At 69.5% G+C, this 43,100-nt stretch carries 29 protein-coding genes and 1 riboswitch; of the genes, 5 read left to right on the forward strand and 24 right to left on the reverse strand.

Annotation, left to right across the window (positions count from 1 at the left end; all coding sequences use genetic code 11):
- Positions 1-135: 135 nt before the first annotated feature.
- Positions 136-1,452, reverse strand: a complete 1,317-nt coding sequence (locus tag ABIB29_RS19235; RefSeq protein ID WP_354174548.1) for a bifunctional o-acetylhomoserine/o-acetylserine sulfhydrylase — start codon at positions 1,450-1,452, stop codon at positions 136-138.
- A gap of 64 nt (positions 1,453-1,516) precedes the next feature.
- Positions 1,517-1,632, reverse strand: a riboswitch (SAM riboswitch).
- A gap of 204 nt (positions 1,633-1,836) precedes the next feature.
- Here ABIB29_RS19235 and ABIB29_RS19240 point away from each other — a divergent pair.
- Positions 1,837-2,475, forward strand: a complete 639-nt coding sequence (locus tag ABIB29_RS19240) for a VOC family protein (RefSeq protein WP_354174549.1) — start codon at positions 1,837-1,839, stop codon at positions 2,473-2,475.
- Positions 2,476-2,661: 186 nt separating this feature from the next.
- On the opposite strand, the gene ABIB29_RS19245 is transcribed toward ABIB29_RS19240, so the two are convergent.
- A complete protein-coding gene (locus ABIB29_RS19245) occupies positions 2,662-3,444 on the reverse strand; it encodes a CPBP family intramembrane glutamic endopeptidase (protein WP_354174550.1) in 783 nt (260 codons plus the stop codon).
- A gap of 64 nt (positions 3,445-3,508) precedes the next feature.
- Between ABIB29_RS19245 and ABIB29_RS19250 the strand changes: the two genes are divergently transcribed.
- The gene (locus tag ABIB29_RS19250; RefSeq protein ID WP_354174551.1) at positions 3,509-4,189 is read left to right on the forward strand and encodes a histidine phosphatase family protein; all 681 of its coding nucleotides are present in this window, start codon (positions 3,509-3,511) and stop codon (positions 4,187-4,189) included.
- Positions 4,190-4,223: 34 nt separating this feature from the next.
- On the opposite strand, the gene hutI is transcribed toward ABIB29_RS19250, so the two are convergent.
- The 4 genes from hutI to tdh form a co-directional block, all read right to left on the reverse strand.
- On the reverse strand, positions 4,224-5,429 hold the full coding sequence (gene hutI / locus ABIB29_RS19255; protein WP_354174553.1) for an imidazolonepropionase: 1,206 nt from the start codon (positions 5,427-5,429) through the stop codon (positions 4,224-4,226).
- An 11-nt stretch (positions 5,430-5,440) separates the two neighbouring features.
- Positions 5,441-6,565, reverse strand: coding sequence for an NAD(P)/FAD-dependent oxidoreductase (locus tag ABIB29_RS19260; RefSeq protein WP_354174554.1), 1,125 nt, complete (start codon positions 6,563-6,565; stop codon positions 5,441-5,443).
- A gap of 85 nt (positions 6,566-6,650) precedes the next feature.
- Complete coding sequence (locus tag ABIB29_RS19265) at positions 6,651-7,859, reverse strand: glycine C-acetyltransferase (protein ID WP_354174556.1); 1,209 nt, start codon at positions 7,857-7,859, stop codon at positions 6,651-6,653.
- 51 nt (positions 7,860-7,910) lie between these two features.
- On the reverse strand, positions 7,911-8,957 hold the full coding sequence (tdh, locus tag ABIB29_RS19270) for an L-threonine 3-dehydrogenase (RefSeq protein ID WP_354174558.1): 1,047 nt from the start codon (positions 8,955-8,957) through the stop codon (positions 7,911-7,913).
- 161 nt (positions 8,958-9,118) lie between these two features.
- Between tdh and ABIB29_RS19275 the strand changes: the two genes are divergently transcribed.
- Complete coding sequence (locus tag ABIB29_RS19275) at positions 9,119-10,027, forward strand: LysR family transcriptional regulator (RefSeq protein ID WP_354174560.1); 909 nt, start codon at positions 9,119-9,121, stop codon at positions 10,025-10,027.
- 3 nt (positions 10,028-10,030) lie between these two features.
- On the opposite strand, the gene gatB is transcribed toward ABIB29_RS19275, so the two are convergent.
- From gatB to ABIB29_RS19295, 4 genes are all read right to left on the reverse strand, one after another.
- Positions 10,031-11,536: an Asp-tRNA(Asn)/Glu-tRNA(Gln) amidotransferase subunit GatB gene (gene gatB / locus ABIB29_RS19280; protein ID WP_354174562.1), complete on the reverse strand. Its 1,506-nt coding sequence runs from the start codon at positions 11,534-11,536 to the stop codon at positions 10,031-10,033.
- Positions 11,536-13,131 (reverse strand): Asp-tRNA(Asn)/Glu-tRNA(Gln) amidotransferase subunit GatA, encoded by a 1,596-nt coding sequence (gene gatA / locus ABIB29_RS19285; RefSeq protein WP_354174563.1) that lies wholly within the window; start codon positions 13,129-13,131, stop codon positions 11,536-11,538. Before gatA ends, gatB begins: the two co-directional genes overlap by 1 nt.
- 4 nt (positions 13,132-13,135) lie before the next feature.
- The gene (gene gatC / locus ABIB29_RS19290; protein ID WP_056432749.1) at positions 13,136-13,432 is read right to left on the reverse strand and encodes an Asp-tRNA(Asn)/Glu-tRNA(Gln) amidotransferase subunit GatC; all 297 of its coding nucleotides are present in this window, start codon (positions 13,430-13,432) and stop codon (positions 13,136-13,138) included.
- A 158-nt stretch (positions 13,433-13,590) separates the two neighbouring features.
- Positions 13,591-15,063, reverse strand: a complete 1,473-nt coding sequence (locus ABIB29_RS19295) for a CitMHS family transporter (RefSeq protein ID WP_354174565.1) — start codon at positions 15,061-15,063, stop codon at positions 13,591-13,593.
- Between the two features lie 159 nt (positions 15,064-15,222).
- Between ABIB29_RS19295 and ABIB29_RS19300 the strand changes: the two genes are divergently transcribed.
- Together ABIB29_RS19300 and ABIB29_RS19305 are read left to right on the forward strand one after the other, a co-directional pair.
- The gene (locus tag ABIB29_RS19300; RefSeq protein WP_354174567.1) at positions 15,223-16,944 is read left to right on the forward strand and encodes a sensor histidine kinase; all 1,722 of its coding nucleotides are present in this window, start codon (positions 15,223-15,225) and stop codon (positions 16,942-16,944) included.
- On the forward strand, positions 16,937-17,608 hold the full coding sequence (locus tag ABIB29_RS19305; RefSeq protein ID WP_354174569.1) for a response regulator: 672 nt from the start codon (positions 16,937-16,939) through the stop codon (positions 17,606-17,608). The genes ABIB29_RS19300 and ABIB29_RS19305 overlap by 8 nt, the downstream gene beginning before the upstream one ends.
- A 99-nt stretch (positions 17,609-17,707) precedes the next feature.
- Here the strand turns inward: ABIB29_RS19305 and ABIB29_RS19310 are convergent, their stop codons facing one another.
- The 14 genes from ABIB29_RS19310 to ABIB29_RS19375 all read right to left on the reverse strand — a co-directional run.
- Complete coding sequence (locus ABIB29_RS19310) at positions 17,708-18,229, reverse strand: hypothetical protein (RefSeq protein WP_354174571.1); 522 nt, start codon at positions 18,227-18,229, stop codon at positions 17,708-17,710.
- A gap of 91 nt (positions 18,230-18,320) precedes the next feature.
- Positions 18,321-18,824: a GNAT family N-acetyltransferase gene (locus ABIB29_RS19315; protein WP_354174573.1), complete on the reverse strand. Its 504-nt coding sequence runs from the start codon at positions 18,822-18,824 to the stop codon at positions 18,321-18,323.
- A 93-nt stretch (positions 18,825-18,917) separates the two neighbouring features.
- Positions 18,918-19,757 carry an inositol monophosphatase family protein gene (locus ABIB29_RS19320; RefSeq protein ID WP_354174575.1) on the reverse strand — a complete coding sequence of 280 codons (840 nt, stop codon included), beginning with the start codon at positions 19,755-19,757 and terminating at the stop codon, positions 18,918-18,920.
- Positions 19,754-22,054, reverse strand: a complete 2,301-nt coding sequence (gene ligA / locus ABIB29_RS19325; protein WP_354174576.1) for an NAD-dependent DNA ligase LigA — start codon at positions 22,052-22,054, stop codon at positions 19,754-19,756. Before ligA ends, ABIB29_RS19320 begins: the two co-directional genes overlap by 4 nt.
- Positions 22,055-22,090: 36 nt before the next feature.
- Positions 22,091-26,536, reverse strand: coding sequence for a type VII secretion EssC family protein (locus tag ABIB29_RS19330; protein WP_354174577.1), 4,446 nt, complete (start codon positions 26,534-26,536; stop codon positions 22,091-22,093).
- A complete protein-coding gene (locus ABIB29_RS19335) occupies positions 26,533-27,252 on the reverse strand; it encodes a hypothetical protein (RefSeq protein WP_354174579.1) in 720 nt (239 codons plus the stop codon). The genes ABIB29_RS19330 and ABIB29_RS19335 overlap by 4 nt, the downstream gene beginning before the upstream one ends.
- 33 nt (positions 27,253-27,285) lie before the next feature.
- Positions 27,286-28,965, reverse strand: a complete 1,680-nt coding sequence (locus ABIB29_RS19340) for a serine/threonine-protein kinase (protein WP_354174580.1) — start codon at positions 28,963-28,965, stop codon at positions 27,286-27,288.
- Positions 28,962-30,632, reverse strand: a complete 1,671-nt coding sequence (locus ABIB29_RS19345; RefSeq protein ID WP_354174581.1) for an FHA domain-containing protein — start codon at positions 30,630-30,632, stop codon at positions 28,962-28,964. Before ABIB29_RS19345 ends, ABIB29_RS19340 begins: the two co-directional genes overlap by 4 nt.
- Positions 30,619-31,617 carry a PP2C family protein-serine/threonine phosphatase gene (locus ABIB29_RS19350; protein ID WP_354174583.1) on the reverse strand — a complete coding sequence of 333 codons (999 nt, stop codon included), beginning with the start codon at positions 31,615-31,617 and terminating at the stop codon, positions 30,619-30,621. The genes ABIB29_RS19345 and ABIB29_RS19350 overlap by 14 nt, the downstream gene beginning before the upstream one ends.
- On the reverse strand, positions 31,614-33,104 hold the full coding sequence (locus ABIB29_RS19355; protein WP_354174584.1) for an RDD family protein: 1,491 nt from the start codon (positions 33,102-33,104) through the stop codon (positions 31,614-31,616). Before ABIB29_RS19355 ends, ABIB29_RS19350 begins: the two co-directional genes overlap by 4 nt.
- Positions 33,101-35,659 (reverse strand): transglutaminase-like domain-containing protein, encoded by a 2,559-nt coding sequence (locus ABIB29_RS19360; RefSeq protein ID WP_354174586.1) that lies wholly within the window; start codon positions 35,657-35,659, stop codon positions 33,101-33,103. The genes ABIB29_RS19355 and ABIB29_RS19360 overlap by 4 nt, the downstream gene beginning before the upstream one ends.
- Positions 35,656-36,999, reverse strand: coding sequence for a DUF58 domain-containing protein (locus tag ABIB29_RS19365; protein ID WP_354174587.1), 1,344 nt, complete (start codon positions 36,997-36,999; stop codon positions 35,656-35,658). The genes ABIB29_RS19360 and ABIB29_RS19365 overlap by 4 nt, the downstream gene beginning before the upstream one ends.
- Positions 36,992-37,966 carry an AAA family ATPase gene (locus ABIB29_RS19370; RefSeq protein WP_354174589.1) on the reverse strand — a complete coding sequence of 325 codons (975 nt, stop codon included), beginning with the start codon at positions 37,964-37,966 and terminating at the stop codon, positions 36,992-36,994. The genes ABIB29_RS19365 and ABIB29_RS19370 overlap by 8 nt, the downstream gene beginning before the upstream one ends.
- A gap of 40 nt (positions 37,967-38,006) precedes the next feature.
- The coding region (locus ABIB29_RS19375; protein WP_354174591.1) for an Ig-like domain-containing protein at positions 38,007-43,100 on the reverse strand (5,094 nt) is incomplete at its 5' end.

Consider the following 43,100-nt stretch of genomic DNA (forward strand, 5'->3'; position numbering starts at 1 on the left):
CTCCGCGAGGCCAAGGTGGCCGCGCCCCGGTCGCACATCTTACACCCCCCCCCGCCCCCCCCCCGCCCCCCCCCGCCCCCCCCGCCGCCGCCCCCCCCCCCCCCCCCCGCCCCCCCCCCCCCCCCCCGGCGGTGCTCAGGCGGTTTTGGCCGCGCGGAATCCGGCGTCGAGGTCGGCGAGGATGTCGTCGATGTGCTCCAGGCCCACGGAGAGCCGGACCAGGCCCGGGTTCACGCCGGCGACGGTCTGCTGTTCGGGGGAAAGCTGGCTGTGGGTGGTCGACGCCGGGTGGATGACCAGCGAGCGCACGTCGCCGATGTTGGCCACGTGCGAGTGCAGTTCGAGGGCGTCGACGAAGCGCTTGCCGGCCTCCGCTCCCCCGGCGATGTTGAAGGCGACGACGGCGCCGGTCCCCTTCGGGCCGTACTTGCGGCCGCGCTCGTACCAGGGGCTGGACGGCAGCCCGGCATAGGCGACCGATTCGACGTCGTCCCTGGCCTCGAGCCATTCCGCCACCTTGGTGGCGTTGGCGACGTGCCGCTCCACGCGCAGGCTCAGGGTCTCGAGGCCCTGGGCGATGAGGAAGGCGTTGAACGGGGACACCGCCGAGCCGAGGTCGCGCAGCAACTGGACGCGCGCCTTGAGGATGTAGGAGAGGTTGGCGCCAAGGGCGCCGTCCTTGCCGAGGTCCCGTGCGTAGACCAGGCCGTTGTAGGTGGGGTCGGGGGTGTTGAAGCCGGGGAAGCGTTCCGGGTCCTGGCCGAAGTCGAAGTTCCCCGAGTCCACGATCACGCCGGCGATGGCAGTCCCGTGGCCGCCGAGGTACTTGGTGGCGGAGTGCACCACGATGTCCGCTCCCCATTCGATCGGCCGGATGAGGTACGGCGTGGAGAGGGTGTTGTCCACGATCAGCGGGACCCCGGCCTCATGGGCCACCTGCGAGATTCCCTCGATATCCAGCACGTCCTGGCGCGGGTTGGAGACCACTTCGCCAAAGAACAACTTGGTGTTGGGCTGCACGGCGTCGCGCCACTGGGCCAGGTTGTCCGGGTCCTCCACGAAGGTCACGGAGATGCCGAACTTTTTCAGCGTGTGCGCCAGCAGGTTGTAGGTGCCGCCGTAAAGGCTGGGGCTGGCCACCACATGGTCGCCGGCCTCGGCAACGTTCAGGATGGCGAAGGTCTCCGCGGCCTGTCCGGAGCTCAGCAGCAGCGCCGCCAGTCCGCCTTCCAGGCTGGCCACCCGCTGTTCCACGGCGTCCTGGGTGGGGTTGCCGATCCGGGTGTAGATGGGGGCGAGTTCGGCGAGGGCGAAGCGGTTGGCGGCACTTTCGGCACTGGGGAAGACGAACGACGTCGTCTGGTAGATCGGCAGCGACCGGGCGCCGGTGGCGCTGTCCGGCTCCTGGCCGGCGTGGATCTGGCGGGTTTCGAAGGACCAGGCACTGGACATCGGGACACTCCTTAGGGGACCGGGCACAGACAGCCCCGGAGCCCCTCGGCCCGGGTCTGCACTGGCGCCGCGCTTGCCCTCCGGCGGGCGCCGGACGGCCAGGTCTTCACCCGCGGCACCCCACCGCGTGACGAGGGTTGCCGGCCAGCTAGCCGGGGCTGTGCGCTGGCACTCATGACCTGACCCCAGTCTAGGAACCGGTTCCGGGCTGTGGATAGCTTTGTGACGAAGATGAAGTTACGCGGGCGGCGGGGCGCAAAAGACCGGCCACTTCCCCGCCGTGACGCGGGGCCGCGCCCGGCCGGGAGCCCTCAAAAATGACATCCCACCACGGTTAGGAGAGCCTAAGCTGAGAGCCGGATCACAAAGTGTCAAGATGAGGGCATGCGCATGGATCACGTCTCTTACGCCTGTGAACAAGATGGCCTCGCTGCCACCACCGAACGAATTGCGTCTGCCCTCGGCGTCGAAGCCGTTAAGGGCGGAGTACACCCCCGATTCGGGACCCGCAACATGATCATCCCGCTCGCGGGACACAAGTATCTCGAGGTCGTGGAGGTCCTGAACCACCCCGCGTCCGACAAGGCCCCTTTCGGCCAGGCCGTCCGCGCCCGCTCCGAAGCAGGCGGCGGCTGGATGGGCTGGTGCGTCGAAGTTGCCGACCTCGCCCCGTTCGAGGAACGGCTCGGCCGCGCCGCCGTCAACGGCAACCGCAAGTTCCCCGACGGCCGCGAACTGGTCTGGAAGCAGATCGGCATCCTCGGGCTCATCGCCGATCCCCAGGTCCCCTACATGCTCAAGTGGGAAGGCGATCCGGAACTCCACCCGTCGAAGGCCTACGAGAGCAATGTCAAGATGTCCGCCCTCACGATTGCCGGCTCGGCGGAGCGTGTCACCGAATGGCTCGGTGTCCCGGTCGAGAAGCCGCTGGAGGACGTGGCCGTGAACTGGCTCGCTCCCCGTGGGACGCCCGGCATCCTCTCCGTCACGTTCGAGACGGCCTCCGGAGCCGTCACCATCTGACGCTTCACCGCCCAACACTTCGGCCGCCATCAGCGGGTGCCAATGACGTCACCCACCGATGGCGGCCGATAACTTTTTAACTCACCGCCCGCGTCTGCCGACTTTTAAGGGCAACGCGGGGTCACTTCGCGCCCGTCCGGAGGCTCCGGATGGGCGCGAAGTGACCCCGCGTTGCTTTGTGGACGCTCAGCCCAACCCGATGGACCGGCCGAAGAGGCTGAAACCGACGAACGCCACGATGTCCAGCACCGCGTGGGCAACCACCAGCGGCATCAGGCGGCGCGTTTTTGTGTAGACCAGCGCGAAGATGACGCCCATGATGGCGTTGCCGATGAACGGCCCGAAGCCCTGGTAGAGGTGGTAGCTGCCGCGCAGCATGGAACTGGTGAAGATGGCCAGCGGCAGGCTCCAGCCGAACTTGCCCAGCCGGTCCAGCAGGTAGCCCACCACGATCACTTCCTCCACGATCCCGTGCCGGATCGCGGAGAGGACCAGTACCGGCACGGTCCACCAGTAGGAGTCCAGCGCACTGGGGATGATCGCCGTCGTAATGCCCAGCGCCCGGCCCGCGGCGTAAAGTCCCAGCGACGGGATGCCGATCAGCGCCGCCAAGGCGAACCCCTGCAGCAGGTCCCTGCCGGGGCGGGCGAAATTGAGCCCCAGTTTCTGGAACGCCGTGACGCCGTGGCTGCTGCCGCCGGACAGGCCGGACGTCCGGTGGTCGGTGAGGAAATAGAGTGCCAGGACCACCGGCACCAGGGCGAAGAAGATATCCAGCAGCTGGTAGGTGAGATCGAAGTATTCGCGGCTGCTTTGCGAACGGTTCAGGGTGGAGGTCCCCTCCGCCAGCGGCGCCCGGGTCAGCTTGTCCAGCAACTGGACGACCGAGTATACGGCGGACTGCCCCAGGGACAGTCCCAGGACGATCCAGACTTCTAACCGCAGGCGGCGGCGGGCGGGAACGAGCATGTTCCTATCTTGCCCGGTCTTGGCATGCCCTGCCTTGCCGGCGTTGCCGCCTATGCTGGGGTTTATGAGTGCGCCCGGGAAAATCATCATGATCCGGCACGGCCAGTCCGCCGCCAACGCCGACACCTCGATCTACAACCGGGTGCCCGATTACCGGATTCCGCTGACCGAACTCGGCGTGGAACAGGCCCGGGCTGCCGGCGAGCAGGTCCGGCGGCTGCTGGACGGCCGTCCGGTGTGTGTATATGTCTCCCCGTACCTGCGGGCCTACCAGACCCTCGAGGCGCTCAACCTCGGCCCGCTGGTCGAGCGGGTGATCGAGGAGCCGCGGCTGCGGGAGCAGGACTGGGCCAACTTCCAGATCGCCGGTGAGATCGAGGACCAGAAGGAGCTCCGGAACGCCTACGGCCACTTCTTCTACCGCTTCCGGGAAGGCGAGTCCGGCTCGGATGTCTACGACCGGATCTCCTCCTTTATGGAGACCCTGTACCGGCACTGGTCCAAACCCAGCTACGCCCCCAACGCCCTGTTCGTCACCCACGGGCTCACCATGCGGCTGTTCTGCATGCGCTGGTTCCACTGGTCCGTGGAGTATTTCGAGTCCCTCAACAATCCGGACAACGCCGAGGTCCGCACCCTGTACCGCACCGGGAAGGGCAAGTACGAGCTGGACAAGCCGTTCAGCCAGTGGGAGGCGCGGCGTGTCGATGAGACGGTGCTGGACGCCCCGCCGATGTTCTTCTAGCAGCCTGGGGTTATTCCGGGACCCGGGCGATCACCTAGCGGGCGCGGACCCCCGCGCGCCAGACGGCGTGGGTCAGCGGCATGCCCGGCCGGTAGGCCAGGTGGGTGGCGGACGGCGCGTTCAGCAGGTGCAGGTCCGCGCGGTGGCCAACGGCGAGGGAGCCGACGGCGCGTTCGCCGTCGGCGTCGTTCCCGGACTCCCGGCCGAGGGCCAGTGCGCCGCCGTAGGTCGCGGCGCGCACGGCCTCATGCACGCTGAGGCCCATCTGGAGCACGGCGGTGGTGACGCAGAACGCCATCGAGCTCGTATAGGAGGTGCCCGGGTTGCAGTTGGAGGCCAGGGCGAGCTGCACGCCGGCGTCGAGCAGTTCCCGGCCCGGCGCCAGCGGCTGGCGGGTGGACAGATCGCAGGCCGGCAGGCACGTCGCCACCGTGCCCCGTCCTCCAGCCGCCCCGTCCCAGCCGGACCAGCTGGCCGCGAGGGCGTCGAGGTCGTCGGCGGACAGGTAGTTCACGTGGTCCACGCTGGCCGCACCGAATTCCAGCGCGAGCCGCACGCCGGGTCCTTCGCCGAGCTGGTTGCCGTGCACCCGCAGGCCCAGCCCGGCGTCCCGGCCGGCCTGGAGCACGCGCCGGGACTGGTCCTCGGTGAAGGCGCCCCGCTCGCAGAAGACATCGGCCCAGCGCACGAACGGCCGGACGGCGGAGAGCATGGCGCCGCAAACCAGGTCCGTGTACTCCTCGGCGTCCATGCCGGCCGGAACAAGGTGGGCGCCGAGGTAGGTGACCTCGTCCGCCACAGTGGAGGCGATCCGGGCGCTGCGGGCTTCGTTGTCGATGTCCAGGCCGTAGCCGGTTTTGGTTTCGAGGTAGGTGGTGCCCTGCGAGACGGCCTCGGCCACCCGGCCCAGGGCGAGCCGGGTGAGGTCGAAGTCGCTGGTGTTCCGGGTGGCGCCGGTGGTCACGGCGATCCCGCCGGCGCTGTAGCTCTCCCCTGCCATCCGGGCCTCGAACTCGGCGGTCCGGTCCCCGGCGAAGATCAGGTGGGTGTGCGAATCGACCCAGCCCGGCAGCAGGGCCCGGCCGCCGGCGTCGACTGAGATGTCGGCGGCCGGCGCGTCCGCCGCCTGCCCCAGCCAGGCGATCCGTTCACCCTCGATCACCACGGCCGCTCCCGTCAGGACCCGGTGGTCCGGGTCCTGGGTCATCAGCTCGGCGATGTTGGTGATCAGGGTGCTCATGAGTCCATTGTTCAGCGCCGGATGGACCAGCGCGTCGCAGCCAGCGCCTCCGCTGTCCGGGATGCCGGACCCGTGGCTGTGTTGCTGCCTGCGGCAGAGCCGGTGCCCTGGCCGGCAAGGATCAGCCCGGCAGCCAGTTCGGCGATGCCGGAGGAAGTCTGGAAGCCGTAGCCGCCCTGGCCGGCGAGCCAGAAGAATCCGGGGGCTTCGGCGTCGAACCCCACGACCGGGACGCCGTCGGCCGCTTCCGTCCGCAACCCCGTCCAGACCTGGCGGACGCCGCGGATGCCGAGGGTGGTGAGGGCGTTGAGCCGGGCGATGAGCGCCTCGACGTCCCCCGGGTGCGGCTGCGCGTCCTCGGGTCCGCTCGGTTCGTGTTCCGAAGGCGAGATCAGGACCTGCTCCCCGTCGCGGCGGAAGTAGAAGGAGTCGTCTGCGGCGGCCACCATGGGGCTGCCTTCCGGGAGGGGGTGCTCGACGTCGACGATCGCCGCGGTGCGCCGGTACGGCTGCAGCTGGACTTTCTCGACGCCGCTGAGCACGGCCAGCTCGTCGGCCCAGGCGCCGGCGGCGTTCACGACGACGCCGGCCTGGAAGCCCTCCTGCCCGGCACCGAGTTGCCAGCCGGAGCCGAGGCGCTGGGCCGAGTGGACGCGGGCGCCGGTGATGATGTCCACCCCGTTGGCTTCGGCATGCCGGCGGTGGTCCTCGAGCAGCAGGGGCGCGTTGCAGGCGAAGGAGCCGGTGTCCAGGCCGGCGGCGGAGAAGGAGTCCGGGAGCAGGGCCGGGCAGAGTTCCAGGGCTTCGGCGTGGGTGATCGGCCGCATGTGGCCGCTGGCCTGCTCCCGGACGGTGGCGTCGTCGCCGATCAGCAGAAAGCTGCGCGGTGAGAGCACCGGTTCCGGCCGGTTCGCGTCCTGGGCCGCGATCAGTTCGAGGGTGCGGAGGGTGAGCTCCTGCACCGCAGGCGGGCCGTAGCTGGGGATCAGCTGCCGGGCTGAGCGGGCCGAGGTGTGGTACGCCAGCGTCTGCTCGGCTTCCACCAGCGCGACGCTGCATTTTCCGGCCAGGGCTGAGGCAAGGGACAGGCCGGCGATACCGCCGCCGACAATCACGACATCGTAATTAGCTGACATGGGTCCATCCTTGCAGACGGAAGCGGTTGCGGCGCCGTTTATGGCGCCGCAACCCCGTTTCTGCTTATTTCCGGTGAAGTCCTGTTCAGCCGGCGACGGCGGCGCGGCTGCGCACGAAGGCCTGCACGCAGGACTCCACGTCGTCGGCGCTGTGCGCGGCGGAGAGCTGGACGCGGATCCGGGCCGCGCCCTTGGGCACCACCGGGTAGCTGAACGCCGTGACGAAAACGCCGTGGTGCAGCATGGCGTCCGCCACCTTGGCGGCCATCACGGCGTCGCCGAACATGACCGGAACAATGGCGTGCTCCCCCGGGAGCAGCTCGAAGCCCTCCTCGGACATCCGGCTCCGGAACAGCGCGGCGTTGGCGAAGAGCTTGCTGCGCAGTTCGCCGGAGCTCTCCACGAGGTCCAGTGCCTTGAGCGTCGCCGCGACGATGGCCGGGGCCAGCGAGTTGGAGAACAGGTAGGGGCGGGCCTTCTGGCGGAGCATCGCGACGACTTCGCGGCGGCCGGAGACGTAGCCGCCGGAGGCGCCGCCCAGGGCCTTGCCGAAGGTGCCGGTGTAGATGTCCACGCGGTCCGGGACGCCGGCGTGTTCCGGGGTGCCCGCACCGCTGGCGCCCATAAAGCCGACGGCGTGGGAGTCGTCCACCATGACCATGGCGTCGTATTTTTCCGCGAGGTCGCAGATCGCTTCCAGCGGGGCGAGGAAGCCGTCCATCGAGAAGACGCCGTCCGTGACGATGATCTTGCGGCGGGCCGGGTTCTCCTGCGTCGTGGCCTCGATCAGCTTGGATTCGAGGTCCGCCATGTCCTGGTTGGCGTAGCGGAAGCGCTGGGCCTTGCAGAGCCGGATGCCGTCGATGATCGACGCGTGGTTCAGGGCATCGGAGATGACGGCGTCTTCCGGGCCGAAGAGCGATTCGAACACGCCGCCGTTGGCGTCGAAGCAGCTGGAGAACAGGATGGTGTCCTCGGTGCCCAGGAACTTCGAGACGCGTTCCTCCAGGGCCAGGTGCAGGTCCTGGGTGCCGCAGATGAAGCGCACGCTGGCCATGCCGAAGCCGCGGTCGTCCATCGCGGTCTTGGCGGCGGCAATGATCTCCGGGTGGTCTGCGAGGCCCAGGTAGTTGTTGGCGCAGAAGTTCAGCACGTCCGCGCTTCCCTCGCCGATCTGCCCGGCTTTGATGTGGTTGGCCTGGGGCGAGTCGATGTGCCGCTCGGTCTTGAACAGGCCGGCGCTGCGGATCTCGTCCAGTTCGTGCTGCAACTGGTCCTTGATGGCTGAATACATGGGTTGTGCTCCTCAGCTGGTGGGTCGGTGGGCCGGATCGGGCGGCGGGTTTTAGAAGCAGGTCCAGTCGAGGACCACTTTGCCGCCCACGCCGGCGCGGGCGATTTCGAAGCCTTTTTCCCAGTCGGTGGCGGGAAGGGTGTCCGTCACGACGGCGGAGATGTTGGCGTGCAGGACCGGGTTGGAGGACAGCATGGCGCTCATGGCGTACCAGGTCTCGAACATTTCGCGGCCGTAGATGCCCTTCATGGTCAGCATATGCGTGACCACTTTGCCCCAGTCGATGTCGATCGACTGGCTGGGCAGTCCCAGCATCGCGATCCGGCCGCCGTGGTTCATGTTGTCGATCATCTCAGGCAGGGCCGTGGGGTGTCCCGACATTTCCATACCGATGTCGAAGCCCTCGCGCATGCCCAGTTCGCGCTGGGCGTCCTTGACGCGCATCCTGGAGACGTCGATCGCGAGGTCGACGCCGAGGGCCCGGGCCAGTTCCAGCCGCGGGGCAGAGACGTCGGTGATGGCGATCTTGCGGGCGCCGGCGTGGCGGGCGACGGCGATCGCCATCAGTCCGATGGGACCGGCGCCGGTGATCAGCACGTCCTCGCCGACGAGGGGGAAGCTGAGCGCGGTGTGGACGGCGTTGCCAAAGGGGTCGAAGATGGCGCCGAGTTCCGGCGTTACGGAGGGGTCCTGGTGGACCCACACGTTGGTTTCGGGGATCACGACGTACTCGGCGAAGGCGCCGTCGCGCTGGACGCCGACGCTGACGGTGTTGATGCACATCTGCTTGCGGCCGGCGCGGCAGTTGCGGCAGATGCCGCAGACGATGTGGCCCTCGCCGGAGACGCGGTCGCCGACTTTGACGTCCAGGACGTCCTCGCCGGTCCCGACGACCTCTCCGTAGAACTCGTGGCCGGCGATCAGGGGGGCGTTGATGATGCCCTGCGCCCACGCGTCCCACGACTGGATGTGCAGGTCGGTGCCGCAGATGCCGGTGGTCATGACGCGGATCTTGACGTCACCCGGGCCGGTTCCCGGTTCTGGACGGTCCACGAGTTCGAATCCTGCGTGGGCGCCGGCCTTGTAGAGAGCCTTCATGGGCCTTCCTAACTGTGCCATTCCTCAGGCACGTGGGGATCCGCTGCGTGGAACAGCCGGTGTGGGACAACTCACCCCATTAGAGCCGCTGCAAAGCGTTAGCACAACCGGAATTTTCTCAATCGACGATTTAGCTATTCCTTGTGCATAGACTGATCGGCATGGAAATCCACCAGCTGGAGATGCTCCGCGAACTCGGGGCCCTCGGAAGTGTAAAAGCCGTCGCCGAAACCCTGCTCGTCACGCCCTCGGCGGTGTCGCAGCAGCTGGCCGCCCTGCAGAAATCCGTGCAGGTGCCGCTGACCCGCAAGGAGGGCCGGAACCTGGTCCTGACCGAGGCCGGGCAGGTCCTCGCGGACGCCGGCGCCGCCGTCGTCAGCGCCATGGCGGACGCACGGACGGCGATCGGCGCCTACCACGGCTCCCCGGTGGCGGCGGTGACGCTCAGCGGGTTCCACAGCGCGGGGCAGGCCTTGTTCGCCCCGCTCGCCCGGCTGCTGGCCGGGCCGGGGCAGCCGCGGATCCTGCTCTCCGACGAGGACGTGGCCCAGCAGGACTTCCCCGCGCTGACGGCCCGCTATGATCTGGTGCTCGCGCACCGGATGGACCACAGCCCGCGCTGGCCCGGGGAACGCGTAGCGGTGATTCCGCTCGCGCACGAGCCGCTGGACGTCGCCCTGCCGTCCGGGCACCGGCTGGCAGGCCAGCGGGCGGTCACGGCGGACGACGTCGTCGGGGAGCCCTGGGTGACCAGCCGCACCGGCTACTCCCCGGCGGACGTGCTCTCCGCCGTCGCGGCCGTCTCGAGCCGGGAACTGAACATCGTCCACCGGATCAACGACTACTCCACGGTGGCGGCGCTGGTGGCGACCGGGAGCGTGATCGGGCTGTTGCCCCGGTTCACGGCGCGGCCGGTGCTGAACCCGGACATTGTGCTGAGGCCGCTCGAGGGCATCAGCACCCGGCGCCGGATCGACATCCTGGCCCGCCCGGAGAACCTTAAACGCACATCGGTCATGATGGTCTGCGAAGCACTGCAGACCATCATGACCGATTTAGTGGATGGCTAAGGTTTAGCCTTCGACGCCGAGGCGCTTCAGGATCAGCTCTCGGACGCGTCCGGCGTCGGCCTGGCCGCGGGTCGCCTTCATAACGCCGCCGACGATTGCGCCGATCGCCTGGACCTTGCCGCCGCGGATCTTGTCCGCGACGTCGGGCTGCGCGGCCAGGGCCGCGTCGATGGCTTCGAGCAGGGGTCCGTCGTCGGAGACCACAGCGAGGCCGCGCTTCGCCACGATCTCCGCCGGGGTGCCTTCGCCGGCGAGCACGCCGTCGAGGACCTCGGTGGCCATCTTGTTGTTGATCTTGCCGTCTTCAACCATCGCATTCAGTTCCACGATGGTCGCCGGTGCAACGCCGAGCTGGCCGGGATCGACGTCGGCGATCTTGGCCCGTCCGACGATTTCGCCCATCCACCATTTGCGGGCCACCGTGGCGGTGGCGCCGGCGGCGATGGTTTCCTCGATCTCGTCCATGACGCCGGCGTTGACGACGTCGCGGAATTCCAGGTCGGAATAGCCCCAGTCCGCCTGCAGCCGCTTGCGGCGCGCGGCCGGCGGCTCGGGCAGTGTGGCCCGTAGTTCCTCGACCCACTCGCGGGAGGCGACGATCGGCACCAGGTCCGGTTCCGGGAAGTAGCGGTAGTCATCGGCGTCGGACTTGGGCCGGCCCGAGGTCGTGGAGCGGGTGTCCTCGTGCCAGTGGCGGGTCTCCTGGATGACCGGTTCGCCGGAGTCCAGCACGGCGGCGTGCCGCTGGATCTCGTAGCGGACGGCGTGTTCGACGGCGCGCAGCGAGTTGACGTTCTTCGTCTCGGAACGGATGCCGAAGCGTTCGCGGCCGTGCGGGCGGAGCGAGACGTTGGCGTCGCAGCGGACGTTGCCGCGTTCCATCTTGGCGTCGGAGACACCGAGGTTCTTGACGATTTCGCGGACCGCGGCGACGTAGGCCTTGGCGAGTTCGGGCGCTCGGCTGCCGGCGCCCTCGATCGGCTTGGTGACGATCTCGACCAGCGGCACGCCGGAGCGGTTGTAGTCCACGAGGGAGTAGTCGGCGCCCTGGATGCGGCCGGTGGCGCCGCCCATGTGGGTCAGCTTGCCGGCGTCCTCCTCCATGTGTGCGCGCTCGATTTCGACGCGGAACACGGTGCCGTCGGAGAGCTCGATGTCCAGGTAGCCGTCGTACGCGATGGGTTCGTCGTACTGGGAGGTCTGGAAGTTCTTCGGGGTGTCCGGGTAGAAGTAGTTCTTCCGGGCGAAGCGGCAGGTCTCGGCGATCTTGCAGTTGAGCGCCAGTCCGATCTTGATCGAGGACTCGATCGCGGTCTTGTTCACCACGGGCAGCACGCCGGGCATGCCGAGGTCCACCTCGTTGACGTTGGTGTTGGGTTCGTCGCCGAACACGTTCGGCGCGGAGGAGAACATCTTCGTCTTGGTGTTGAGCTCCACGTGGACCTCGAAGCCCAGGACGGGATCGTACTTCTCCATCGCCTCTTCGAAGCTGAGGGTTGCGTCAGACATTAGTGGGAACCTCCGTGGCTCGCGACGGTGTCATTACGGGCAGGGTCGGCCGGGGACGGGTCCGTCAGCGACGGGGCAGTCAGTGACGGAGCGCGGTCCAGCAGCGGGCCGCCCCACTGCGCCTCGAGCAGGGATTCCAGCACCGCACCAACGCGGTACAGCCGGGCGTCCTGGCGGGCCGGGGCCAGCAGCTGGACGCCGACCGGCAGTCCGTCCTCGTCGGCCAGGCCGCCGGGCAGGGAGAGCCCGGGGACGCCGGCCATGTTGGCGGGGATGGTGGCGACGTCGTTGAGGTACATCGCCAGCGGGTCGTTGAGCTTCTCGCCGAGCTTGAACGCCGTGGTGGGCGCGGTCGGGGAAATCAGCACATCGGCCTGGGTGAACGCGGCATCGAAGTCGCGCTGGATCAGGGTGCGCACCTTCTGGGCCGAGCCGTAGTAGGCGTCGTAGTAGCCGGCGCTCAGGGCGTAGGTGCCCAGGATGATCCGGCGTTTGACCTCGTCGCCGAAGCCGGCGGCTCGGGTGGCACCCATCACGCGTTCAATCGTCATCGGGCCGTCTTCGGGCAGCACGCGCAGGCCGTACCGGACGCCGTCGAACTTGGCCAGGTTGGAGGAGGCCTCGGACGGCATGATCAGGTAGTAGGCGCCCAGGGCGTACTTGAAGTTGGGGCAGGACACCTCAACGATTTCGGCGCCGGCGCCCTTGAGCAGCTCTAGCGATTCGTTGAAGCGGTTCTCGACGCCGGCCTGGTAGCCCTCGCCGTGGAGTTCCCTGATGATGCCGATCTTCATGCCGCGCACGTTGCCGATCGACGCGGCCGCGACGAGGTCCTCCAGCGGGTCCGGCAGCGAGGTGGAGTCATGCGGATCGTGCCCGCCGATGACCTGGTGGAGCAGGGCGGAGTCCAGCACGGTGCGCGAGACCGGGCCGATCTGGTCCAGCGAGGAAGCCATGGCGATCGCGCCGTAGCGGGACACACCGCCGTAGGTGGGCTTCACGCCGACGGTGCCGGTGACGGCGCCGGGCTGGCGGATCGAGCCGCCGGTGTCGGTACCGAGGGCCAGCGGGGCCTCGAAGGCCGCGACCGCGGCGGCGGAACCGCCGCCGGAGCCGCCGGGGATCCGGTCGAGGTCCCAGGGGTTGTGCGTGGGGCCGAAGGCGGAGTGCTCGGTGGAGGAGCCCATCGCGAATTCGTCCAGGTTGGTCTTGCCCAGGATCGGCATCTTCGCGGCGCGCAGGCGCTTGACCACGGTGGCGTCGTACGGGCTGTGCCAGCCTTCGAGGATTTTCGAGCCGGCCGTGGTGGGCTGGCCGACGGTGACGATCAGGTCCTTGACGGCGATCGGCACACCGGCGAGGGCGTGCAGCTCCTGTGCCGCGGCACCGCCGGCGGCGCGGATCGCGTCCACTTCGGCGGCGACGGCGAGCGCCTCGTCCGTGTTGACGTGCAGGAAGGCGTGGACCTTGCCGTCGACGGCGGCGATGCGGTCCAGGTGCGCCTGGGTGACCTCGACGGCGGAGACTTCGCGGGCGGCCAGCTTGCCGGCAAGCGTTGCGGCGGAGGAGCGGATCAGTTCGTTGTTCTCAGTCATGTTCTTAGCCCTCATCCAGGATTGCCGGGACCTTGAAGCGGCCTTCGTACGCATCGGGGGCGCCGGAGAGTGCCTGCTCGGCGGTGAAAGTGTGGCCCACAACGTCCTCGCGGAACACATTCGTCAGCGGGATCGGGTGGGACGTGGCCGGGACATCATCACCGGCGGCTTCACTGACGGACTTCACTGAATCGACGATGACGGCGAGTTCGCCGGCCATCCGGTCCAGCTCTTCAGCACTCATCTCGATGTGCGCGAGACGCGCGAGATGCGCGACGTCGTCGCGGTTGATCGCAGCCATGGATCTCCCCTGCAAGTTCGGATTATTTTCCGTCCCAGTCTACGTGGGTTCGCATGCTGTTACTTCCCGGCACCATGCCAAACAACGCGGGGTCACGTACGGCCCATCCGGAGGTCCGGAATGGGCCGTACGTGACCCCGCGTTGCTGTTGGCGGGTGTTAGCCGATGCCGATGGCTCCGGTGAGGACTCCGACGGCGAGCATGACCAGGGAGACGACGGCGGTGCGCCAGAGGACCTTTTTGTGGTGGTCGCCCAGGTCCACCTTGGCGAGGGAGACCAGGAGCAGGATCGCGGGGACCAGCGGGCTCTGCAGGTGGAAGGGCTGGCCGGTGATCGAAGCCCGGGCCATGTCCGCTGCGCTGATGCCGTAGTGGCCGGCGGTTTCGCTGAGCACCGGGAGGACGCCGAAGTAGAAGGCGTCGTTGCTCATGAAGAACGTCATCGGGATGCTGAGGACGCCGGTGATGATGGCCATAAACGGGCCCATGTCCGAGGGGATGATCGCCACGAGCCATTCGGACATGGCCTTGACCATTCCGGTGCCGTTGAGCACACCGGTGAGGACCGCCGCGGCCATGACCATGCTGACGACGGCGACAATCGAGGGGGCGTGGGCGATCAGCTGGGCGCTCTGGTCCTTGACCTTGGGGAAGTTCACCAGCAGCGCGATGGCGGAGCCCACCATAAAGACGAAGGGCAGCGGCACGAGGTCGGCGACCAGCAGGACCATGATGGCCACCGTCAGGCCCAGGTTGAACCACTGCAGTTTGGGCCGCAGCGTGGCGCGGTTGGGGTCCAGCGCGGTGTCGGCCATGGCCGAATCACGCTCGTCGACGAGGTCCTCGGGGCGTTCCAGGACGGCGACGGAGGAACCTCCGGCTGCGGGGCGTCCGGCGGCGGGTACTCCGCCGGCAGGGGCGGAGCCCGTGCCGCCGGCACCGAAGCGGCCGGTGCTGCTGGCGTTGGCGGTGCCGCCGTCGAACGTGCCGGCAGATTCCCAGATTTCCGGGGCGACGGCGCGGAGGCGGTTGCGCTCCTGCAGGCCCAGCAGCCAGGCGAAGACGAACACGACCGCCAGGCCGGCGATCAGGGAGGGAATCATCGGGACGAACACGTCGGAGACGCTGATGTTCAGGGCCGAGGCGGCGCGGGCGGTGGGTCCGCCCCAGGGCAGGATGTTCATGGTGCCGTTGGCCAGGCCGGCGACGCAGGTCAGGACCACGGGGCTCATCTTCAGGCGGAGGTAGACCGGCAGCATGGCCGCGGTGGTGAGGATGAAGGTGGTGGAGCCGTCGCCGTCGAGCGAGACCGCGGCGGCGAGGACGGCGGTGCCGAGGACCACCTTGGCGGGGTCGTTGCCGAGCCTGCGGAGGATGAACCGGACCAGCGGGTCGAAGAGTCCGACGTCGATCATCAGGCCGAAGTAGATGATGGCGAACATCAGCAGCGCTGCGGTGGACGTCATGGACTTCATCGAATCGAGCACCATGTCGCCGATGCCCAGTCCGGCGCCGGCAAAGAGTCCGAAGACGGTGGGGACAATAATGAGCGCCAGCACCGGCGTCAGCTTCTTCGTCATGATCAGCACCATGAATACCGCGATCATGGCGAATCCTAGTAATACCAGCACGGCCGGCTCCTTCTTCGTTGAATCGCACCACCCCGGTGTGATGCGTACTACAGACGTTAGAGTGGCGCGCGTCACGGCTGGGTCTTTGCCTCATTTGATTGGCATACTGCTTATTGGACGCATTTTGCGCATTCTGCTCACACCCGAAGGAGGACCGCCGTGGCACGTTTGACCGGCCGGGCTCCCCTGCGGTTCTCCACCCAGACCCTGCTGCTGCAGTTGGGGGTCGTGGCCCTGGTGGTGCTGCTGACCAGCGCCGTCCACGGCTGGCTCACCTACGAGCGGTTGTGGCGCGAGGCGGAGAACCAGGCCCTGACGCTGGCCCGGACCGTGGCCTCGGACCCGGAGGTCCGGGCCGAAGTGCAACAGATCAGCGCCCAGCCCGGGACTCCCCCGGCCGCGGAATTGCTCGCCGGGCCGCTGATGGCCGCCGCGGAGGGCGCCCGCACCCGCACCGGCGCCCTCTTCGTGGTCATCACCGACGAAACCGGCCTGCGGCTCGCCCACCCCGATGCCGAGCGGCTCGGGGAACGGGTCAGCACGGATCCGTCCGAGGCCCTGGCCGGCCAGGAAGTCACCACCCGGAACACGGGAACCCTGGGCCCTTCCGCCGGTGCCAAGGTCCCGGTGTTCGCCCCGGCCACGGACACCGTGGTGGGTGAGGTCAGCGTGGGCTACTCCACGGAGTCCATCAGCCAGAGCCTGTCCCGGGACATCGTCCCGATCGCCCTGACCGCCGCCGGCGCCCTGCTGGTCGGTGTGCTCGCCTCCTTCCTGCTCCGGCGCCGGCTCCAGCGGCTGACTTTGGGCCTGGAACCGGAGGAAATCAGCACCCTGGTCCACGACCAGGTGGCAGTCCTGCAGGGGGTCGACGACGGCGTGATCGGCGTCGCCGCGGACGGCCGGATCAGCGTGTTCAACTCCGCCGCCCAGCGGCTGCTCGGCCAGCCCGACCTCACCGGAACACCGTGGGCCGGGGCCCCGGTGCCCGCCCAGCTGCCCGCCCTGACCCGGGCCGACGCCACGGAAGGCGACGCGGTGGAACTCGTCGCCGACGGGCGTGTGCTGGTGGCGAGCGCCCGCAAGGCACTGCACGGCCGCGAGGACCTGGGCTGGGTGGTCATGCTGCGGGACCGGACCGAACTCCAGCAGCTCACCCGCCAGCTCGACGCCGTGGGCACCATGTCCACCGCGCTGCGGGCCCAGCGGCACGAGTTCGCCAACCAGCTCCACACCATCGCCGGCTTTATGAGCATCGGCCAGCACCAGCAGGCCCGCGACTACCTGGCCCGGCTCGCCGCCACCGGGCCGCTGAAGTTTCCGGTGGACCAGGCCGAGCTGCTCCAGGACCCCTACCTGCAGGCCTTCCTCGGCGCCAAGGGCGTGGAAGCGGACGAACGCGGCGTGACGTTGCGGCTCGGCCCGGAAACCCTGGTCCGGGGCCAGGTCACCGAGCCGCAGGAAGTCACCACGGTCCTGGGCAACCTGATCGACAATGCGGTGAACGCCGCCGTCGCGGGTTCCGCGCCGGAGCGCTGGGTCGAGGTGGAGGTGCTCGACGAGCCCGGCACCGGGGCGGACGGCGGGACGCTGCTGATCGTCGTCGGGGATTCCGGCGACGGGCTGCCGGCCGCTGACGCGGGCGGTCCGGACGCGGTGTTCGCGGAGGGATTCACCACCTCGGACCGCCCGGCCCGGGCGGGGGCCGGCCAGGGCCTGGGCCTCGCGCTGGCCCGGCAGCTGGCACGCCGCCGCGGCGGGGACGTGAAGGTGCTGGCCCAAGGGGCCGCCGGCGGCCCCGGCGCCGTGTTCATGGCAACCCTGCCGGGGACGACGGCGCCCAATGCGACGAAGCCCAACGAAAGGGACAACCATGCCTGAGGACTTCCGGGTGCTGATTGTGGACGACGATTTCCATGTGGCCAAACTGCATGCCGCCTATGTGGACTCGGTGGCGGGATTCCTGGCGCTGCCCCCGGCCGGTTCGGCGTCGCTCGCGCTGCAGGCCATCCACAGCCTGCGCCCGGACCTGGTGCTGCTGGATGTCTACCTGCCGGACGCTTCGGGCCTGGACCTGCTGCACCAGCTGGACGTGGACACCATGATCCTGAGCGCCGCCTCGGACACGGCCTCGCTCCGGCTCGCGTTCCGGCGCGGAGCGCTGGGCTATCTGCTCAAGCCGTTCACGGCCGAATCGCTGTCCCAGCAGCTGCGCTCGTATGCGCGTTACCGGCGGATCCTGGCCCACCCGGGGAACGTCACCCAGGACACGGTGGAACGGGCCAAACGCGCGCTGATCCCCGGGGACGTCATTGCCTCGGCCAAACCCCGGTCCGCCACCGAGGCCGCCGTGCTCGAATCGCTGGAGCCGGGCGAACAGTATTCGGCGGCCGAGGTGGCCACCCGGGTGGGCGTCTCCCGGGCCACCGCCCAGCGGTACCTCTCAGCACTCGCCGACGACGGCGCCGTCGACATCCAGCTGCGCTATGGCACCACCGGCCGGCCCGAGCACCGTTACGGTCTGCCGCCGGCAGCAGGCGGCTGAGCCCCCCCACCCACAAACAACGCGGGGTCACCTACGGCCCGTCCGGGACCCCGGCATGGGCCGTAGGTGACCCCGCGTTGTGGTTAGGGGCTGTTGTGGTCAGGTGCTGATGTCCCGGTTCTTGCGGAAGGCGTTGCGGCGGGCGTGCTCGTGGACGCGGCTGAGGGCCTCGATCTGGGACCGGGCGTCGTCCGCGAGTGCGGTGAACGTGGCCTTGTCGAGTCCGAGCTCGGGTGCCAGCTCCTCCAGGGTCTGCCAGCCGCCGACCTTTCCCAGGATCGCGGCGCGCATCAGCTCGGCCTCCAGCACCATGGTCATCGGGGACCGGCTCACGATGCGCCCGTTGAGCTTGAGCCGGCCGGCGTGCTCGGCGAGCCAGGCGGCGGCCTGGCGGTGCGGGCGCTGCCGCACGCCCAGGTCCTGGATCAGGCCGCGGAGCACCTCGCGTTCCCGGGTGATTTCCGCGCTGACCCGGGACAGGTCGGCGGACACCGGGGTGTCGGCGAAGGCCTCGGCCATGCGCTGGATCCGGGAGACGCCGGCGGTGGCGCCGGTCAGGTGGTCCGAGAGGTACAGACCGAGAAGCTTTTCGTCGATTGAGCCGGGGATGTGCGGTGCCATGGATCCTCCAGGTTGACTTGCCTGCATTTCGATTGACCCAAACCCTACCCCACGGGGGCTGTTCTCCCCGGGGTGGTGCCGTCCGCCGGGCTTACAGTTCCTGGCGGTAGACCAGCAGTTTAATATCGGTATCCGGCACGACCCAGTCACGCTCGGGGGCCCGCTGGAAGCCGGTCTTCTGGTAGAGCCCGTGGGCGCTTTCCCAGGTCAGGCCGGTGGTCAGGGCCACGGCGTTGATGCCGGGCAGCGACCGGGCATGGTCCAGGATGGCGTGGACCATGGCCTTGCCGGCACCGCTGCGCTGCACGGCCGGGTCCACCACGAGCATCCGGAATTCCAGCTCGTCGGCCTCGGCGATGTCCGCGTAGGGTTCGCCGGCGACGGCGAGGGTCACGGAGCCGACGATGCTTCCCGCGCGTTCCGCGACCCAGATGGTGGCTTTCGCATCCCGGCGTGCCACGTCCTGGATCTGCCGCATGTACGGGTGGTCCGCGCTCTCAAAGTAGCCCGCGGCCAGGTAGGCGTCCCGGGTGATACGCGCGATGGCGTCGTAGTCGGCCGGAACTGCGGGGCGGATCAGGATCTGGGGATGCACCTGTCCATGGTACGGGCGGGCGCCCAAGAGGGATCACGGATCGCGGGTTTCCGTGACTGAACTATCACAACGGCGCTGCCCGCCACGGCCGGGCTAGAGCGGGAACTTTCCGGAGAGTTCCAGCGTCCCGGCGCAGGTCCAGGCCGCGAGGCGTTCGTCGTCGGAGGGGCCCCCGGCCAGCGGGCTGGTCAGCCGCGGGCGGCGCACCCAGCAGCCGGCTTCCTCGGCGATCAGGGCGCCGGCGGCGAAGTCGTGTTCGTTGAGGCCCCGTTCACCGTAGGCGTCGTGGGTACCGTCCGCCACGAGGCAGAGGTCAAGGGCGGCGGAGCCGAGCCGGCGGACGTCGGCGAACCCGTCCATGATCCCGCCCAGCGCGGCCGCCTGTTCGGCCCGGACGTCCGGGTCGTAGCTGAAACCGGTGGCAAGGATCTGCCCCGCGCGGCCTGCTACGGGCCCGGTCAGTTGCGTCAGCCGGCCGCCTTCCTCGAGCCAGGCGCCCTGCCCGCGGAGCGCGTAGTACCTCCGGCCCAGCGCCGGGGCGTTGACGACGCCGGCCAGCCAGACGCCGTCGGGGTCGGCCACGGCCACGGAGGTGCCGTAGTAGACGATGTTGCGGATGAAGTTGGTGGTTCCGTCGAGCGGGTCGATGGACCAGCGGTAGCCGCTGGGCGACGCCGGATGGACGGTGCCGCCTTCCTCTCCGGTGATGATGTCGAACGGCCTCGCCGCGGTGATGACGTCCCGGACGGCGGTTTCCGCGGCGAGGTCGAAGGCGGTCACCCAGTCCCCGGCGTCGCCCTTGTTGCTGATGTCCAGCTCGGCTGCGTTCCGGCCGGCCAGGACCGCGGCCCCGGCCGCTGCCGCGTGCTGCGCGAGTTCCAGCAGCGCGGCGGGCAGGGAACCGGAGGTGAGGTCAAGGGCGTCGGCGCTCATTCGGTCACAACTTCCTGGTGGTCTTCTTCGGCATCTTCACGGGCGCCGTCGCCGGCGTCGTCCTGGTTCCCGGTGGCCCCGGGTTCCGTGGAACGTCCCGCCGGGCCGCCGGTACCGTCCGCCGGGCCGTTGGCCAGCAGCGCGCGGAAGCCGTCCTCGTCCAGGACCGGCACACCGAGCTGTTCGGCCTTGTCCAGCTTGGTGCCCGCGTTTTCGCCGGCGACGACGTAGTCCGTCTTCTTCGAGACGGAGCCGGCTGCCTTGCCGCCGCGGATCAGGATGGCTTCCTTCGCCTCGTCCCGGCTGAAGCCTTCCAGGCTGCCGGTCACCACGATGGTCAGTCCCTCCAGGGTCCGGGGCATGGATTCGTCGCGCTCGTCCTCCATCCGGACGCCGTCGGCCGCCCAGGTGTCGACGATCCCGCGGTGCCAGTCCTCGGTGAACCATTCGGTCAGGGCCGCCGCGATCACGGGCCCGACGCCGTCGACGTGCGCCAGTTCCTCTTCGGAGGCCTGCCGGATGGCGTCCATGCTGCCGAACGCGGTCGCGAGGGCGCGGGAGGCCCGCGGGCCGACGTGCCGGATGGACAGCGCCACGAGGACCCGCCAGAGCGGCTGGGTTTTGGCCTTCTCCAGTTCGCGGAACAGCTTCTCCGTGGTGGCCGTGGGCTTGGACGGGGTCTTGGCGGTGCCCTTGCTGAAGAAGTACGGCACCAGCTCGAACTCTCCGGTGGCCACGCCCTTGGACCGCTTTTCCCGCCGGATGCGGACGCCGGCGAGATCCTCGGGGGTCAGCCGGAACAGGTTCGCCTCGGTGGTCAGCGGCGGGGTTTCCGGCTCGGCCGGCTGGGTCAGGGCGATGGCGGCTTCCCAGCCGAGGGCCTCGATGTCGAAGGCGCCGCGGCCGGCGAGGTGGAACACGCGTTCGCGCAGCTGCGCCGGGCAGGAGCGGGAGTTGGGGCAGCGGATATCCACGTCCCCTTCCTTGGCCGGCGCCAGGGGGGTGCCGCAGGCGGGGCATTCGGTGGGCATCACAAAGTCACGGACCGGCGGATCCTGCTGCTCGCGCAGGGCCAGGACGGGCCCGACGATTTCCGGGATGACGTCCCCGGCCTTGCGCAGCACCACGATGTCGCCGATCTTGACGCCCTTGGCCTTGACGACCTCCTGGTTGTGCAGGGTGGCCATCTCCACGGTGGAGCCGGCCACCTTGACCGGTTCCATCACGCCGTACGGGGTGACGCGGCCGGTGCGGCCGACGTTGACCGCGATGTCCAGCAGTTTGGTTTGGACTTCCTCGGGCGGGTACTTGAAGGCGACGGCCCAGCGCGGAACCCGGGAGGTGTAGCCGAGCGCGCGCTGGGTGGCGAAGTCGTCGACCTTGATGACGATGCCGTCGATTTCGTGGGTGAGGCTGTGGCGCTTGTCGCCGTAGCGGGTGATGAATTCCAGCACGTCCGCCAGCCCGGGGAGGACCTGGAAGTACGGGCTGGTGGGCAGCCCCCACTCGGCGAGCTGACGGTAGGTGTCCGACTGGCTGGCCGTGTCGAGTCCCTCGCGGGCGCCGATGCCGTGCACGTACATCCGCAAGGGCCGCTTGGCGGTTTCCGCCGGGTCCTTCTGGCGCACCGAGCCGGCGGCGGCGTTGCGGGGGTTGGCCAGCGGCGCCTTGCCGGCCTCGATCAGGGCCTCGTTGAATTCGGCGAAGGCTTTGGACGGGATGAAGACCTCGCCCCGGACCTCCATTTCGGCCGGGAAGCCCCCGCCGCGCAGCTGCTGCGGGATTTCCTTGATGGTGAGGACGTTGTGGGTGATGTCCTCCCCCGTGGTGCCGTCCCCGCGGGTGGCGGCCCGGATCAGCACGCCGTCGCGGTAGAGCAGGTTGACGGCGAGACCGTCGATCTTGAGTTCGGTAAGCCAGGCCGGCGTCCCGTTGCCGAGTTTGGTGATGTTCGCTTCCGCTTTGGCGATCCACGCCTCCAGTTCCCCGAGGGAGAACACGTCCTCCAGGCTGTACATGCGCTGCAGGTGTTCGACGGCGGCGAAGGCGGCGGACACCTCGCCGCCCACCTCCTGGGTCGGGGAATCGTTGGCCACGAGTTCCGGGTGCATGGCCTCGATCGTTTCCAGCCGCCGGTAGAGCTCGTCGAACTCGGCGTCCGAAATGATCGGCGCGTCCTCCTGGTAGTACGCGAAGCGGTGCTTGCGGACCTCCTCGACGAGGACCTCGTACTCCTCGCGCACGGCCTCGGAGGGGGTGTGTGTTTCGGCTTCTGCTGCAGTGTTCCCTGTGCTCACAGACCTATCCTGCCCTAGAACGCCGACATTGTGGGGCTAGTTCCGGTTCTCGGGAGGCAGTGCGACCTGGAGCTTGCGGACCTTGCCGCGGCCCACGATGTAGCCGCGGCCGGGGATGAAGTCCGTGCTGATCCGGCCCAGCGAGGTGCTGAGCAGGCTGTCGCCGTCGATGTCGCCGGGGTTCAGCAGCAGTCCGCGGCGGCCGGACTTGAAGGGCTGCGCGAGGGACCATGCCGAGGACCAGGTGGAGGTCTCGGATTCGCCCACCACCCACTGTTCGGCCTTGATCGAGGCGGTGATGAGCCGTTCGATCCCGGATTCCGCTCCCGTGTCGGTGAAGTCGGTCAGCCCCTCGATGAAGATCGCGAGCTTGCCCGGCGTGCCGGCGGAGTAGTCCACCAGCTCGTCGAGAGCTTCCTCGACGTCGTCCGCGCCCACCACGGAGCGGTCCCAGAGCTTCAGGGACGCCGCGGCGGAGCGACGGGAGCCGATGTACAGCAGCTCGACGCCGGGGTTGGAGCGGCGCAGCGCGTAGGCCAGGGTCACCAGGGCCACGGTGCGGCCGGAGCCGGGCGGGCCGGCCAGCAGCAGCGGGCCCTTGGCCAGGATTTCGGCGGGCTGGAGCGTCTCGTCGTCGACGCCGACCACCGGCAGGTCCGGGCTGCCGGCGGGCAGGATGTCGAGGTCGATCTGGTCCGGCAGGCGCTCGATCTGCGGGGCGCGTTCGACGCCCTGGCGCAGCATGGCCTCGGTGAGTTTGTGCACTTCGCGGGCCTGCACCGCCAGGTTGGAGTTGCCGCCCAGCACCGCGAGCTGCACCTCAAGGTTGCCCAGCAGGCCGCGGCCCGGAGGCGAGGCCTGGCCCAGGACGTCCTTGGGCACGTCCATCGACAGGTAGTCGTCCTCGGAGGAGAGGCGGAGCACCAGCCGGCGCTGGATCGAGGCCAGCAGCGACGCCGGCACGGAGTTGGGCCGGTCCCCGCTGACCACGAGGTGGATGCCCAGCGGACGGCCGTCGGTGGCGAGCTGCAGGAAAATGTCCCAGAGCGCGGAGAGCTTGCTGTATTCGTAGGCCTCGCGGAAGGCGGACATGCCGTCCACCAGCACGAAGATCCGCTTTTCCTCCGGCCGGTCCGCGAGGGTCCGGTACTCCACGATGGTCGACGCGCGGACTTCCGAATAGCGGGCCGCGCGGTCGTCGGCGAGGTCCCGGAGCCAGCGCAGCAGCCGGCCGACGCGTTCGACGTCGTCGCCGTTGATGATCTCGCCGACGTGCGGCAGCCCATCGAGCATCTTGAGCCCCGAGGAACCGCAGTCGATGCCGTAGACGTTCACCGGCCCGCCGCGCGGGGTGACGGCGGCGGCGATCGCGATGCCGCGCAGGGCCGCTGACTTTCCCGAGCCGCCGGTGCCGTAGATGGCCATGTTGCCGTCCCGGTCCGGTTCGTAGAACACCGTGGGCTGGTCCTGGTGCGCCGGGTCGTCCGCCACGCCCAGGAGCAGGCGTTCGTCCGTGCGGGGGTTCGGCAGCCGGGAGAAGTCGTAGGTCGTGGCGAGTTCGTCCAGCCAGGGCTTGCGCGGCGGGTCGATGGAGAGCACGTCGGCGGCCTTGATGATGTTTGCCGTCATCCGGGCGATGTCGTTCGGGCCTGCCGCCTCTTCCTTCACCGGGGTCTCGGGCGCCGGGGCGGCCCAGGCCGGGCCGGAGCCGAACGCCATTTCGACGATCTCGATCTGCGGCCGCTGCGGCTTCTCGGTGGTCCAGCCGCCGGCGTAGCCGGTCTGGAAACCCTGGATCCGGCCGGGGCCGGTCTTGGCGGCGCCGCGTCCGGGGATGGAGGGGTCAAAATAGGCAGCTGTCGGCACGCCGAGGATGTCGATGGCGTCATCCTCGTCGGCCATCCGCAGCGCCACCCGCAGGTTGGTGTTGGCGCGCAGGCTTTCCTTGATCACGCCGGCCGGACGCTGGGTGGCCAGGATCAGGTGCAGGCCCAGGGAGCGGCCGCGGGCGGCGACGTCCACCACGCCGTCGACAAACTCCGGCACCTCGGTGGCGAGGGCGGCGAACTCGTCCACGATGATGATCAGGTACGGCGGCGCGTCCGGGTCCGCTTCGCGCTGGAGTTCCAGCAGGTCCTTGGCCTTCTTCCGGTTCAGCAGCCGTTCCCGGTAATGCAGCTCGGCCCGCAGCGAGGTCAGGGCGCGGCGGACGAGGTGCGGGGAGAGGTCGGTGACCAGGCCCACGGTGTGCGGCAGGTGCAGGCAGTCCGCGAACGCTGCGCCGCCCTTGTAGTCGACAAAGAGGAAGCTCACCCGGTCCGGGCTGTAGGCCGCGGCCATGCCCATCACCCAGGACTGCAGGAACTCGGACTTGCCGGCGCCGGTGGTGCCGCCGACCAGGGCGTGCGGGCCCTCGTTCTTGAGGTCAAGGTAGAGCGGTTCGATGCCCTTGGAGCCGACCAGGGCCCGGAGCGTGCCGTTGTCCTTGCGGTTGGGCACGGCGGAGGCCCGGACCGAGTTGTTTTCGGTCCAGCGTTCGGCGACGGCCGCCGGGTTGTCCAGGAAGTCCTTGCCGATCAGCGTCGCGTAGGACACGGCGCGCGGCAGGTCGGAGTCGTCCTCCAGCGGCTTGCCGACGTCGACGACCGGTGTGAGCATCCGGGCCAGCTGGGCGGCGAGGCCGGCGTCGAGGCTCTCGCAGCTCACCGGGAAGGTGTGCCGGCCGAGCCGGACCTGGCCGGTGGTGGTGCCGTGGTCGCCGTCGACGGCCATGAAGTCCCGGCAGGCGGCCGGAAGCTGCTGCACGGAGGATGCCACCCACATCACGTGCACGCCCGAGTCCGGGCCGCGTTCGAGGACCCGGGTGAGCCGGCCGCGGTCCACCGGGGCGTCGTCCTCGACGACCACCAGGACGGTGGGCAACAGCGGTTCGGGAAGGTCCGAACCGAGCGGGTCGACGCCGGGCCGCAGAGCCGGGCGCGGGGTCCGGGAGGCGGCCTCACGCTGGTCGATCAGGTCTTCCAGCCGGGACAGCAGGGCCGATCCGCCCCCGGGGCCGGCGGCGAGGTGGTCGCCGCTGAGCGGGCTGTGGCCGGATCCGACGTGCGGGAGCCACTGCAGCCATTCCCAGCGTTCCTTCGACTGCGCCGAGGTGATGGCGGCCAGGACCACCTCCGCGGGCGAGTGCAGCCCGACGAGCTGCAGGACCATACCGCGGGCCACATCGTCGACGAGGCCGCGGGACCCGGCAAGGCCGAAGGAACCGGCGGAGCGCAGCTGCGAGACGATCGGGACGCCTTCGATGTCCCGGAACTGTGCCATGCACTCCTGGATTTCGGCCATGTATTCGGCCTCGGTGTCGCTGCTGTTGGGCTCCTCGAACTGGATCCGCGAGGGCGCGGTGCCCAGCCCGAAGCGCAGGCCCAGGAAGCCCGTGTGCTCGGGCCGGTGGGTCCAGAGCAGCGGACCGAGCTTGTAGATCGAATCGACGGTGTCGCTGACCGAGGGCGCTTCCTGCAGCCGGACCGAGCGTTCCACGTGCTGCCGCCGGGTGATGTCCGTCCGGAAAGCGGCCATGGACTCGCGGAACTGCTTGAGCTGTTCCTTGCGCTCCCGCTTGGCCTGCAGCTTCTGGTCCACGTAGTGGCCCACGATGAACAGCGGCATCATCAGCATAAAGACGACCGAGAGCACGTTCTGCGTGACGGCGAACAGGATACCGCCCATCATCAGCGGCGCGAGCAGCATGATGTACGGGAAGGCGTGATGCTCCTGGCGCTTGGGCCCGGCCGGGAGCATCCGTTTCTGCAGCTCGAAACGCGGCACCACACGCGGGGAACGGTTGAAGTCGATCAGCGGCGAGCTCGGGGCGGAACTGTGGCCGGTGCCGAGCGAGACCACGGAGACGGTGGTGTCGCACAGCGCCACGGTGTCCGAGGAGTTCAGCGTGGCGCGGGTGACCGGCAGCCCGTCCATCAGCAGACCGTTGGCCGAATTCGTGTCCACGATCTCGACGGTCTCGCCGACCGTGATGCGGGCGTGCCGCTTGGAGGTGAGCGGGTCCGTGAGCCGGATGTCGACGTCGCGGTCCCGGCCGATGTAGCTGGTGCCCGACGGCAGCGGGAATTCGCGTCCGACGTCGGGCCCGGACAGCACGCGCAGCGTCGCCGCTGCCGGTCCCCGGTTCGCGCCGGGCGTCGCGAACTGCTCACTGAGCTGGGTCAGCGAGACGATGGAGCCCGGCCGCAGCCCGGATTCCAGCAGGTTGTCCTTGCGGTCCAGGATGCTGCCCTTCATGCCTCCGGCGGCGAAGGCCTCCTCGATGCTGAGGGAAAGGTTCGACGGCGGCGGGGTCCCGCGCCGTGCCGGATCGGCCACCCAGAGCTGGGTGGCGATGTCCGCCACGGTGGCGAGCCCGTCAACGGTGACGGCGAGGTCTTTGGCGTCGGCGGGGTCGCGGCGCAGCGTCAGTCGGATTCTCACGCTTCGTCGGCTCCAGTCACTTTGTCAGCCGTGCGCTCTTCGAGCAGGTACAGGTCAGCCGGGGTCACCAGGTGCGAGGTGACGGCGTGTTCCACGAGCCGCGCGCGGCGGTTGGTGGCGAGTTTCCCGCCGCCGCCGCGCAGGCCGGCGACCCCCACCTTGTCGAGCTTGTCGCACACGTTGTCCAGCTTTCTGTTGAACCGGGTCAGGGCCCAGCCCAGGGTTTTGGCGGCGTCGGCCGAGGACGGGATGGCGCTGAAGCCGGTCCCTTCGCGGCGCAGCATGGGTTCGGCGAGGGCTACGATCAGGGCCTTCTGCGAGTCGGTGAAGAGCACCGGGCCGATCGTCGTGTCCCCGCCGCTGTCCTCCTCCCGGGATTCCTGCCGGAATGCGGGGGTCCGCAGGTGCACGGCGAACTCGTACGTGGTGGGGCCCGCGGTGAAGATGACGTTGGTATGGCTGAAGACCAGCGGAATCCGGGCGCCCGGCGAGAGCCACGCCTGCATTCCGCCGGAGGCATCGGCGATGGTCGCCGAGAGCATACTGCCGACGTTGCTCAGCCACCAGATGCCGTCGTAGCGGGCGATCTGCAGGAACTGCCGGTGCAGGTACGGGTTGTCGTCCACCTCAAGGTCGCCTTCGCGGCCGATGCTGAAGATGTCCTGGTCCGAGGGTTCATGCCACTCGCCGCAGAAATCTATTGCCAGATCCCCCATACTCCGTGCCTTTCTGGAAAGTCGTTGGTGATGCTAGTTCGGGACGCAGGCGATGGAATCCGGGCCCAGCGGCGAGGAGGCCCCGTCGCTGCGGACGATCATGACCTGGAGGCAGCTGGGTTCGGCCGGGTTCGCCGCGATTTCAGCGGCGGGCGCGGCGGACGACTGGTACTCTCCGCCGCCCTTGAGCGTGTGGACCCGCCATTTGTAGCTGTCCCCGGGTTTCGGCTGCGGATTGGTCCAGGTGAAGCTCACCTTCCCGGCCGGACCGGCCACCCCGGCCAGACCGGCGACGTCCGGCACGGTGCCGTTGTCCAGCGCGTCCGCAGGCGGTTTGCTGACCTGGTCCGTGGCCTTCGGCGCCGGTTCGGGCCGCGTGGTGCCGGCCACGATCCCGAGGGCGACGGCGGCCACCAGGACAGTGCCGCCGACAATGGAGAGCAGCAGCCTGCGGCGGCCGTGGCCGGCGGGCTGCTCCCCCGCGTCCGCGTCGGGTGCGGGCGCCGCGCTGGAACGGTTGACCGTGGCCGCGAGGTCGTCCTCGGGGGCCGGATCCGGGGCGGCGGGAGTCCGGGCGAAGCCGGGCGCAACGGCGGCGGCAGCAGCGGAGCCGGGCAGTGCCGGGCGCTGGACTGTTCCGTTGTTGAAGGCGGTTCTGTTGTTGAAGGCGGTTCCGTTGTTGAAGGTGGTGGCGTTGTCGACCGTGGAACTGGTGTCCGTGCCGGGGAACCTGGCCGGGAAGGTGGGGGCGTTGCCGGTGGCGTCCGGGTCGATCGCGGCGACGCTGCGGACCCGGGTCTCCTCGAAACCGTCGTCGGGGTGGTGTTCCTCGGCGCGCGGCTCCTCCAGGACCTCGAACGGCGTCACGGAGAGGTTCAGTTCGGCCTGGATCCGCTGCAGCGCCAGGGCGAAGGCGTGCGCCGAGGAGTAGCGGGAGGAGGCGGACTTGGCCATCGCCGTCGAGAGCGCCAGTTCCAGGGATTCCGGCACGTCGGCGCGGCCCAGTTTCGGCACCGGCAGGTTGGTGATGCGCGAGATCAGCTCACGCTGGGAGTTGTCCGCTCCCGGCAGCACAAACGGGGAACGCCCGGCCAGCAGGGTGTAGAGGGTGGCGCCGAGCGCCCAGACGTCCACCAGGACGCCGTCGACCGGGTGGCCGGTGAACTGTTCCGGCGGGGACCAGGGGATGGACATGCCCGCGTCCTCGTCCGTGTCCCCGGCCAGGGTGCCGGAGATGCCGAAGTCGGTCAGGGCGGGTCGGTTGTAGTCCGTCACCAGGATGTTGGCGGGCTTGATGTCGCGGTGCGCAATGCCGGCCCGGTGGGCGGTCTCGACGGCGGACGCCACCTGGATGCCGACGGCGAGGACCTCGTCGACGCTGAAGCGCTGCCGCCGGTAGCGGACGTCCAGGCTGGGCCGTGAGCAGTACTCCATCGCGAGGTAGGAATGCCCGGAGTCGGTGATCTCGGCTTCGAAGATCGTCACGATGTACGGGTGCGAGGACAGCTGCGCCATCAGGTTTGCTTCGGATTCGAAGCGGCGGCGGGCGCCCTCGGCCAGGTGGTTGGAGAGCAGCACCTTGACGGCCACCTTGCGGCGCGGCCGGTCCTGTTCGTAGAGATAGACGTCGGAAAAGCCGCCGGACCCGAGCAGGCTGACGTAGGTGAAGCCCGGGATGACTGGCGGCGGGGCTACGGGCCGTTTTGAACTCACGGGATCTCCTCAAAGCGCAGCGAGATGCCGTCGCCAACCTCTGCAATGTCGCCGTCAAGCAGGATCGCCATCTCGCCCTGGGCCAGCCGGCGCGGGGAGTGGCCCTCGCGCACCAGCACAGTGCCGTTGGTGGCCTTGAGGTCGCACAGCATAACGTGCCAGCCTTCGAGCCGGACCTCCACATGCGAGCGGGAAATGTCGCCGCTCGGGCTCGCCACCTGGACCAGTTTAGGCATAACGGCGCCCTGGACGCGCGACACCGACGGCTGGCGTCCCACGATGAGTGACTGGTCGAGGTCGATCAGCTCACCGGTGGACAGGCGCACCCGGCCCAGGCGGGGGCGCCGGACCTGGACCCCGTCGCCGGGCAGCGGCCGGCCGCAGCGGCCGCACTGGGAGTACGTGGAGGGGTTGGCGTGGCCCTGCGGGCAGACGCGGGCCAGCACCATGGGTCCGGTGGCCGGGCCGGTATCCGGTCCTGTGGACGGGCGCGGCGCGGTGGGCGGCCGCGGGCTGGCCCCGGCCAGGTCGCTCTTCATGATCGTCTGGCCGTCGTGGTCGGCGTCCGGTGCGGGTGAGGGCGCCAACGCCGGCGCGGGTGCCTGGGACGCCTGCGCGGTCTGTGGGCGTCGGTCGCCGCCGGTCCGCCAGGGGACGGAATCGATCAGCCCGGTGGGCAGCGGCGCGCGTGGCGGCGCGGGCAGTTCCGGCGCGGGCGCGGCTTCGGTTTCAGCGGCCTCCGTCGCGCCGGCCGGCGCCGGCTCAGGCTCCGAGCCGGCGGCCCCGGGGCCGGAGGCGTCCGGGGCAGACTCGACGGCGGGTTCGGCGTCGGGGTCCTCGCGGACAGCGGCGTCTTCGATGTTCCGCATCACCGTCTGTTCCCACAGGTGGTCATAGCTGCCGGTGGGCTCCTGTTCAGCCGGTTCCGGTGCCGTGCCGGGCGGCTGCGCGGACGGCACGGCCTCAAGACCCGCCGCTGCGGTTTCAACCTCTGGTTCCGGTTCCGCTGCTTGATCCGGTTCGGGTTCTTCGTGCAGGGTGCCGTCGAGCTCGAAGTCCTCACCGGCGAACTCCAACACGGTCTCCGCGGAGGCACCGTGCCCGCTCAGATCGGCCGCAATGTCGGCTTCGGCTGCGGCCAGGACTTCGTCCTCCACCGCGGCCTCCTCCGCCGCTGCATCATCAGCCGCAGCCCCGGTGAAGTCCACCCGCAGGCCCCGGAGCAGGACCACCCCGTCCGCCAGCGGAAGGTCCGCCGCGGTGCCGGAAGAGCCTGCGGCGTTGGCACCGGGCACGGTCAGGCTGAATCCGTCAGCCGCCGCGAAGCGCCGCTCCGTCCAGGTGGTGACCTCGCGGCCGCTCAGCTCCACCGGGCCGGACGGCAGGTCTACGGTGAGGTCGATCTCGCCGCGCAGGAACACGTGGATGGGGCCGCGGCTGGCCACGATCGCGAACCACGGCAGCCGGGAGAGCGAACCACCCGAGGCCGAAGACACCGCGTCGAGCACTTCGTGCGCCTCGGGACCGGCGGCGAGCAGCTCCCACAGCGAGTCAATCAGGGCCGGCGCGCTGTCCGGGCGCAGCAGCACCACCGTTCCGGAACGCACCACACCAAGCCAACTGCCGGGCGTGTAGCGCGCGGCAGCGGCGGGGTTACTGCTTGCCATCATTCGGGTCCTTGCCCTGTCCTTCGAGAACCTGTCCTTCGAGAACCTGTCCTTCGAGAACCTGTCCTTCAGAGGCCGGTTCCCCGTTGGGGGCCAGGTCCAGTGCATCGGTCCGCGGCAGGGTGTCCTCGTCCTCCGCTGCGGCGGCGCTGCGCGGCGCGGTCCGGGCGGCGCCGTCGTCGTTGTTGACGTTGGTGGCGTCCACGACGATGCAGGTGACGTTGTCCCGCCCGCCGCTGCGCAGGGCCGCCTGGATGAGTTCATCCACGGCTGCCTGCGGGTCCGCCTGGGACCGCAGGATATTGGAGATGTGCTCATCGTCGAGTTCGCCGTTGAGCCCGTCGGAGCAGACCAGGACCCGGTCCCCCTCCTCGACGGGCAGCAGCCAGTAGTCGGCCTCGATCTCGTCGCCGGTGCCCAGGGCACGGGTGACGACGTGCCGGCGCGGGTGCACGGCGGCCTGCGCCATGCTGATTTGTCCGGCGTCCACGAGTTCCTGGACCTCGGAGTGGTCGACGCTGACCTGCTTGAGCTTGCCCTGGCTGAGCCGGTAGGTCCGGGAGTCACCGATGTTGAGGACCAGCCAGTACGGGACCCCCATCTGCTCCACCACCACGACACCGGAGAGTGTGGTCCCGGCGCGCGAGCCTGTGGCCTCGCGGATGCTTTCGTCGGCCATCAGCAGGTGTTCCTGCACGACGCCGGCGGTGGCGTCCCGCTCCCCGCTCGCCAGCTGCGGGATCCGGGCAAGCGTGCGGACGCAGATGCCGCTGGCGATCTCGCCGGCCTCGTGCCCGCCCATGCCGTCCGCGACCGCGAAGACGGGATCCGAGGCAATAAAGGAGTCCTCGTTCATTTCGCGGCGCAGGCCGCGGTCGGTGCCGTAGCCGGCGTTCAGCCGGAGGCCCGGGGGGCTGCCCAGGGCCGGCACGGGGGCGGCGTCGGAATTGGCTGGGGTGGGAACGTCGGCCGGCTGGGGAATCATGCCTGTCCTAGGTAGAAGGAGCGGTCACCGAAGTGCACGGTGGACCCGGGGCGGACGTGGGTGGGCTCCCCCGCCGCGAGGGCGGTGCGGATACCGTCCGGGGTGGTGACGGAGCTGCCGTTGGTGGAGTCCCGGTCCGTGACCCAGACTCCCCCGTTTCCGGCCAGCAGGTACAGGTGGGTCTTGGAAATGGAACGGCCGGGATCGGCGACCGGGATGAGCTGGGCGGCGTCCTCGCCGGGGTGCCCGGCAGGGTTCCGGCCGATCAGCACGGTGCGGTCCAGTTCGATGTCGCGGCCGTCGTCCAGCCGGATCCGGAGCATCGCCACGGTGACCGGGGCATGTGTGTCGCCGCGGACCTGGGTGCGGTCGTGGTCGTCGTCGGGGTGCTCACCCGGCCGGAAAGCCACGTTCGGGGAGGGGGGCGTCCGGGCGGGCGGCGCGAACGGGGCCGCGGGGGCGGGCTGCGGCGCCGCGGGCGGCTGCCACTGGTTGGGATTGAGCACCGCCGGGGCCGGCGGAGCAACGGCGGCTGCGGCGGCGGCCGCGGCACCCGCCAGCGGCGAAACGACCTGCTGCACCGGCGGGAGGTCCAGCGGCGCGAAGCTGTACGGGCCCTGGATGCCGCCGGTGGTGATCGGATTGCGTCCGGCTTTGACGTCGAACACGAGGGTCTTGGCGGCCGTGTCGTGCCAGCCGCGGAGCCGGCCGTTGCGGTCCCAGGCGCTCGAGAGCACCACGAGGACAGCCCAGGCACCGCCCAGGAACAGGAGGGGTCCCAGCACCAGCAGGGCCACGCCGAACCACTGGAAGATCACAACCGCGGCGGCGGCGACCACGGCAAGCAGCACGCCGGCGCCCGTGATGAGGCCGCGGAGGAACACCGCTCCCCCGCCCGGGGCGTAGCCGTCAGCATCCGTGCTGCGGATGCCCATCAGCCGGTTGCCGGGGGTCGCGCCGGAGCGGGCTTCGAGCGTGGCGACAACTGCGGTGTAGATCAGGGTGAGGCCTGCGCCGATGCCGCCGAACAGCACCAGGGACGAGGTGTCATAGACGATGAAGCCTCCGCTTTGGCTCCTGGTGACTCCGGCGAAACCGATCGCCCCCAGGATTGCCAGGATGGTGGCCGGCGGCAGCCAGTCGAGTACGGCCGCCCCCAGCCGCTTTCCGGCAGCGGCCGGCACCAGTTCAAGCTTGCTCGGCATCGATGGTCCTCCCCCTGGTCCGCGGCCCGTGGCTGGGCCCCGCGATACGGGGATACTACCGGGGTTCAGGCCGGTGTGCCCGGCGGCCGGGTTCCCGGCGACCGCGCCGCCGGGACCCTGCGGGTGGATCTCCTGCGGGCCCCGGGCCGCAGGCAGCTCCCGCGCGTTGCGGATGTTCCGGGCGGAACGGTTGCTCAGCGGCGTCCCGCAGGAGGTGCAGAAAGCGGCCCCCTGGCGGAGCGGCTGCTGGCAGCGCGGGCAGCGCTCGGCGTCGTCGGTCATGGCTTGTGGCGGTTCTTCCTGGCGGTCTGGCTGGCGTCGGCCGCGGTGTCGGCAGCAGCATCAAGGTGGGCTGCCGCCGCCGGACCGGACTCCACTGTACCCGCAGGCTTTTCCGGGCCTGCGGGCGCCGCGCGCTTCCGGCCGGACCGGTCGGGCTTGAGGCCACGGAGCGTGAGCGCGGCCCTGCCGTCGGCCAGCAGGGAGCGCGGCGAGAACCGGGCCCGCTGCCGTCCCCAGAAGCTGAGCGTTCCGGTCATTACCTGCAGCGAACCGTCCACGATCTCCCAGTACTGCCGCACCTGGTCCTCGCTCGGCTGGCCGGCTCCGAAGATCGCTGCGTCAGCGCGGTTGGCGAGCAGCGTGGTGGTTCCGCCGGCGGCCGGGAACGCACCGGCGAGCACGACGGCGGATTCGCGCCGGGTGGCGCGGGAGTCCACGCCGGCGCCGAGGTCCGTCGCGAGGCTGACGACCTCGTTCCAGCCGCCGCCGACGCGCTGCGCCGGCGGGCCGTCGCTGAAGCGGGCCTTCCGGCGCCGGGACTTGAGCAGGGCGATCAGCAGCAGCGGCAGCGCCAGGATCGCGATCGGGATGAGCGCCAGTCCGATCGCCGTGAGGAGGGGTCCCCAGAAGAGCCAGGGGTTGTTCTTCTTCTCGTCGGCGTCCAGCGCATCCGGTGAGGAGTCGGGCGGAAGGTCTGCGGGCTCCTGCGGCGGCGGCGGCGGTTGGAGCACCTGCGGCTTGGGCTTGGACTTGTTCTCCGGGTCCGGGGGGATCGGCACATTGTCCTTCGGCGGGGTGGGATCAAAGGGCACCCAGCCCACGCGGTCGAAGGCGACTTCGACCCAGGCGTGGACATCCTTGCCGGTGATCTTGACTTCGCCGGCGCCGTTTTCCGGGCTCTTGGGATCCGGGTAGAACCCCATCACCACGCGGGAGGGGATGCCGAGGTGGCGCAGCATAAGGGACATCGAGACGGCGTACTGCTCGTCGTCGCCGAGCATCTGCTTGGCGGTGAGCAGGCTCCGGACGCGGTTGGCGCTGTGGCCCGAGACGCTGGGCAGCTGGCCGTCGGCGATCAGGCCGTTGCTGAAGGCTCCCTTCTTCTGGAAGTGCGCCTCGATCTGGCGCACCCGATCAATGGCGGTGGGGGCATCGGCGGCGAGGTCGTTCGCCTGGGATCCGACGACGGGCGGCACCTCGGCGGGGTCCGGGAGGGACATCCTGGCGAAGTCGTACTGCGTCAGCTGCCCGTGTTCCAGGGTGGCGGGATCGGCCACCTGGACGCGGTAGCCGTCGCCCTTCGCCAGCCCCCTCGTGGTGACGGCCGTGTCCGTGCCGGCGTTGAAGTAAAGCCCGGACGCAGCGCCGGAGCCGTCGCGGGCAAAGCTGATCCCGGTGGTCTTGCGGCCGCCGGGCAGGAAGTAGCCCTGGTAGTCCTCGATGGTGATGTCCAGGGTGTAGTTGTTGCTCGGCACAATCCCGGTGGAGTCGGCCAGGGTGTTGAGGGATTTTGCGTCGCCCACCTTGCTGAAGCTGCCGGAGCCGTTCGGGTCCATGTTGTAGTTGGTGCCGTTGAAGGAGTCGAGCGCGGCGAGCCGCACCCGGGCATCCTTGGGCAGGCCTTTGACGACGAAGAGGTTGTCGTCCTTTTTGTCCTTGACGAAGTTGCGGAAGCTCGCCAGCGGCGTCACGTAGTCCTTGGGATCGAACGGCGGGACGATCGTGTTGCGCAGCACGCGGCGGTCGTCACTGGCGGTGACCAGCGGGGACGCGACGGCGGTGACCGCCACGGCGACGGCGATCACCGCAGCGGCGGTGCCGAGCCGGCGGAGCGTGGCCGCGCGGGCGGTGGCCTCCTCCGCCTCCAGCCGGTTGACGGAGACTTTGCGGGTGTCGCTGCGGCGGAGCGCGTCGCGGCGGAAGGTGGCCCAGGCGATCGCGACCACGGTGAGTGAGATGCCGCGCTCCACCGTGAGGAACCCTGCGTTGGTGCTGAAGGCGATGCCGGTGACGAACAGCACCAGTACCGGCAGCAGCGGCCAGTAGGGGCTTTTGAGCCGCCAGACCAGCAGCCCGGCCGCCAGCGCGGTCAGGAGCGAGCTCAGGAACGGCACAATCAGGGTGCCGCCGGCGGTGCCGACCGGCACGCCAACGGTGAGCATGTCCTTCCAGGCGAACACGACGCCGAGAAGCAGGGTGCGCAGCGAATCGAGGGTGGGGAGCACGCCGGCGAAGGAGGCCTCGGGGACCGCCAGGGCGGTGCCGAACACGAGGTACACCCCAAGCGTGAGGGCTGCGGTGATCAGGAGCCCCAGCCGGAAGTGCACCGCGGCTGCCGCCAGGGCCAGGCCCAGCAGGATGCCGCCAAAGCCGGCGATCAGGTAGTAGGGGTCGCCGCCGAAGCTGAGGCTGAAGCCGAGCACGCCCAGGCCGAGCAGCACGGTGAGGGCGCCCGCGTCGAGGGCAAGGTGCCAGGGCGGCTGGCCGCCGGCAAAGCCGGAACGTTTCGCGGCTGCCGGGTGGTTGCGGGAGCGGAGCGGGGTTGCGGTGCTCATGCTGCCGCCTTCCTCAGCACGATGGCCAGGTCCGAGAGGTCGCCGAGGGTCAGCACGGTCAGGTCCCCGATGGTGGCCCTGGCCGGCGCGGCGCCGGACTGGAGCCGGACGGCGAGCGTACGCACGCCCATGGGCACCGCGGCCGAGGCGGAGCGCAGCTCGGTGGCGGTGACGTTGCTGCCAACGACCAGGAACACCACGGAGGCGTTGGGGACGGTGTCTGCAAGGCTCCGGGCCAGGTCGACGGCGGTCTTGCGCTGTGGTGCGCCAATGATCCGTGTCATGTCATCGAGCATGTTGCGGCCGGTTTCGCAGCGCAGCGGGCCCTGCTGGGTAAGCACGTCGAGGTCGCGCTGTTCGCGGATGGCCTGCCGTCCGATCGAGGCGGCGGCGGAGATGGCAAGCTCGAACTCCTCTTCGGAGGCGTACTCGTCCGTGTTAATGGACAGCGAAATGGCGAGGTGCGCCCGGCGGGTTTCCTCGAACTGGCGGACCATCAGCTTGTTGGTGCGCGCCGTCGTCTTCCAGTGGATGTGCCTGCGGTCATCGCCCGGCACGTAGTCGCGCAGTGCGTGGAAGGACACGTCCGCGCTGGACAGGTCCGTGGTGGGCATACCCTCAAGGTCGCGGATGAATCCGGCGGCCGAGCCGGCCAGCGCCGTGGTTTTCGGGTGCACGAACAGGTCCTCGGCTTCGGTCCAGAGCACCTGGCGGCGCAGCAGGTGCAGCGGGTCGGCGCGGACGGAGCGGACCGGGCCCACCACAATCACGGCGCGGCGCGCGGTGGGGATGGTGAACAGGTCCTCGTGGACCTGCTGGGGTTTCATCCGGGGCAGGTGGAACACGGCGGTGGCGGCCCCGACGGGGAGTTCCAGGTCCGCGGGCAGCAGGGGCCGGGCGGAGGTGTTGGAGACCGCGATACTGCCGACGGCGCTGTCCCCCACCGCCACCCGCGTCCGGGCCAGGTCCAGCACGACGCCGTAGGAGGAACGGCCCAGGATGAAGCCGACGGCGAGCACAAACAGGACGAACGCGGCGATCGCTGCCGCCTTGGCTTCCTGCCAGCCGAACGCCTGGCCAACGGTCCAGAGCAGGATCGATGCTGCCAGCACGAACCAGCCCAGGACGCTCACCACGGACAGGACCGGCCACACATAGCGCAGCCACAGCGCGCGGACGGCGCGCCAGGCCGGGGCGAGGGCCAGGCCTGCAGTGCTTCCGGCCTCGGTCCAGAGGGAGCCGGGATGCAGCCTGGTGGGCCTGCCGTCCCGGTGGAAGGGCCGTTGCAGGCGTTCAGCAAGCCGGCTCAGCGGAGTGCTGGAGGACGTGCGCTTAGACAAGGGAAGCGCGCTGCTGCGGTGCGGCGACCTCGGCCAGCACCCGCTTCAACACGGCCTCTGCGGTCGCGCCGGAAAATTCGGCTTCCGGGTCCATCACGAAGCGGTGGGTCCAGACGACGGCGGCGAGGTCCTTGACGTCGTCCGGGAGCACGAAGTTGCGGCCCTGGCTGGCGGCCCAGACCTTCGAGGCCCGGACCATGGCGAGGGCGCCACGGACGGAGACACCGAGCCGGGTCTCCGGTGCGTTGCGGGTCTCCTCGCAGAGGCGGGAGATGTATTCCAGCACGGCGGTGTCCACATGCGTGGTGGCGGCAAGGTCCGCCATGTCCGCGATCGCCTGGGTGGTGATGACCGCGGTGATGTCCTTGGAGCGGTCCTTGAGGTTGGTGCCGCCGAGCAGCTGCACCGTGGAGGCATGGTCCGGGTAGCCGATGGAGGTCTTCATCAGGAAGCGGTCCAGCTGTGCCTCGGGCAGCCGGTAGGTGCCGGCCTGCTCGATCGGGTTCTGGGTCGCCATCACCATAAACGGGCGGCCGGCCTCGTAGGTGGTTCCGTCCACGGTCACGCGGGATTCCTCCATGACCTCCAGCAGCGCCGACTGGGTCTTGGGCGAGGCACGGTTGATTTCATCGGCCAGGACGATGTTGTTGAAGATGGGTCCCTTGTGGAACTCGAACTTCTGCGTCTTCTGGTCGTAGATGGTCACACCGGTCACGTCCGAGGGCAGCAGGTCCGGGGTGAACTGGATGCGGTTGTTGGAGCCCTGGACGGTGGCGGCGAGTGCACGCGCCAGCGAGGTCTTGCCGGTGCCCGGGGCGTCCTCGAAGAGGACATGTCCCTCGGCGAGCATCGCGGTGAAGGTCAGGCGGATCACGTGGGACTTGCCCAGGACGGCCTGTCCCACGTTGGCGACGAGTGTCTCGAAGGTGCCGGCAAACCATTCGGCCTGTTCGGTGGTCATGGTCATGGAGTGGTCCTTTTCTGTTCTGGGTGAAAAAGCTTGGTTGTCATCGCCGGGGCATACCGGCCGGAGGCGTTGAACCCAGGTTCGTGGTGTTCCCGCGGACGAAGTTCCCCGCGGCCGCGCCGGTGGTCACGTGGTACCAGACACCGCTCGGGTTCTTGTCGGTCTGGTACCAGACCACGTAGTAGTCCGTCTTCGCGGGCGAGCCGGGGTTCATCCACTTGCCGGCGCCCACACAGTCGCCGCCTACGAAGCTGTCAGTGTTCTTACTGGGTTCGGTGCAGCTGCGCACCGGGGTGGCCTCAACGCTCCAGGTCGTCGGGACCGGCGGCGGTGGCTCCGACCCGCTGCGCGAGGTGTCCTTGCCGATCCGGCCGGGCTGGCCGCCGCTGATGGCACGGACCTCCAGCGTGTGCGTCTCGCTGAAGCCCACGCTCTTGGAGAAGGACCGCTGCTGAGTGTCCTGCCAGCCTCCGGCGCCGTCGAGCCGGTACTGGTAACCGGTCACGGGGCGCCCGTTGCCGTTCGCCGCGTTCCAGGTCCAGGAGACCGTTTTGTCCCCGACGCCGCTGCTCTTGGCTCCGGTGACGGCCGGCGCGAAGGCGAGTCCGTAGGGGTTCACCGAATTTGAGGCGGGGCTGGCGTCGCCGGAGCTGGAGCTGCGCGAGGACACCGCCCAGACCACCACGGCGGTGGCGGTCCCGTTGGGGGCGGCCACCACCCCGCCGCCGGCCGGGATGTTGCCGCTGCCGGTGCCGGAGGTGAGCTTGTATTTGTAGGTGATTTCAGCGGCGGTGGAGCCGTTGCGCTGCTCGGCGGTGAGGGGGCTGAAACGGACGTCGATCTTGCCGCCGTCGCCGCCGGTGTCCATCAGGGTCGCCGACGGCTGGCCGACCATCGCCGGTTTGCCCACGGCCCGTACGGCGGCGGACTGGGCGCTTGTTCCGGACGTTCCGGCCTTGTTCGTGGCGGACACGGTGAAGGTGTAGCCCGCCTCCGAGTTGTCCACCGTAACGTTCTGCGTGGTGCCGGACACCGGCTGGGTCGCCACGGCGGCTCCGCCCCGCAGGGTGGTGAGCGTGTAACTGGAGATGGCGTCGCCGTTGTTGTTCGGGGCGGTCCAGTTCACCTTGAGCTGGCTCTGGTTGCCCACCGAGCCCGCCGCCGTCGCATTCGGTGCCGCCGGGGTTACGGGCACCCCGGCAGGGGTTTCCGCCGCCGAGTAGGCGCTCCATTCGGAGGGCTCCTTGGCGTCGTTGCGGGCCAGGACGCGCACCTTGTAGGCCACGCCGTTCTTGAGGCCCTTCCAGACGTAGCTCACCGAGCTGAGGTTCTGGATCTGGGCGTTCTGCCCGGCCGGGGCCGGGGAAATCTCCAGGTCGTAGGACTTGACCGGTGAGCCCTTGGACGCCGGGGCCACCCACGTGACCGTAAGCTGCGTGTCGCCGAACTTCACGGCGGGCGCGGCGGGCGTGTCCGGTTTGACGTCCGGGCGTACCTCGGCCGATGCCGGGGACCGCTCGGATTCGCCCAGGGCGTTACTGGCCGTGACCTGGAAGTGGTACTTGGAGTTGTTGGTCAGCCCGGTCAGCGTGCAGGAGTTGGCCGGGCAGTCCTGGCGGTAGCCGCCCTCGCCGTAGACCGTGTACTTGGTGATGGCGGATCCTCGGTCCGCGGGGGCGGTCCAGTTCAGCAGGGCGGTGCTGTCGCCCACGCTCGCGGCCTGGGGTGTGGTGGGCGCCAGCGGCTTGTCCTTCACGGTCAGCCGGATCCGGGCTGTCGCGTAGCGGGATTCTTCCCCGGTCTTGTCCGCCACGGTGTAGGCCACGATCATGGTTCCCGAGAACCCGTCGGCCGGTGTCACGGTGACGGTATCCCCGGTGGCGACGGCGGAGCCCTGGCCGGTCTCGGTCACGGCGGACACGATCTTCAGCGCTGTCTCCGGGAACGGATTGGCGTCGTTGTCCAGCACCCGCACGGCGACGGGCTCGCCGGCCGCGGCGTTGGCTTCGACGTCGTCGTTGGCCACGGGCTTGGGCCGGCTGGAGGCAGTGACGGTCAGCTGGTAGGTCGCGGTGGCTTCGAGCCCGCGGGGGTCGGTGGCCTTGACCTGGACCGCACCGCTGGCTCCGGCGACGGCGCTGTCCTTGGCAGCGGCCTTCAGGGACCTGCCATCGATGCTGGCGTCGAACCCTGCCGGAACACCGCCCACCAGTTCGTACTTCATCTTCTCCGCGTCGCCGTCGTCCGGGTCGGTGGTCAGTTTGGCCAGGTCGATCGTGGCGGAGTCGGCCTTGGGGACGTCCAGCCGGCTGCCCAGCAGCACCGGCGGGTTGTTCTTATCGGGGTCCGGGAGCACCCTGGTGCGGATGCTGAGGGTGGATTTGAGTCCGGCGGGGTCGTCCGGGCCGGAGCCGTCGGTAACTTCGAAGCTGAGCGAGCCCGGGCCCACGTAGTCCTGGCCGGCAGTGTATTTCAGGGCGGTGCCGTTGCCGGCCACGGGGTCTGAACCGTCGGCGCCGATCAGTTTGATCCGGTCGGTCTGGGTCAGGCGCGGCGAGCGTCCGTCGCGGACCTTGACCCATTCCTTGAGGTCCACGGTGACGGACTGTCCGGCGACGACTTCAAGTACCTCATCCTTGGCCAGGGTGGGGACCTGCTGGCCTACGCCGGGGACCCAGATGATCGCGGTGGATTTCTGTCCGTCGAGGTCCTCCACCGTGTACGGGATGAGCTGCGGCTGCTCGGTCAGTTCCACGATCATGGTGCCCTCGGCGCCGGGCCGGGCGGTCTTGGCGTCGGTGGCGATCGTGAGGTTCTCGCCGACGCCGTCGGGGTCCTCGTCGTTCTTGAGGACGGGGACGTCGACGGCGGTCTTGCCGAGCGTCTGGGCGGAGGTCACCCGGTCGTCCCGGGCGATCGGAGCCTGCAGCGGCACGTCCTGCTGGACCTTGACGGCGATGGCGGCCTGCGCGGTGGCGCCGCGGTCGTCCGAGACGGAGTAGCGCACGTTGACGGTGCCTTCCTCGCCCGGGGCCAGCAGGATGATCCGGGAAGACTGCTTGCTGACGGTGGCCTGCAGTTCCGGGGCGGCGTCGATGCCGTCGCTGACGATCCGGATCGGGTCGCCGTCCGGGTCGGTGTCGTTGCCGGTGGCGTCCACGGCGATCTGCCGTCCCGGGCGGACCTTGACCTCGTCATCGACAGGCGTCGGCGTCTGGTTCGTGTCCCCGCGCGGCGCGATGCCAACGGTCACGGTGCCGGTGTTGACGGCACCTTGCCGGTCCACCACCTTGTAACGGAAGGTGTCCGTACCGGCGCCGTCTCCGGCCGCCGTGAAATCGATGAAGTTGCTGCCCACCGTGGCGGTGCCCATCGCCGGGGTGCTGTCGATCCCGGTCAGCTGGACCGAGTCGCCGTCGGGGTCGATCCCGTCGAGCTCCACCGGAATCCGCACGGACCCGGCCGCCACCACCCGGGCGGTGAGGTTCTTGGGCTGCGGGCGGGAGTTTTCCGCGCCCTCCAGCGGCAGGATGTGGATGGTGACGGCCGCGGCGCTCTTCTGGCCCTGCGGGTCCACGGCGTTGTAGATCGCGCGGACGGTCTTGGGCTCCGCGCCGGCGATGAAGCGGAGCGTGTTTTCGGAGACGAAGCTCTTCCCGTCCGTTTCGGGGACGGGCTGCGGCAGCACGGCATCCACGCTGAGCTTCTCGCCCTGGGGGTGGGTGTCGTTGGCCAGCACCGGGATGGTGACGACGTCGTTGACCCGCACGTTCACCTCGTCCGGCTTGGGCTGCGGGGCCTCGACGACGGCGGGGGCCGGGACGGGAACCACGGAGACACTGCCGGTGGCCGACTTGGTGCCGTTGGACATGGTGTAGCGGAAGGTGAACGGGTCTTTGGTGCCGACGACGTCGGTGATCCGCAGGACGCTGTGGTCGATCACGCTGACCGAGGCGGTCGCGTTCTCGGGCAGCTGGACGGATTGCAGCACCAGCACGCCGCCGGACGGGTCCGAGTCGTTGGCCAGCGGATCCAGGAGGACACTGCCGCCGACGGGCATCAGGGCGACGTCGTGCACGGCCACCGGGTTGCCGGCGTCCTGGCCGGATTCGACGTCCACCCGGATCAGGCCCTGGCTGCTTTGCGGGCCGTTGCTGGCGATATAGCTCAGGTAGATGGGGCCGGGGGTGACGCTGCGGAAGGTGAAGGTTCCGCCGTCGGTCACGGGACCAAGTTCTGCGGTGCCGGCGGCCTCGACCTGGGCGAGGCGCAGCGCGCCGCCGTTGGGGTCGACGTCGTTCTTGAGCGGCGCGATCACGAGGTCCTGGCCGACGACGGCGGTGACGTGGTCGGCGTTGACCACCGGAGGCAGGGCGCCGGGAGGCTGGACGTTCACGACGACCTTGCCGGTGCTGGTGGCCCGGCCGTCCCAGACGGTCACGGTGACGGACTTCTTGCCGGGGGCGGCGCCGGAGTCCTGGTAGGTGAGCAGCCCGTCGCGGCGGACCTTGACCTGGTCCTGGTCGTTGTCGGCCTTGGCGTCCATCAGTACGAGGTCGTCGCCGTCGGGGTCGGTCCAGTCGGTGAGGATGTTCTGGCTGACGGTTTTGCCCTGCTCCACCAGCATGGTGGTGGGCTCGCCGCGCTTGAAGAAGGGTGGTTTGTTCTCGTCCGGGCCGACGACGTTCAGGGTGACGCTTCCGGCGGCGGACAGGCCGCGGCCGTCGGCGGCGTTGTAGCCAAAGGTTTCGGTGCCGGGCTTCGCATCGGCCGGGACGGCGATCTGGAAGGCGGTGCCGCCGTAGATGTTCTCCAGGCCGCCGGACGCCGGACCGTTGTCGCCCGCGGAGGCCGTGAGGACATCGCCGTCGGGGTCCGAATCGTTGTCCAGCACGGAGAGGATGGTGGTGCGGCCCGGGCGGACGCCGACGGCGTCAGGCTTGGTTTCCGGGGGCCGGTTGGGTTTGGTGCGGTCCGGCAGGATGTTGACGGTGTTGTTGTCCGCCGACTCCTCGTCCTGGTCGTCGGACTGGTTCTTGGGCGGGATGACGTCGTCCCAGTTGTTGACGAGCTGCATGTTCTGGTTGACCAGCCAGACATTGCCCGAATTCACATCATTGAGGACCACCAGGTC

The sequence above is a fragment of the Arthrobacter sp. UYEF36 genome, from assembly GCF_040547025.1.
Classification (GTDB): Bacteria; Actinomycetota; Actinomycetes; order Actinomycetales; family Micrococcaceae; genus Arthrobacter.

Coding starts and splice junctions, on each gene's coding strand:
- gatC (WP_056432749.1), bottom strand. CDS start 13,432: ATGGCTGCGATCAACCGCGACGACGTCGCGCATCTCGCGCGTCTCGCG.
- ABIB29_RS19335 (WP_354174579.1), bottom strand. CDS start 27,252: ATGGGGGATCTGGCAATAGATTTCTGCGGCGAGTGGCATGAACCCTCG.
- ABIB29_RS19310 (WP_354174571.1), bottom strand. CDS start 18,229: ATGGCACCGCACATCCCCGGCTCAATCGACGAAAAGCTTCTCGGTCTG.
- ABIB29_RS19250 (WP_354174551.1), top strand. CDS start 3,509: ATGAGTGCGCCCGGGAAAATCATCATGATCCGGCACGGCCAGTCCGCC.
- ABIB29_RS19345 (WP_354174581.1), bottom strand. CDS start 30,632: ATGGCAAGCAGTAACCCCGCCGCTGCCGCGCGCTACACGCCCGGCAGT.
- ABIB29_RS19245 (WP_354174550.1), bottom strand. CDS start 3,444: ATGCTCGTTCCCGCCCGCCGCCGCCTGCGGTTAGAAGTCTGGATCGTC.
- hutI (WP_354174553.1), bottom strand. CDS start 5,429: ATGAGCACCCTGATCACCAACATCGCCGAGCTGATGACCCAGGACCCG.
- ABIB29_RS19275 (WP_354174560.1), top strand. CDS start 9,119: ATGGAAATCCACCAGCTGGAGATGCTCCGCGAACTCGGGGCCCTCGGA.
- gatB (WP_354174562.1), bottom strand. CDS start 11,536: ATGTCTGACGCAACCCTCAGCTTCGAAGAGGCGATGGAGAAGTACGAT.
- ABIB29_RS19360 (WP_354174586.1), bottom strand. CDS start 35,659: ATGAGCACCGCAACCCCGCTCCGCTCCCGCAACCACCCGGCAGCCGCG.
- ABIB29_RS19265 (WP_354174556.1), bottom strand. CDS start 7,859: ATGTATTCAGCCATCAAGGACCAGTTGCAGCACGAACTGGACGAGATC.
- ABIB29_RS19305 (WP_354174569.1), top strand. CDS start 16,937: ATGCCTGAGGACTTCCGGGTGCTGATTGTGGACGACGATTTCCATGTG.
- ABIB29_RS19260 (WP_354174554.1), bottom strand. CDS start 6,565: ATGTCAGCTAATTACGATGTCGTGATTGTCGGCGGCGGTATCGCCGGC.
- ABIB29_RS19320 (WP_354174575.1), bottom strand. CDS start 19,757: ATGAGCGCCGACGCCCTTGACCTCACCTCCGGTTCCCTGCCCGCCGCG.
- ABIB29_RS19350 (WP_354174583.1), bottom strand. CDS start 31,617: ATGATTCCCCAGCCGGCCGACGTTCCCACCCCAGCCAATTCCGACGCC.
- ABIB29_RS19355 (WP_354174584.1), bottom strand. CDS start 33,104: ATGACCGACGACGCCGAGCGCTGCCCGCGCTGCCAGCAGCCGCTCCGC.
- tdh (WP_354174558.1), bottom strand. CDS start 8,957: ATGAAGGCTCTCTACAAGGCCGGCGCCCACGCAGGATTCGAACTCGTG.
- ABIB29_RS19370 (WP_354174589.1), bottom strand. CDS start 37,966: ATGACCATGACCACCGAACAGGCCGAATGGTTTGCCGGCACCTTCGAG.
- gatA (WP_354174563.1), bottom strand. CDS start 13,131: ATGACTGAGAACAACGAACTGATCCGCTCCTCCGCCGCAACGCTTGCC.
- ABIB29_RS19235 (WP_354174548.1), bottom strand. CDS start 1,452: ATGTCCAGTGCCTGGTCCTTCGAAACCCGCCAGATCCACGCCGGCCAG.
- ABIB29_RS19240 (WP_354174549.1), top strand. CDS start 1,837: ATGCGCATGGATCACGTCTCTTACGCCTGTGAACAAGATGGCCTCGCT.